The organism is Pseudomonas sp. B611 (assembly GCF_055407965.1).
Window position 1 is genome coordinate 224405 of record NZ_JBUZST010000007.1, and the last position, 56937, is coordinate 281341.

Genomic DNA, 56937 nt, shown 5'->3' on the forward strand with positions numbered 1-56937 from the left:
GGCGCGCCCGGTTCGCCCGGCCCGTGTCGCCACCCCGATCAAGACCTTGCAAGTCGTCCCCGCGCGACACCCCTGGCGCTGGGCCGGGTCGATCTTTGCCGCGCTGGTGCTGCTGGGCATCGTGCACTCCCTGGCCACCAACCCGCGCTGGGAGTGGGGCGTGTTCGGCCAGTGGTTCTTCTCGCCGTCGGTGCTGCGCGGCCTCGGCCAGACGCTGTTGCTGACCCTGCTGAGCACCGTATTCAGCATGATCCTCGGCACGGCGCTGGCGTTGGCGCGGCTGTCGGGCTCGCCGCTGCTGGCCGCATTGGCCTGGGGTTACATCTGGTTTTTCCGCTCGATGCCGGCGCTGCTGGTGCTGATCATTCTGTACAACTTCGCGTATCTGTATGACCACATCGTGCTCGGCGTGCCGTTCACCAGCGTGGTGTTCGCCGAGTGGTCCACCGTGGACGTGCTCAGCCAGTTCACCGTGGCCGTACTGGGCTTGAGCCTGATGCAGGCGGCGTACGCGGCAGAGATCATTCGCGGCGGCCTGATCGGGGTGGATGCCGGCCAGCACGAAGCGGCGGCGGCGCTGGGGCTGCCGGCTTCGCGTCGGGTGTTTCGGATCATCCTGCCCCAGGCGCTGCGCTCGATTCTGCCGTCGGGTTTCAACGAAATCATCGGCCTGGTCAAAGGCACCTCCATTGTCTACGTGCTGGCCTTGCCCGAGCTGTTCTACACCGTGCAGGTCATCTACAACCGCACCCAGGCGGTGATCCCGCTGCTGATCGTGGCGACCGTGTGGTACCTGATCATCACCACCGTTCTGACCAGCGCGCAGTACTACGTCGAGCGCTACTTTGCGCGTGGCACGGCACGGGTGCTGCCGCCGACGCCCTTGCAGCGCATCAGCCGCTGGCTCAAGGAGAAATCCCATGAGTGAAGCCCGCGCCGGTCGCATTCAAATCCAGGGCGTGGGCAAGCGCTTTGGCAATCAGCAGGTGTTGCAAGACATCCACCTGACCATTGACCCAGGCAAGGTCACGGTGATTCTCGGGCCGTCGGGCTCGGGCAAATCCACCTTGCTGCGCACTATCAACCACCTGGAAAAGATCGACAGCGGCCACATCACCATCGACGGCGAATACGTCGGCTATCGACGCAAGGGCGACCTGCTCTATGAACTGAAAGAACGGGAAATCCTCAAGCGCCGGATCGACGTCGGTTTCGTGTTCCAGAACTTCAACCTGTTCCCGCACCTCACCGCCTGGGAAAACATCGCCGAGGCGCCCCTGGCCCACAAGCGCTGGAGCAAAGCCGAGGCGCAGGCCAAGGCGTCCGAATTGCTGGCCAAAGTTGGCCTTGCAGACAAAGCCGACGCCTATCCACGCCAGCTCTCCGGCGGCCAGCAACAACGCGTGGCCATCGCCCGCGCCCTGGCGCTGGACCCGAAAGTGCTGCTGTTCGATGAACCCACCTCGGCCCTCGACCCGGAGCTGGTGGGCGAAGTGCTGGATGTGATCAAGGGCCTGACCCAACTGGGCGTGACCCTGGTGATCGTCACCCACGAAATCGGTTTTGCCCGCGAAGTGGCCGACCACGTGGTGTTCCTCTGCGACGGCCAGCTCATCGAAGAAGGCCCGCCTGAACAGATCTTCCGCCAACCCCGACATCCCCGCACTGTGGCCTTTCTCGGCAAGGTGCTTTAGTTCAAGGAGTGACTGCCCATGTTTATTTCTACTGCCCGTGTGGCCCTGCTGGCGCTGGCCGTCAGTGCTGCGCAAAGTGCGTTCGCCGTGCAACAGGTGGACCTCAGCCCCGACCGCGTGCGCATCCATGTGCCACGTAACGAAGCCGCCATCGCGCAGATCCCGCCAGGCTTCAAGTTCGCCCAGCCGGGCAAGTTCACCGTGGCCGTGTCCGGCGTGGCGGGGCCACCCCTGGCGCTGCTGGCCAATGACGACAAGACCACCATCGGCAGCGAAGCCGACACCGCGCAACTGGTCGCTGACAGCCTCGGCCTGCAACTCAACGTGGTGCAGACCAGTTGGGAAGACTGGCCGCTGGGCGTCAGCTCGGGCAAATACGACGCGGTGATCAGCAATGTCACCGTGACCGAGGCGCGCAAGAAACGCTTCGACTTCGCGACGTATCGCCAGGACGTGCTCGGCTTTTATGTGAAGAGCACCAGCAAGATCAACGAGATCAAACAGGCGCCGGACATCGCCGGGCTGAAGATCATCGTTGGCTCCGGCACCAACCAGGAAAAAGTCCTGCTGGCGTGGAACGAGGCGAATGAGAAGGCCGGGATCAAGCCCGCGCTGTTGCAGTACTTCGATGACCAGGCTGCCGCGCAACTGGCGGTGCAGTCCGGGCGCAGTGATGCGTTGTTCGGGCCGAACTCGGTGTACGCCTATTCCGCCGCGATCACCGGCGGCATCAAGCGCGTCGGCACCGTCAACGGCGGCTGGCCGTTGCAGGCCGACATCGCCGTGACCACACGCAAGGACAATGGCCTGGTCAAGCCGATCCACACCGCTCTGGAAAGCGCGATTGCCGGCGGCCAATACGAGCAGGTCCTGCAACGCTGGGGCCTGGACGTGGAGCGCGTCGACAAGTCGCTGATCAACCCACCGGGCCTGCCGGATTAAGGAGTAGCGAACATGGGACTGACACGACGTGAAGCGCTGTCGAGCATCGCAGCGGTAGGCGGCGAGAAGGCGGTCAAGGATGCCCTCGCGGTATTGGGCCTGGGACCTTCATCGCACCGCCGCCCGCAACCGCTGAAACTCAAGGACGGCCTGGGGCAGGGCACTCGCGTGCTGGTGCTGGGCGCCGGGATTTCCGGGTTGGTCACGGCGCTGGAACTGACCCGCGCCGGCTTCGAGGTGCAAGTGCTGGAGGCCCGCGAGCGGGTGGGTGGCCGCACCTGGACGATCCGCCATGGCGACCGCGTGGACTACAAGGATGGGCGCACGCAAACCGCCACTTTTGATCAGGGCCATTACTTCAACGCAGGCCCTGCGCGAATCCCCAGCCAGCACCGCACGATCCTCGACTATTGCAGTGAACTGGGGGTGCCGCTGGAGGTGCTGGTCAACAGCAGCCATGGCGCCCAGGTGCGCCCGGATATCGACAAGCCGGCGTTCAGCGTCGGCCAGGCGATCAACGATGCGCGCGGGCACTTGTCCGGTTTACTGGCCAAGGCCGTGCAGCGTGATGCCCTCGACGACGTGTTGAACAGCGAAGAACGCACACGCTTGCTGGCGTTTTTGCAGGTGTATGGCGACCTCTCGCAAGAGCTGGCGTTCGAGGGCACGATCCGTTCGGGGCACCTGGAATCGCCGGCCCATCCCGGCGCTTTGCCGGCTGCGCGCAGCCCGCTGGCGTTGGATCAACTGCTGCACCCGGAGCTGTGGGGCGCGCTGCTGCACACCGAATTCCCGGAATTCTCGGCGACCATGTTTCAGCCGGTCGGCGGCATGGACCGCATCACCGACGCCTTTTACGCCCGGGTCCGCGACCACGTGCAACTGGGCGCCCAGGTGCGGCAGATCCGCCAACTGGAAGACGGCGTCGCGGTGACGTATCACGACCAGCACAGCGGCCGCGAACAGGTGGTGCGCGCCGACTACCTGATCTCGACCCTGCCGCTGCCGTTGCTGGCCAAGCTCGATACTGACTTCAGCGACCCGATCAAGGCCGCCTTGCGCAGCACCCGCAGCGACCAGGCGACCAAAGTGGCGTGGCAGTCGCCGCGTTTCTGGGAGACCGACTACCGCACCTACGGCGGCCTGTCGTGGATCGAACACCCGGCGCGCCTGCTGTGGTACCCGAGCAACGGTCTCAACACCCGCGACGGTTTGCTGGTGGCCGGTTATGTGACCGGCGACGGCGCTGACCGCTTTGGCGCGCAACCCTTGGCGCAGCAGTACGCCACCTCGAAAGAAGCCGTGGAGCTGCTGCATCCGGGTTATGCCAAACACCTGCGCCACCCGCTGGCGGTGTCCTGGGAACAGATCCCCTACAGCGAAGGCCCGTGGCTGCAACGCGAACACTTCCCGGCCGATGCCAGTGCCTTGCTCGAAGCCGGTGTTGGCCGCGTGTACTTCGCCGGTGACGGCCTGGTGCAGAGCGGCGTGGGCATCTGGCAGGAATCGGCGGCCAACTCGGCGCGCCATGTGGTCGCGCAACTGGCCGAACGGGTGACTCAACAACGTCAGATTGCGGCAGTGGCCGCGTCCTAAGGAGCATCATCATGAGCGACAGCATTCAACGTACCAGCGTCGGCAACTTCCCGATCTCGCAAACCGTCACCGTACCGGCTTCCGCCAGCCTGATCTTTGTCAGCGGTACCTTGCCCGACCTGCACGACGCCAACGCCCCGGCGGGCACGCCAGCGGCCTATGGCAACACCGAAGTGCAGACGGTGTCGGTGTTCAACAAGATCCGCACGATCCTCCAGCAACACGACCTCGACCTCGGCGATATCGTGCAACTGCGGGTGTTCCTGGTGGGCGCCGAAGAGACCGCCGGCAAGCTCGATTTCGCCGGCTTGCAGGCCGGCTACACGCAGTTTTTCGGCACGCCAGAGCAGCCGAACAAACCCGCGCGCACTGCCTTGCAAGTGGTGGCCCTGCCACTGCCGGGCGCGCTGGTGGAAGTCGAGGCCATCGCCGCCCGAACGGCGTAACCCCCCAGCGTTTCACTGACACCTTCCCTCCATAGGCAGGATTCCAGGCTTCGGCGCCCACGCGCCGAACGCCCTGGAGCGGGTTCGTGCACCCGACAGAAACCGACAAGGAACAGCAATGAGCAATCAGCGTGAGTCACTGGCGAACAAGAGATGGTTGAGCGGGCTCCTGTTGATGGGCCTGACGGTTGAGGGCGTGCTGGCGCAAGAAGCGCAGTTGGACAAAGTCGAAGTGGTCGGCGCGCGTGTCACCGAGGCCAACCTGGCGATTGGCACTGACCAGATCAGCAACACCCTGACCATTTCCCATCAAGCCTTGCAGTCGGCGCCCGCCGGTACCTCAGGCTTGAAGATGCTCGAAGCCTTGCCCGGCTTCAACGTGCAGTCCAACGATGCCCTGGGCCTCTACGAATTCGGCAACTCGGTGTTCGTGCGCGCGTTCAACCTGCAACAGATCGGCTTCTCCATCGACGGCGTGCCCCTGGGGCGCAGCGACCAGTTTGGCGGCAGCCCGATCTACCGTTACGTCGATAACGAAAACACCGAACGCGTCACCGCGTCCACCGGCGCTGGCGATGTGTCGCAGCCGGGGTATACGTCGCTGGGGCCTTATGTGGATTACATCTCCACCAATCCGGCCAAGGAAGCCGGGGTCAGCACGTCATACACCCTGGGCAGCGACAGCCTGCGACGCAGTTTCGTCAAGCTGCAAACCGGCGAGCATGCGGGGCTGTCGGCGTATTTCAGCCGCTCGAAGATCGACGGCGACCTGTGGCGCGGCCCCGGCACCATCGACCGTGAGCACCTGGAAGGCAAGGTGCGCTATCAGTTCGGCGAGGGGCATGAGCTGCTGTTTCGCGCGGTGCACAACGACTTTTATGACTACGACTCGCCCTATGTGACCCAGGCCCAATACCACGGCACCGCCAATGATCCGTTCGGTCGCTCCGGGCGTGATTTCGCGTACCTCAAGGAAGTACCGCCGCAACCCGAAACCGTGGCTGGCGTGCCCTACAGCAATCCCAATTACAACCAGTCGTACAAGCAGGCGATCAACCAGCGGCGCGACACCTTGTACAGCCTCACCGGCAACTTTCTGCTCAACGATGCGTTGGAAAGCAGCACCAGCGTCTACTACGAAGCCAAGAAAGGTTTTGGCGTGTCCCCCGAGGCCTACAGCACCTCGCTGGCGCTGCATAACGCCGAGGCCAACGTACCCGGCCTGGTTGATCCGCGTGGTGTGCAATACGGGCTCTCATCCCTCAGCGGCCACCGTTACGGCGGGCGCAGCAGCTTGACCTGGCACGTCGGCCAGCATGCGATCGAAGCGGGTGTGTGGGCCGAAAAGGATGTGTTCAACCGCTTGCAAGCGCGCTACAACCTGAGCGACGGCAGCCCCGATGGCAGCCCGCTGTTCAATGAGCCGGTGCACAAGCAGGGCGACTTCACCTCGACCCGCGACTCCCTGCAACTGAACATCAAAGACACCTGGACCCTGCTCGACGACCGCCTGCGCCTGCAATACGGCTTCAAGCGTCTGGAACTGGACTACCGCATCGAAGGCTATCGCAATGCTGGCGACTACATCGCCAACCGCCAGCCGCGCCTGAGCACCTCATGGACCGACAACTTCCTGCCCCAGGCCGGGCTGGTGTATGACCTGACGGCCAACTCCCAGCTGTTTGCCTCCTACTCGGAGAACATGGCGCTGCCGCGGGGCGCCGACGATGTGTTCCGCGCGGCCAGCCCCAACGCGCCGGCACCGGCGGCGGAGACTTCGAAGAACTACGAGGTGGGCTACCGCCTCAATCGTCCGACGTTCAACGCCGCCTGGGCGTTGTACCGCACCGAGTTCGACAACCGCCTGCAAGCCTTCGCCTCGCCGGTGGCCGGCAGCAGCACCGCCGAAACCTACTACCAGAACGTCGGTCGCGCGCTGGCCTACGGCACCGAGTTGAGCGGGCAATGGAAGCCGCCGGTGCTGGCGGACAAACTGGTGCTCAACGGCAACCTCACCTACAACATTGCGCAGTTCAAGGATGATGCCGCCGGGCTATCGCTCAAGGACAATAACATCCCCGACAGCCCGCGCTGGCTGGCGCAGGCGGGCATCACCTACGAGCTGGCGCCGTGGGCGGTGCTGAATTTTTCCGGGCGGCATATCGGCTCGCGCTACAGCAACTTCACCAACACCGAATCGGTGCCGGGCTACACCCTCTACAACGCCTACCTCGACCTTGGCGGCGAGCGCCTGCATTACGGGCCGCTCAAGAGCGTCAAGCTGCGCTTCAACATCGACAACCTCTTCGACAAGGACTACCTCGGCTACATCCTCACCAGCGCCAGCGGGCCGGCCTATTACCGGCCCGGTTCGCCGCGCACCTTCCAGACCACCCTCAGCGCGGAGTTTTGACCGATGAATAGCCGATACCTGCTGGCGCTGTGCATGGCCGCCATGACCGCGCATGCCAGCGATGAAGTCAGCCCCGAGACGCTGGCATTGCATCAGCGTTTGCTGGTGCTCGACAGCCACCTCGATACACCGATGCAATTGTCTCGCCCTGGCTGGGACATCCTCGCCCGCCACACCTATGCCGAGGATGGCAGCCAGGTGGATGTGCCGCGCATGCAAGACGGCGGCCTCGACGGCGGCTTCTGGGTGATCTACACCGCCCCAGTGCCCGACACCGATGAGGGCCGCGCCAGTGCCAGCAACTACGGGCTGGCGATGTTGGCGCGCATTCGTGACCTGGCAGAGCGTTCGCCGCAGACTTTCGAACTGGCACTGACTGCCGCCGATGCGCGGCGCATTGCGGGAGAGGGCAAGCGGGTGGTGTTTATCAGCATGGAAAACGCCGACCCCCTCAGTGCCGATCCGCAACGCCTGTTGACCTACTATCGCCAGGGCTTGCGCATGCTCGGGCTGGTGCATTTCAGCACCAATGAAATCGCTGATTCGGCGACCGCATTGCCCAAGTGGCACGGCCTCAGCCCCAAGGGCCGTGAGCTGGTGAAGGAGGCCAACCGGCTGGGGATTCTGCTGGATGTGTCCCACGCTTCCGATGCGGTATTCGATCAGGTACTGGCGGCGTCCACTGCGCCGATCATTGCGTCCCACAGCAGCAGCAAGGCGGTCAATAACCACCCGCGCAACCTCGACGATGCGCGGCTGCGGCAACTGGCGGCCAAGGGTGGCGTGGTGCAGGTCAACAGCTACGGCGATTACCTGGTGCCGCTCAAGCCCAATCCCGAACGGCAAAAAGCCCTGGCGCCGTTGTATGCGCAGTACCGCAACCTGGCGGGGCTGAGCCCGGAGCAGGTCAAGGCGTTGCATGGGGATATCGCGGCGGTCAACCAGCGCTTCCCGCAACCCAAGCCCGACCTGGATGTGTTTATGAAGCACTTGTTGCACATCCTCGAGGTGGTCGGCCCTGAGCATGTGGGCATTGGTGCCGATTGGGACGGCGGTGGCGGGGTGGTCGGGCTGGAGGATGTCAGCCAGTTGCCGAAGATCACCCAGCGTTTGCTGGAGGCGGGGTACAGCGAAAAGGACTTGGCCAATATCTGGGGCGAAAATCTGTTGCGTGTGGTGCAGGCAGCACAAGCCAAGGCGCAGGTTGCTTTATCTATGCAATAAAAGAATGTTGTGAATTTTAAGTGATCAGTATTTTTAATAATTAGCATAGACCTACAAAGCCTTTCACAAGGCCCCTGTGGGGCTATTAATGTCAGCCCCAACGGCCATCCACGGAGGAATAACCCCCATGTCCACAACACCCCGGCAACTCAAGTTCGGCGCCATTCTCACCGGCGTCGGCACCGCACAAAACGAATGGTTGCACCCGCAGATCCCCGGCGATGCCAGTGTGGATATCGACTGGTACCGCGCCCAGGCCCGGCAGGCCGAAGCGGCCAAGTTCGACCTGGTGTTCATTGTTGACAGCCCCTACATCACCCCGGATTCGGCGCCGCATTTTCTCAACCGCCTGGAGCCGTTGACCCTGCTGTCCGCCATCGCTGGCGCCACGTCGAAAATCGGCCTGGTGGCGACTCTCACCACCTCCTATACCGAACCCTTCAACGTCGCCCGCCAGTTCGCCTCCCTGGACCATATCAGCGGTGGTCGCGCCGGTTGGAACGTGGTCACCACTGGCCTGGAAGGCGCTGCCGGCAACTTTGGTCGTGAGCAGCATATCGACCACACCGAGCGCTATCGCCGCGCCGCCGAGCACCTGGAGGTGGTGCAGGGCTTGTGGGACTCCTATGAAGACGATGCCTTTGTGCGCGACAAGGCCAACAAGGTGTTCCTCGACCCGCAGCGCCAGCATCGCCTCGATCACCAGGGCGAGTTTTTCGCCGTGACCGGGCCGCTGAATATCGCCCGTTCCGCACAAGGCCAACCGGTGATTTTCCAGGCCGGGATTTCCGAGTCCGGGCGCAGCCTGGCGGCGAATTATGCCGAGGGGATTTTCGCCGGCGTGGGCAACTTCGAGGATGCCCAGGCCTACTACCGCGACATCAAGCAACGCACGGCAGCCGCCGGGCGCAACCCCGACCACGTGACCATCCTGCCGGGCATCTCACCGATCATTGCCGATACCGACGAACAGGCCCAGGCCATCGACCGTGAACGCAATGGCGAGCTGGACCTGGACAAGGCGCTGGTGCAGCTGGGGCGGCCGTTCAACTACCACGATTTCAGCCAATACCCGCTGGACGAACCGTTCCCGGAACTCGGCGACCTGGGCAGCAACGGCTATCGCGGCCACGCGGAAAACATCAAACAAGTCGCCCGCGACCAGGGCTTGACCTTGCGCCAGGCGGCGTTGCGTTTTGCCAAGCCGTTTTCCAGCTTTGTCGGCTCGCCGCAGACCGTGGCCGATGAGATCGAGCGTTGGTTTGTCGAAGGGGCGGTGGATGGGTTCAATATCCACGTCGGTGCGCCGGATGACTTTGCGCGCTTTACCGATCAAGTGCTGCCGCTGCTGCGTGAGCGTGGGTTGTTCCGCAGTGAGTACAGCCACAGCACGTTGCGCGGGCATTTGGGGTTGCCCGTGCCGGTGAATCGGCATACGGCGGCGCGGGTGGTGAAGCCTTTGCGGGCGGTCGGTGCGTAATTATTCATAACGGCGTGAGCGCGGGGGCTACCACCATTTCCATTTGCCCTGTTTTTTCAGGGTGGCGATGATGTGCTCGCGCTTGTGGCGGAGTTCAACCATCTTGTGGCGCAGTTCGCGGCAGCGGTTGCTGTTGAGGATGAGTAGGCCGATCAGGGGGCTGAGCAGGGCCATGAAGTAGAGAAAAAGCGGCGGACGGTACGCTATTGCGGGTAGGGATATCAGTAAGCAGATTACGTAGATGCCGACACTCATCCATACCAAGTGGATTCGACCATAGGTCACCTGAATCTTTGAAACAAACAGGACAAGACCTGTTACGAGGCTGCCGAAGAAAAAGATTTTGATCGCACGGTCTTCTGGAAGCACCGAGAGAAACGTCACCAACAGTAAGACGGCGGTCATCGCTATCGTGAAACAGCCGGTAAGTACATCCGCCCCGATCACCAGCGCATAACGCCTCCTGAATTTTAGTGGGTTTTCAAGGTATAGATAGGTGCAAGCCCGCTCCTCAGGCGTCATCGTTTTCCAATCTTTCCATGCTTCATCCATGTTGAATTCGCCAAGTTCTCTTGCCTCTTTATGCTTGCTCATTGGCTGGCCTCCTCGTAGATACCGATCGCCAACGCCTTGATGTTTCCTGGCATCGAGCTGCTAGCGAAACCCACAGCGGCCGCCAAGGCTTCTCTTATGTGATGGGTAGTAGCAAGTTGCATTTCTGTGGCACTGATTCGTTTTGGCAATGTTCTGTTGGCCTGTTTCACCTTCAGGATTTTGGGGGTTAGTCGAGGGTCCTGGAGCCTGAGCAACTCATCATTCAGTTTTGCGCGTTCTTGGCGGTTCAGGCCTTTCAGGACTTTTCTGAGTGGCTTGCCGGTGGCTTTGGTTGCTGTGTTTACTGTTCTGATAGTGGTCAATACTGAGGTGGCGACGCCCAGTAATGCGATGGTATCCAGCGCTGCTTCAACGGCCTGATACCAGGCTTCGTTGTCCAATTTATCAAGGTATTGCGGAACGAATGCTTCAACACCGGTTCGACCCAACCCGGCGACGCACTGGGTGATGCTGGCGGCCAGGGCGGCCTGGCCGATAAATGTAATCACCACACTCGCTCCCGCTGTAAAGGGCATGAACGCCACTCCACTTGACACTACGATCCAACTCAATATTGCCCCTGCACAGGTCGCACCCGTTTTTAGAGCCTGCGCCACCAACCTCGACTCCCGCGGCTCATGCTCCAACATCCGCTTGAACTCTACCGGCCCCACAGCCCTCGGTGCCTCACGCAACACCACCTTCTTCACCTGCACACTGCACACCGCCTGAAACTCGCGCAGTGTCAGCACATTTAAATCCTCATCGATATACACCACCCCCGCGCCAATCAGCGCGGGGTCGGCGTCGATGGCGGAGAACAGCCGCCGCAGGTCAATGCTGCCTTCAATGCGCTGACGCGTGTTGCGGTGGGCCGAGGGAAATCCATCTTTGAACAGGGCGGTCGTCATTCCTTAACTCCTGGGTTTTTCGGGAGTTGAGAGGTTAAAGACGCGGTGGCGCAAATGAATGTCGGAAGTTTCGGTGTTTGCCGACAGGCACTTCCCGATCCCTCAGTGGTGTCTTGTGGCCCCCGTGTCGGATCAGGAAAAGTTCGCCCCGCGCCATTTCCGGCGCTGACTAAGGACAGGGAGCCAACATGGCCGTCGATATGTTTTTGAAGCTGGGCGATATCAAGGGTGAGTCACGGGACCAGGCGCACCGCGATGAGATCGACATCACCGAATGGGCGTGGGGGTTGTCGCAGACGGGTTCGATGCATTCGGGTACGGGAGGCGGTGCGGGCAAGGTCGATATCGGCAACCTGAACCTGAGCAAACCGCTGGATAAATCCAGCCCTAACCTGATGATGGCCTGCGCCAGCGGCAAACATTACCCCGAAGCGCGGTTGGTGGTGCGCAAGGCGGGCGGTTCCAGCCCGGTGGAGTATCTGGTGATCACCTTGAAGGAAGTCATGGTGGTGTCCTACAGCACCAGTGCAGAGAGCAAGGATGATCTGCTCTACGACCGCATCGCCTTGAACTTCGCCACCGTCGATGTCAGCTACCAACCGCAGAAAGCCGACGGCGCCAAGGACGGTGGGCCGGTGAAGTTTGGCTGGAATATCCGGCAGAACGTGAAGGCCTGATACCTAATTACTGATGGAATAGGGTGAAAATGCGGGAGGAGGCTTCCCCTCATGCCAGTCAGTTAAGCATTAGAAGGAGCAAACAGTAACCTGTGGCGAGGGAGCTTGCTCCCGCTGGACTGCGCAGCAGTCCCAAAAGAGCCGGGGCCGCTTCGCGGCCCAGCGGGAGCAAGCTCCCTCGCCACAGGTACAGCGTTCGCCCTTAATCCGTGCCCGGATACCGCGTCTCCATCACAATCGACAGCGCATCCGGGCGCCAGAACTCCTGGTCGAACTCCACGGCCTGGTTGTCTTCGCCGAAGTTCAAGCGCTCCAGGTAGACGCTGGTGGAACCGGGCGACAGTTGCAGCAACTCCGCCTGTTCCTCGTTGACCGTGCCGATATGCATCTCCAGTTCGCAGCGCGATTGCACCCGGGCAAAGCGTTCACGCAGCAGTTGGGTCAGTGAAGTGTTGAGGTCGGCGTCCAGCAGGCCGGGGCACCAGCTGGCGAGCAGGGCGTTGAATTCCAGCAGCACTGGGCGGCGGTCGATCCAGCGGCGGCGTTGCAGGAAGAACACCGGTTCGTCCTCCGAGGCCAGGCCCATGCGCTTGGCCAGCCAGGGGCCGGCGGGGCGCAGTTCGGCGTGCAGGCACTCGGTGCGGGGCGTGCGGCCCTGGGCGCTGACGTAGTCCATAAAGCCGCTGATGCGCGTCGGGTCGTAGCGGATGCGCTGCGGGCTGACGAACCAGCCCCGGCGGTTTTCGCGGTAGACCAGGCCCTCGGCCTCCAGTTGCTGCAAGGCCTGGCGCAAGGTCACGCGGGTGCAGCCGAAGCGTTCGATCATGTCCCGCTCGGAGGGGAATTTCTCGTCGGCCTGGGGGCTGCCAGCGGCGATGTCGTGGGCGATCTGTTCGCGGATGCGCTGGTAGTGCGGAGAAATGGGGTCGAAAGGCATCCTGGGGTTCCGTAGGCAGGCATGACGTGGGCGTGACTCTACCCTTCCTGCTGGCGCAGGTCACGTTGCCAGGCCCGCAAACCGTAGGCCGCCAGCAGCACAAAACCGGCGTACAGGGCGGCGGTGAGGTGCAGGTCCTTGTAGAGGAACAGCCCGACATAGGCCGCATCCAGCACGATCCACAACCACCAGCTGACCACGTATTTGCGTGCCGCCCACAGGCTGGCCACCAGGCTGAAGGCGGTGAGCAGCGAGTCCAGCCAGGGCAGGGCGGCGTCGGTGAAGTGGTGCATCACCGCGCCCAGGGCCACGGCGCCGATCAAGCCCGCCAGCAAGTGCCGCCACGCCTCCTGCATCGGCAGGCGTTCCACCCGCACCTTGCCGGCGTCCACGCGCCCGGTGCTCCAGCGCCACCAGCCATAACCTTGCAGCACGGCGAAGACCAGTTGCAGGAGCATGTCCGAATACAGCTTCACCTCGAAGAAGATCCAGGCATACAACAACACCGCGACCACGCTGACCGGCCAGCACCAGCGCACCCGTTGTGCGGTGAGCCAGACCCCGGCGATGTTGAAGCAGACGGCGACGATTTCCAGTGGCGACATAGGGCTCTCTCAACAGCTAGTTTTCCAGGTGCAGCGCCTGTTGCTTGAGTTGGCGCTTGCGTTCGAAGGGCAGTTTTTCCTGATCGCCATAGGGCGCGCTGTACCAGTTGCCGTAGGTCGGGTTGGGCAGCAGGAACCAGCGCTGGCCGAGCCAGGCCAGGTACGGCGCGGCCGCCTTGCGTTGCTCGGCCAGGGTGTTGTGTTCGGCCTGTACGAAGTCGCCGAAGGAGTCACCGGCCAGCATCAGCACGCGGGCGTGGCTGGCGACCCATTGGCGCCGGCAGTTCTTGCCGTAGCCGGCTTGCTCGCAGTGCCCGGTCGGGGTGCTGGCGGCCAGCACCTGTTCGTTGTGCGCCACCGGGAAACCGCGCAGGCGCAGGTTGCTGACCGTGGCCTGGACCTGGCTGTGCTCGCGGTTGGTGATGTAGTAGACGGTGATGCCTTTCTTGTTCGCTGCTTGCAGGAACTCCACAGCGCCCGGCAGTGCCTGGGCCTTGGCCTGATCGACCCAGGTGTTCCAGCGGTCGTAGGAATAGACCTGGTTGGTGAGGATGTCCCGCGCATTCAGCGGCACGTTGTCCAGCACGGTTTCGTCGATATCCACCACCACGGCCGGGGGCAGGCCGCTGAGGTTGCGCGGCGGCAAGGGCAGGGCGTCCCACGTAGGGTCGGCCAGGGCCGCGTCCAGCTGGCGGGTGGCGCTGGCGAAGACCTGGCGGTAAATCAGCTCGTGCTCGATGGAAGTCTGGGTCCACAGCACCGCGTCCAACTGGTCGTTGGCGGGCGGTTGCTGCTGGCAGCCGACCAGGGCGGTGGAGAGCAGGCACACACTGGAAAACATCAGATTACGCATGAACGATCAGCCTCAAAAATTGACGGTGGCGGATAACCGCGCGGTGCGCGGCGCACCCAGGAACAGGTAGCCGTCGCCCGCCGATTCACCCACATCGCGCCAGTAGCGTTTGTCGAACAGGTTGTCGACGGTCAGGCGCAGCACAGTAGCGTAATCGCCGACCCGGGTGGTGTAGCGCGCGCCCGCATCGAACACCGCGTAGTCATCCACCTTCACCGTGGCTTCGCGGTTGGCGTATTTGCTCGCGCTGTATTGCACGCCGCCGAGCAAGGCCAGGCCCGGGATGCCGGGGACGCTGTAGTCGCCATGCAGGCTGACGCGCAGCTTGGGCACGTTGATCGCCTGGTGGCCGTCATAGTCATCGGTGCCGCTGCCGCTGACTCGCGCACGGATCGCCGCGACGCTGGCCGAGACTTGCAGGTCGGAAGTCACGCGGCCGTTGGCGGACAGTTCGATGCCCACATTTTTCTGTTTGCCTTGCTGCACAAAGGTGGTCGTGCCGTCGTCATTCGGGCGGTTGTATTGCAGGTCCTGGGTGATCTGGAACAGCGCGGCGGTCAGGCTCAGGCGCTGGAAGTCGCGCTTGATCCCCACTTCCAGTTGGCGCGAAGTGGTCGGCGGCAGCACCTCGTCGGCGTTGCTGCTGAACCACGCGGCCTCACCGCCGAGGGACAAGCCTTTGCTGTAGCTGGCGTACAACGACGTGTCCGGGCGCGGTTTGTAGATCAACGCTGCTTGGGGCAGGAACACGCTGCGTTGGGTGTGGCGCGTGGTGGCGCCGGCCTGGTTGTAGGTTTCTTCGTCGAGACGCACCTGGCGCCCGCCGAGGACGGTTTGCCATTGCTCGTTGAAGCTGATGCGGTCGCTGGCGAACAGGCCATATTGACGGCTGTCGAGACGGCGGTAGGTGTGGCCGAGCGGGCCGTCATAGGGTTCCAGCACTGGAGCCGGTTCGTAGATATTGCCCTCGCCGATGTATTCGTTGACCGACTTGCGCCGGTCTACCAGACGGCGGAACGCGGTGGTGCCAAAGGTCAGGTCGTGCTTGAGAAAGCCCGTGTCGAACTGACCATTGAGCGCGGCCTGGGCTTCCTCGTTGCTGCGGGTGTCGTCGGGGCTGCGGTAGTCGGAGATATCGTAGTCACCCTCGGCGCTGAAGTGGTTGGGCACGGCGGTATTCGCGCAACTGGCGGCGCCGTAGCAGCCCCAGGCGAAGGTGCTGTAGTCGTCGATCACCACACGGCTGCGGGACGCGCTGAAGCTGGCTTTCCAGGCGTCGTTGAAGCGGTATTCGAACAGCCCGTCGAGGTTCAATGAGCGGATGCCCACCGGGTTCGACCAGCTCTGGTAGGCAAGCATGTCCTTGGGCGAAACGTGATGCGGCACGCGGGTGCCGCCGAGCAGTTGATAGCCCGGCACCGAGTGCTGTTCGCGGTCCTGGTACTCGGCGTTGAGTTGCAGCAGGGCGTTGGGGCTGATGTTCCAGTCCAGCGCGAGCGAGGCGAAATCACGCTTGCCGTCGGCGTGATCGACATAGGAACGGATGTCTTCGTGGGCCAGGTTGATGCGCACGCCCACCTGCTGTTCGGCACCGAGCCAGCCGCCGATATCGGTCGCCAGGTAGCGTTCACCCTGTTCGTTGGTGGATACCGTGACCGAGCGCACGTTCTCCGGGCGCTTGCTCACGTAGTTGACCAGCCCGCCGGGCTCGGAGACGCCGCTCTGCAAGCCGGCCAGGCCCTTGAGCACTTCGACTTGCTGCTTGTTTTCCAGGGCGACGTTCTGTTCGCCGGTAATGGTGCGGCCGTTGATCTTGTAGCTGCTCGCCGGGTTGAGGGCGAAGCCGCGAACCACAAAGTTTTCGTAGTAGCCGACCGGGGCGTAGCTGTCGCCAACCGAAGCATCGTTTTTCAACACTTCGCTGAGCAAGCGCGCCTGCTGGTCCTTCAAGCGGGCTTCGGTGATTACCGCGACGGACGCCGGCGTGTCCAGCAGCGGCGCGTTATCGAAACCGGCCACGGCGGCGTTTTTCGCCTGGTAGTCGGTGGTTTCCTGGCCGAGGACGGTGACGGTGCCCAAGGTCGCATCCTCGGCCTGCACGGCCGTGGCAGCGAAGGCGATGCTCAGGGCGAGCAGGGTGTGGCGGTAAGGTGTAGCCATGTAAAGAGCGCTCCAAAGGTCTGACCGCCGCTGCCGTACGCTTTTATCGGGCGCAAAGGCGCCCAGCGCTGCGCAACGGACGGGTTGCCAGTTCGTGATGAAAAAGCCGGGTTCGCCAGAAGTGGCGTCAGGCCGGAGCTGCTCCGGTGGTCATTGGCAAGCGTGTGTCGGCGGCCCATTCCTGTAGGGAGCCGTCGTAGATCGCGATGTCCTGGCGACCCAGCAGGGTCAGGGCCAGCGCGTTGGCGGCAGCGGAGATACCGCCGCCGCAATACACCACCAGTGGGCCGTCGCTGTGCAGCAGCGTGGGGCCAATCGCCAGGGCCAGGGCATCCTTGGGCAGGTAGCGGCCGTGGGCGTCGAACAGCTGGCGGGCAGGCAGGTTTTGGCTGCCGGGGATGTGTCCGCGTCGGGCGTAGCGGGTGGGGGCAGAGCCTTCAAACAGTGCGGCACCGAGGGCGCAGATCAGCACGCCCGGTGCGTGGCCAGAGGCGATGGCTTCGACGCCGTGGCGGTCGATCCACAGGTTTTGACGCGGGTGGATGGCCCAGGGTTGCACGGGTGCTATCGGTTCGGCGGGGCCGCTGTGTTCGGGTAGACCGGCTGTGCGCCAGGCGTTGAAGCCGCCGTCTAATACGCTTGCGTCGATACCCACGCTGCGCAGCATCCACCACAGGCGCGCGGCCCAGAAGCCATCGGCGCGGTCGTAGATGACCAGCGTTTTGCCTTGGCCTGCGCCGAGGCGGGCCAACACGTTTACCAGGGTTTCGGGCGTCGGCAGGGCAAAGCTGAAACTGGCCTGGATGTCGGTCAGTTCAGTCAATAGATCGGCATGCCGCGAGCCGGGGATATGCGCCTGCAACCAGCCCTCTTCACCGCTGCTGACGCGGTAATCGCCGTCGAAGGCTGGCGACGGCAACACCACCGTGGCATCCAGCACCACCAGCGTCGGGTCGGCGAGACGCGCGTGCAGCCAGTGGCTGTCGACCAGAATGCTCATACGTTTTTACGCCGGATATGACCCAGCAGACGCTGCCCTTCGGCCCCGGCAAACCAGCGCAGATGGCCGAGCAGGTAGGCGTAATACGCCACATCGGCGCTGGTGGTGGAGCCCACAATGTCGTGGAAATACGCCACTTCGGACAGCGCGAAATCCACATGCACCAAGGGCAGCAGGGCGCTGAGGGTGTGCAGGTCTTTGGCGCGCAACGGGCGGACCTGGTGGTAGCCGGCGAGCAGCGCATCGACGCTGTCGAGATCGGCGCGCGCCACGCCACCAGTGTCCAGGTCGAGCCAGGGCACGGCGTTGCGTTCGATGGCGGTGGCCAGGTCGAAGAGGGCGAAGGTGCGGTCGGCCAGGCCGAAATCCAGCACGCTGGAGACGCTGCCGTCGGCGCTCCACAAGAGGTTGGAGGCGTGCCAGTCGTTGTGGGTCCACAGCGGCGGTTGCTCGGCCAACAACGGATGCAACTCGCGGTGCCAGGGCAGCAGCAGTTCGCTGAGTGGGGTGTGCCAGTCCTTGTCGGCGAGGTAGGCGCTGTTGATGTTTTCCAGCGGTGCCGCGTGCTGGATCAATCGCGCGTTGGCCAACAGCACCGGGGTCTGGCGTTGGGGCGCGGCGTAGTGTTCAGCCGCTTGATGCAACCGCGCCAACGCCTGGCCGGCGGCGAGGGCGTGCTGAGTGTGTTGAAACGGCGACCACGACAGCGCATCGCGATACAGGTCCAGGCCCTCGGCGACGTGGTGCACTTCATAGGTCCACTCACCTTGCGCAGTGGCGGTGGCGCCGTGCCGATTCGAGACCACTGCAGCCACTGGAGCGCCCTGGCGATGCAAGTGAGCGATCAGGCGGTGTTCTTCTTCCAGCCACGCGGTTTGGCGCACATGCTGGTGATGACGTTTGACGAACAGCGTGCCCGTGCCGGTGGTGATCAAGCCCGCGGCGGAAAACGGCCGTGGGCTGTGCCAATGCAGGCTGCGCAGTGGCCCCAGTTGCGGGTAATCGCGCAGCAGCTGTTCGATGTCGCTTTCGTGCAATGCTGGCCAGTCGGCGGCGACCGGTTCCACGCCCAGGCCATGGGACGTGCGTTGTGGGTTCATGCCGCCACCTCGGGCAGGAACGCATTGCTGGTTGCGCCTTGCCAGACCTGTGGGTCGTCGAGCACCGCGTGGTTGTGCAGCCATTCGGCGTAGGGTTGCAGCAGCGCCTGGCGTTGCTCGCCCCAACGGCCTTGATGCAGCCAGGTCGGGGCGATTTTATGCAGCGAGGCGCTCAACAATTCAGCCGGGAAATACGGCGTGGTGTGTTCGTAGGCGGCGAGGGCGATTGACGGGTCTTGTGCCACGGCCAGATAACCGCGCGCGGTGGCGGCGAGGAAGTCGCGCACCACTTCGGGCTTGCCCGCCAGGGTGTGTTCATGGGTGCCGAGCAGGTAGCTGTGATAGGCCGGTGCGCCGATCTCGTCCACCGGCAACACCACGCGGCGTTCGGCGGCGATGGGGCTGTGCATCAGCGCTTCCCAGGCCCAGTAGCCGCCGAAACTGGCGTCGGCGATGCCTTCGGCGAGTTGCTCGGGACGCAGTTCGCGCACGCCGCTGTCTACCAGGATTACGCCGTCCGGGTCGCCGCCGTCGTGGCGGACCAGGTGGCGCACCATCGCCAGGCCGCGTGGCGTCGGGTTGAGGGCCAGGCGCTTGCCCACCAGGTCGCGGGGGCGGCGGATGCCGGAGTCGGTGAGGGTCTGGATCGATTCCAGGCCGGCGTGGTTGATGGCGGCGATGCCTTGTAGTGGCTGGCCGAGGCTGCGGCGCACCAGCAGGCGGTTGCTGGGGAAGATGCCGAAGTCGGCGGCGCCGGTCAGCAGGTGTTGCAGGGTGTCGCCGCGGTGGGGGTCGTGGACGACCAGTTCCACATCCAGGCCCAGGTCCTCATACCAGCCGCGTTCGCGGGCCAGGTATAGGCCGGCCGAGTTTGGCCAGGGGTGGAAGTATTCGAGCATTACCTTTACCGACGCCATTGCGTGTTACTCCAGCACAGCTTGTTTTGGTCGGGGATTTATAGGGGAGTGATCTGGTATATACCAATATCGTTTTTTGCTATGGATATAACTGGGTTGTTGTTGGTGGTGGTGGTGTACATATCCGTTTCTTCGGTAACGGCCACTTAGGGTTCCGCCCTTACGGCGGGTCACTTTGGAAAAGCCCCAAAGTAACCAAAGGGCTCTTGCCCCAACACTCGGCACCTCGCCTAGGCTCGGTGTGCCCGAACGCAGGCTTGAATCCGTGGGCCGCCGCCACGCGCCATCCATGGCGCGGGGCGGCTAACCCGGCGTCCTGCCGGGTTACCCACGGATTCAAGCCTGCGTTCGGCCAGCGTGTTTGACGGGGCAAGTAAGATCAAAAGCAAGAGCGCGGCGGCCTGAAAGCCGACCGGTTTTTGTCCAGTCGCTCACCATTCAACTGTGGGAACCGGCACCTGTGGGAGCTGGCTTGCCTGCGATGCAGACAACTCGGTACATCAGGCACACCCAGTCGATGCCATCGCAGGCAAGCCAGCTCCCACAGGGGAACGCGAACGCTTCCTCGACCAGGTCGGCTGTCAGGCCGCCTCGCTTTGTTTTTGATTTTGATCTTAGGCGCCCCGTTAAACACGCTGGCCGGAATTCGACATGGATTTGGGGGGTAAACCGGCAGGGATGCCGGTTTAGCCGCCCCGCGCCATGGATGGCGCGTGGCGGCGGCCCCCCAAATCCATGTCGGATTACGGGCATGCCGAGCCTAGGCGAGGCACCGAGTGTTGGGGCAAGAGCCCTTTGGTTACTTTGGGGCTTTTCCAAAGTGACCCGCCGTAAGGGCGGAACCATAAGCCGCCGTTACCCAAATAATGGATATGTACCCCAACACCCCATTGCCCAATGTGTACACTCCACCCCCATCCCCCAAATCAAAGGAACCCCCGGTGGACCTACGCCAGTTGGAAGCCTTCGCCGCCGTCATGTCCGCCGGCAGCGTCACCGGTGCCGGCCAGATGCTGGGCCGCTCACAACCCACCGTGACGCGCCTGATCCAGGAGCTTGAGCAAGAACTCGGCTTCGCCCTGTTCGAACGCAGCGGCCCCAAAGTCACCCCCACCCAAAAAGCCTTCCAACTCTCGGCCGAAGTCGACAGCGCCCTGCAAGGCGTTCGCCATGTACAACAACGCGCCCTGAACATCGCCCGCGACGAAAACCTCAGCCTGCGCGTGGTCGCCACCCCAGCCCTGGCCGCCGGTTTGCTCCCCCCGGCGATTGCGCGTTTGCCGGCAGGCCTGCGCCCGCAGCAATTGCAGATCCAGAGCCTCACCCCTGAAGGCGTGGTGCAAGCCGTGCTAGCCAAGACCGTCGACCTCGGCGTGGTCAGCCTGCCCCTGGAACATCGCGGCCTGGAGGTGCACTGGATCGGCGAAGCGTCGTGCGTCGCGGTGCTCGCCGAAGATTCGCCACTGGCCAGCGAATCCGTGCTGAGCATGCAGACCCTGGCGCAGCACACGCTGATCAGCATTTCCAACCCCTTCCGCTTCCGCCGTCGCATCAACAAAGCCTTCGAAGACCTGGGCAGCGAGCCCCAGCACATCCTCGAAACCAACACCTCGCTGACCGCCATGCAAATGGCCCGCGCTGGCCTGGGTGTGGCCCTGGTGGACCCGTTCACCGCGTTCGGCGTGCCGCTCAATGGCGTGGTGGTGCGGCCGATTGAAAGCACTATTCCGTTCTTCTTCGGCTTGATTTCGGCCTTCGCCAGCCCACTATCCGATGTCGCCCAGGCCTTGGTCGAAAGCCTGCAAACGTCCTCCCAGGACTTGTTGCCCGGCATGATCATCCACCCGGCCAATCGCCATGACGCTTTGATGCAACGCATCTACGCCAGCTGACCCTTATATGTAATTTGGAATATGCATAGCTCTATTAATTAGTAGATGGAATAAGTGATGCCCTTTAGTATTCATTTACCGCATTCAGTGCGCTAATGAATCACGAAAACGAATAGATGGCTGTTCACCCAGCTCATCTCTCTTCGCGGACATCCAGCCGACCTCGGCAAATCGCCGCACGACCAGTCACACCCTTTACGGCGATTTCTCGGGGAGTTCCCAGATGCAACCCAGCTTTTCATCGACTGCATTTTTTTCACCGGCAGCCCTCGCGCTGACCGGCCTGTGCCTGGCGTCCGCGCCGCTGATGGCAGAGGAAGACCAGGACACTGAACGCAAGAAAGCCGAGCCGGTGATGCAAACCGTGGTCTCGGTGGGCAACCGTGGCAACCAGCGCACGGTGGCGCAAAGCGCCGTGCCGATTGATGTGATCGGTGGCGAAGACCTGCAAAAGCAAGGCGGCAGCACTGCGCTGCGTGATGCGCTTGAGCACTTGCTGCCGTCATTCAACGTGGCCAAGGTCACCGGCGGCGCCTACAGCAACGTGGCGCGGGCTGCCGGTTTGCGCGGGCTTGGCGGCGGTTATGTGCTGGTGCTGGTCAACGGCAAGCGCCGCCACGGCGGTTCGGTGGCCTCGGAAAACTCGGTGCTGGTGGAAGGCTGGAACCCGGCCGACCTCGACCTGATCCCCATCAGCGCCATCGACCGCGTCGAAGTCTTGCGCGACGGCGCCGCCGCCCAGTACGGCTCGGATGCCATCGCCGGGGTGATCAATATCATCCTCAAGTCCGACAGCAGCGGCGGCAGTTCCAGCACCATGGCCGGGCGCCGTTCCCATTACGCCAGTGGCGTCGGTTCGAATGGCGAGACCTACCAGCAGACCTTCAACTACGGCCTGCCACTGCCCAACGACGGCTTCTTCAACTTCGCCCTCGACGCCAAGAAGCAAGACAGCACCAAGCGCTCCGGCGTGGCCACCGGCGCGTTTTACTACCCGGTCAACGGCCAACCCGACCCACGGGAAAACACCGTGGAAAAGCGCAGCTTCGGCGGCGGCCTGCCGGAGATCGAGCAGATCAATGTGTCGTACAACGCCGAGTTGCCGCTCAACGAGTCGACCTCGCTGTACTCCTTCAGCACCTTGGGCAAGCAGGATGCGCTGGTCTCTATCGGCTTCCGCCGGCCCAACTCCAATACCATCGTCAACGAGCTGTACCCGGACGGCATCGCCCCGGATTTCACCTTTGACAGCCTCGACTACCAGAGCACCTTCGGTGCCCGTGGCGATGACCTGGCCGGCTGGGGCTGGGACCTCAGCACCTCCTATGGCGCCAACCGCCAGAAGCAATCCACCGACAACAACCTCAACCCGTCCCTCGGCACGGCGAGCCCCACCGATTTCACCTTGCAGACCAACACCTTCACCCAGTGGACCACCAACTTCGACCTCAACCGCAAGTTGGATATCGGCACGCGCAACCCGCTGAACTTTGCCACCGGCCTGGAGTACCGCTTCGAGCAGTACCGCACCGAATCCGGCGATGTGGACTCGTACCGCAACGGCAACTACCGCTACCCGGCCGGCCACCCGCGCGCCGGGCAACTCGCGGCCATTGGCGCCCTGGGCAACTACCTGCTGCTGCCGGAAGACGAAGTCAACCTGCGCCGCAGCGACTCGGCGGCCTATGTGGACCTGGGCCTGGACGTCACCGATAAGTGGTTTGTCGGCGCCGCCGGCCGCTTCGAGCACTACACCGACAGCTCGGGCAACACCTGGACCGGCAAGCTCTCGACGCGCTATGCCTTCACCCCGGAAATCGCCGCGCGCGGTGCTTTGAGCACAGGTTTCGTCGCACCGTCGATGGTGCAGCAGGGCTACGCCAAGACCGGCCTGGGCCGCCGCACCGTGGGCAACACCACCCAGGACATCATGATCAAACGCGTGCAGACCAACTCGGCGATTGGCCGGGCCCTGGGCGCCGAAGACCTGGAACCGGTGAAGTCGCAAAGCGTCTCTGCCGGCCTGACCTGGACGCCAGTCAAGGACTTGAACGTGGCGCTGGACGCCTACCTGATCGACCTGCAAGACCGTATCGCGCTGATCAGCCCGCTGTCCGGCGTGGCGGTGGACCAGATCCTCGCCGCCAATGGCTTCTCCCACGTGCAGCAAGTGCAGTACTACGCCAACGCGTTCGACACCCGCACCAAGGGCCTCGACCTGGTGGCCGACTACACCCAGCACCTGGACCGCTTCGGCCGCTTGCGCTGGAACGTCGGCGCCAACTGGAACAAAGCCACGATCACCGACCTCAAGGCCAACCCGTCGCAGTTGCAAAGCCTCGGCCTGCAACGTTTCGAACGCACCGAGTTGGGCGGCATCACCGACCTCACGCCCAAGAGCAAGTACATCGTCGGCCTCAACTGGCAGGTCAACGATTGGGATGTGGGCGTGCGCGCCACCCGCTACGGCAAGGTCAAGCGCCTGGGCAGCGGCACCACCGGCGTGGATGAAACCTTCAGCGCCAAGTGGATCACCGATGTCGACGTGACCTATGGCCTGACCGACAACGTGCGGGTCTCCCTGGGCGCCGACAACCTGTTCAACGTCTACCCCGACAAGCACACCGTGACCGACGTTTCCGGCGGTTCCTACTACTCGTCGATCTCGCCGTTCGGTTCCTACGGGGCGTTCTACTACAGCCGCCTGAACATCGACTTTTAACCCTTGCGGGCCGCGTGCCCGCTCACTTGATCGAGTACTCAACGATGCCGCACACCACCGCCCCCATCGGTCTACCCGCCCTCGAAGCGCGCCTGCGCGAGGACCTGGCGTGGCTCGATCTGCCCGCCCAGCCCTGGGTCAAACCGCACCAACTGGACGGCCAGCCGCTGCTGGAAGTGGCGGTGATCGGCGGCGGTATGGCAGGCATGGCGGTGGCCGCCGAACTGGGCCATCTGGGGGTGCGGGCGGTGGTGTTCGACCAGGCGCCCCAGGGTTTCGAAGGGCCGTGGGCAACCACGGCGCGCATGGAAACGCTGCGCTCGCCCAAGCAATTGAGCGGGCCAGCGCTGGGCCTGCCGGCGCTGACGTTTCGCGCGTGGTTCCAGGCGCAATTCGGCCTGGAGGCGTGGGATGCGCTGGACAAGATCCCGCGCCTGCAATGGGCCGACTACCTGCGCTGGTATCGCCAGGTGCTGCGCCTGGATGTGCGCAACCAACACCGCGTGACCCGCGTGCAACCCCAGGCCGATGGGCGCGTTGAACTGCACATCGACGCCAACGGCCAGTCCCAGGTGTTCTCGGCGCGCCACGTGGTGCTCGCCACCGGGCGTGACGGCTTGGGCGGCCCATGGGTGCCGGAGCTGGCGCGGCAGTTGCCCGGCGAATACTGGGCGCATTCGGCCGACGGTTTGCAGGATGAGTGGTTTGTCGGCAAACGCGTCGCGGTGATCGGCGGCGGCGCGTCGGCGATGGACGCGGCGGGCACCGCACTCGAAGCCGGCGCGCTGAGCGTCGACCTGCTGGTGCGGCGCAAGGACCTGCCGCGCATCAACAAGGGCAAGGGCGCTGGCAGCCCCGGCATGACCCACGGCTACTGGCGCCTGCCGGACGATTGGAAGTGGAGCATCCGCCACTACCTCAACCGGCAACAAGTGCCGCCGCCCCACGGCAGCACCTTGCGTGTTTCACGCCACGCCAATGCGCGGTTCCTGCTCGACAGCCCGATTGAATCGGTGGCCGTGCAGGCCAATGGCAGCCTGTTGCTGCACACCCCCACGGCGCAGTTGCGCTACGACTTCCTGGTGTTCGCCACCGGCTTTCGCAGCAACTTCGACCTGCGCCCGGAGTTCTCGCCGTTCGCCCCCCATATCAAGCTCTGGCGCGACCGCTTCACGGCGCCCGTCGGCCAGGAAGACCCGGAGCTGTCGCAACTGCCGGACCTCGGCCCGCTGTTCGAATTCCAGCCGCGCACGCCCGATGCCTGCCCTGGCCTGGAGCGTGTGCACTGCTTCAGCTATCCGGCGGCGCTGACCTACGGTGGCGTGTCCGGTGATATCCCAGCCATCAGCGAAGGCGCCAAGCGCATGGCCCAAGGCCTGGCCGGGCAGCTGTTCAACGACGACGTGGCGCTGCATTTCGACGCGATGCAAAACTACGCCGAGCCGGAGCTGCAAGGCGATGAATGGCACGCCGGCAGCCTGCGCGTCGAGGAGCTGCGTACATGACCTTATGGTTGCTGCGCCGCGTCGGCCAGGCCGTGCTGGTGATGCTGCTGATGACGCTGATCGTGTTCGTCGGCCTCAATGCCATCGGCAACCCGGTGGACATCCTCATCGGCGAAGACCTCAACCAGGCCGAGCGCCTGCAAGCCATTGCGCGCCTGGGCCTGGACCAGCCGCTGTGGCAGCAATACCTGAGCTTCCTCGACGGCGCACTGCACGGGCACCTGGGCAAAAGCTTCGTGCACCACGAAGACGCCTTGCAGCTGATTTTGCAGCGCTTGCCGGCGACCTTTGAACTGGCGTTCAGCGCCTTGCTCATGGCGATTGTGATCGGCGTGCCGCTGGGCCTGTTCGCCGGCCTGTACCCGGACCACTTCGCCTCGCGGCTGATGATGACCGGCAGCATCGTCGGTTTTTCCCTGCCGTCGTTCTGGGTCGCGCTGATGCTGATCATGCTGTTCTCGGTGCACCTCGGCTGGCTACCCGCCAGTGGCCGTGGCGCCACCCGTGAGTGGCTGGGCATTCAATGGTCGTGGCTGACCCTCGACGGTTGGCAGCATTTGCTGCTGCCGGCGCTGAACCTGGCGCTGTTCAAAATCTCCCTGGTGCTGCGCCTGACCCGTGCCGGCGTGCGCGAAATCCTGCCCCAGGATTTCGTCAAGTTCGCTCGGGCCAAGGGCCTGTCACCGCTGCGAGTGACCCTTATGCATGTGTTGCGCAACACCCTGATCCCGCTGGTGACCGTGCTCGGCCTGGAGCTGGGCTCGACCATCGCCTACGCGGTGGTCACCGAAAGCATCTTTGCCTGGCCCGGCGCCGGCAAGCTGATCCTCGACAGCATCAACACCCTCGACCGCCCCGTGGTGGTGGCGTACCTGATGGTGGTTGTGGTGATTTTCGTCAGCCTCAACCTGCTGGTGGACGTGCTGTACCGCCTGCTCGACCCGCGCGTACGTCTGGAAGGTGCGCAATGATCCGCGTGCAATCGTTGTGGCAACGCGGCGCGTTGGATTTCCTGCGGGCGCCGATGGCCATTGTCGGCCTGCTGATCCTGGCCCTGGTGGTGTTGGCGGCGTTGTTCGCGCCGTGGATCACCCCGCAAAACCCTTACGACCTGATGCAACTGGATGTGCTCGACGCGCGCCTGGCGCCCGGCGCCACCAGCAGCGAAGGGCATTACACCTACTGGCTGGGCACCGACGGCCAGGGCCGCGACCTGTATTCGGCGATTGTCTACGGGCTGCGCATCAGCCTGTTGGTGGGCGTCGGTTCGGCGCTGATCGCTGCGGTCATCGGCACCTTGATCGGGCTGGTCTCGGCGTATGCCGGTGGTTGGGTCGATGCGCTGTTGATGCGCCTGGTGGACTTGCTGCTGTCGTTCCCCGGCATCCTCATGGCGCTGATGATCCTTGCGTGGCTGGGCAAGGGCGTGGGCAATGTGGTGTTGACGCTGGTGGTGCTCGAATGGGCCTATTACGCGCGCACTGCCCGTGGCCAGGCGCTGGTGGAAAGCCGCCGCGAGTACGTCGAGGCCGCACGCGGCCAGGGCATCAGCCGCTGGCGCATCCTGGTCGGGCACATCCTGCCCAACTGCCTGCCGCCGTTGATTGTGATTGGCGCGTTACAGATCGCCCGGGCGATTACCTTGGAAGCGACCCTGTCGTTCCTTGGCCTGGGCGTACCGATTACCGAACCGTCCCTGGGCCTGCTGATCGCCAACGGTTTCCAGTTCATGTTGGGCGATGAGTACTGGATCAGCGTGTTCCCCGGTTTGGCGTTGTTGCTGACGATTGTCGCGATCAACCTGGTGGGCGACCGCCTGCGGGACGTACTCAACCCGAGGTTGCAGCGATGAAGGCTTTGGATAACGCGGTACTGCCCGCGACCCTTGACGTGCGCAACCTGTGCACTTCGTTCCACACCCGCGACGGCATTCTGCCGGCGGTGCGCGACGTGTCCCTGCGCCTGCAACCGGGGCGCATCCTCGGGCTGGTGGGGGAGTCGGGCTCGGGTAAATCCGTTACCGGTTTCTCGATCCTCGGGCTGGTGGATGCACCGGGGCGTATCAGCGGCGGCGAGATTCTGTTCCAGGGCCAGGACCTGGTGCAGCTGCGTCCCTCACAGCTTCGCCACCTGCAAGGCAATCGCATCGCGATGATCTTCCAGGACCCGATGATGACCCTCAACCCGGTGCTGCGCATCGACACGCAGATGATCGAAGCGGTGCGCGCCCACAACCCGATGAGCAAACGCGAGGCACGGCAACATGCCTGCGCCACCTTGGCCTCGATGGGCATCGCCAGCCCCGAAGAGCGCCTGCGTGCCTACCCGCATCAACTGTCTGGCGGCATGCGCCAACGGGTGGCGATTGCCATTGCATTGCTGCACCGCCCGGACTTGATCATCGCGGATGAACCGACAACGGCGCTGGACGTGACCATCCAGGCGCAGATCCTCGGTGAAGTGCAAAAACTGGTGCGCGAGCAGGGCACCGCACTCATCTGGATTACCCACGACCTGTCGGTGGTCGCCGGCCTCGCCGATGACGTGGCGGTGATGTACGCCGGGCGCATTGTCGAGCAGGGCAGTGTGGATGCGGTACTCGACCAGCCGCTACACCCCTACACCCAGGGCCTGATCGACAGCCTGCCGAGCCGCAACAGACGCGGCCAGCGCCTGCGGCAGATTCCGGGGATGGCCCCGGACCTGCTGTCGATGCCCGTCGGTTGTGCATTTGCCGAGCGTTGCAGCCGCGTCAGCAGCGCGTGCAGCGAACAACCCCAGCCCCTTGAAATCGAACCCGGTCGCAGCGTGCGTTGCTTCCATCCTGGAGTTGCCCATGGCCAATGAATCCGTGCCGTTGATCGAGCTGCAACAGGTCAGCAAACAGTTTGGCCCGGCGCCCGGCGGCGTGCTGCAACGCCTCGGGCTAAGCCGCCCACGCCCGCAGACGCGCGCCGTGGACGGCGTCGACCTGTGCATCGCTCGGGGCGAAGTGGTGGGGCTGGTGGGTGAGTCCGGCTGCGGCAAATCCACTTTGGGGCGCATGGTCGCCGGGTTGCTGCCGACGTCCAGCGGCCGCGTGAGCGTCGACGGCCAGCCAATGCAAGGGTTGAGCGCGGCGCAAAAGCTCAAGGTGCAGATGATCTTCCAGGACCCTTACGCCAGCCTCAACCCACGGCTGCGGGTGGACCGCATCGTCGGCGAAGGCGCGTTGCGCCAGGGCCTCACCGACCGCGCAGGCTTCGACGATTACGTCAGCGCGCAACTGCGTCGCGCCGGCTTGAGCCCGGAGTTGCGCCAGCGTTACCCGCACCAGTTCAGCGGCGGCCAGCGCCAGCGCATCGGCATCGCCCGCGCCTTGGCGGTGCAGCCGCAATTGCTGGTGTGCGATGAGTCGGTGGCGGCGCTGGACGTGTCGATCCAGGCGCAGATCCTCAACCTGTTCATGGACCTGCGCGAGCAACTGGGCCTGACCTACCTGTTTATCAGCCATGACCTCGGCGTGGTCGAGCACCTGTGCGACCGCGTGGTGGTGATGTACCTCGGCCGGGTGGTGGAGTCGGCCACGGTGGACGAGTTGTTCGCCCGCGCCAATCACCCCTACACCCAGGCACTGCTGGCGCAGATCCCGCGATTTGAACTGCGGCGCAGCCAGTACCAGGCGATCCGTGGCGAAATCCCCAGCCCGTTGCACCCGCCGTCAGGCTGCCATTTCCACCCGCGTTGCCCCCATGCCACGGCGCGTTGCCGTGAAGAAGTCCCGCTGCTCAGAGAAGTGTCGCCCGACCACCTGAGCGCTTGCCACCTCAACCTTGCCTCTTAGGAACTTGCCATGAAGCCCTTGCTGCTGACGTTACTGACTGCCGCGCTGTTGAGCGGCGCCACCGGGGCATCCGCCCAAGCCTTGCGCATTGCCTATGCCGACCCGGTGTCGTCGTTGGACCCGCAGTTGAACAACCATGCCGGCGACCGCTCGCTGGCCTTGCACGTGTGGGAATCCCTGCTGGACCGTCGCGACGACAAGAACCTGCCGGGCCTGGCCGAGAGCTGGAAAGCCATCGACGCCAACACCTGGGAGTTCAAGATCCGCCAGGGCGTGAAGTGGCAGGACGGCCAGCCGTTCACCGCCGACGATTTGGTGTTCTCCCTGGAGCGTGCGCGCAATGTGCCCGGCAGCGTCGCGCCGTATTCCAGCAGCCTGCGCACGGTGGAGTCGGTCAGCGCGCCGGACCCTTACACGTTGCGGGTCAAGACCTCGGTACCGAACCCGTTGCTGGTGCAAAACATCGACTCGGTGTACATCGTCAGCCGGCATGTCGGCGCCAAGTCCGGCACCGAGGATTACAACAGCGGCAAGGCGGTGATCGGCACCGGGCCGTATCGCTTGGTGTCCTACGCCCAGGGTGACCGCACGTTGTTCGAGCGCAACAAGGATTATTGGGGTAAGCAGCCGCTGTGGGACACGGTGGATTATCGTTTCATTGCCAACCCGGCGAGCCGCACCGCCGCGTTGCTCGCGGGCGATGTGGATGTGATCGACAAGGTTTCGCCCCAGGATGTGAAGAAGTTGCAGGCCACGCCGAGCGTCAAGGTGTTTGCCTACCCGGGGCTGCGCGCGTTGCTGATCCAGCCGAGCTTCCGTGCCGGGCCGAACGAGTTCGTGCGTGACAACGCAGGCAAGCCGCTGGCCGAAAACCCGCTGCGTGATGTGCGGGTGCGCCAGGCGCTGTCGCTGGCGATCAACCGCAAGGCGATTGTCGAGCGCATCCTGCAAAACACCGTGACCGAAGCCAACCAGTGGATGCCCGCCGATACCATCGGCTACAACACCAACGTCAAGAACATCCCCAACGACCCGGCCCAGGCGAAAAAACTGCTGGCCGAAGCGGGCTTCCCGGACGGTTTCCAGTTGACCGTACACGTGCCCGGCGACCGTTACCCGCTGGCCCCGGAAAGCATGCAAGCTGTCGCGCAGTTCTGGGCACGGATCGGCATCAAGGTGGATTTGCAGGTGGTGCCCTGGTCGGTCTACGCCGCACGCGCCAATAAAAACGAATACGCCGTCACCGTGATCGCCTGGGGCAATGGCACCGGCGAAGCGGGGTATGGCCTGCTGAATGTGCTGGCCAGCGCCGACCCGAGCAAGGGCCAGGGCTCGTCGAACTGGGGGCGCTACAGCAACCCGCAAGTGGACAAGGATCTGGAGCTGTCGTCGGCCGAGTTCGATGACGCCAAGCGCGAAGCGATCCTGCGCGATTCGGTGCAACGGGTGAGCGACGATGTGGGCATCCTGCCGCTGTTCCACTACCAGAACATCTGGGCGGCCCGCAAAGGCCTGCATGTCGAGCCGCTGGTGAGCGACCGCACTACCGCCGCGATGGTGACGGAGGAAAAGTAATGGCGCGTTTGGCAATTACGCCTCTCGACGGCCTGTTGGATGAGCCGCGCCACATCGTCGTCGAAGGGCTGGCGCCGGGCGCGCACGTGACGTTGACCAGCCGCACCGTGCGGGGCGGCGAGCGCGCGTGGCGCAGTGAGGCAACGTTTGTGGCAGACGCGCAGGGGCGGGTGGATCTTGACCGGGATGCGCCGGTGGCCGGGGATTACACGGGCGTGTCGGGCATGGGCTTGTTGTGGAGCCAGCATCTCGAACAGGGCCACAGCGCGGCGGTGTTTCCCGATGCCGTGCTGGAGCCGTTGCACACCCGCATCGAGGTGCAGGACCAGGCGCTGGTGTTGGTGCAACGCCTGGCCGCTGACGGCGTGACCCGGCGTGAAGTGCGCGAAGACGGCCTGGTGGGCACCTTGTTCCAACCGCCCGGCGCCGGGCCGCATCCGGCGGTGATGGTGCTCAATGGCTCCGGCGGCGGCATCAACGAAGCCCGCGCGGCGCTGTATGCCTCGCGGGGTTACAGCGCGTTGGCGTTGGGCTATTTCAAGGCGCCGGGGCTGTCGGATTACATCTCCAACACGCCGTTGGAGTACTTCGAGACGGGCCTGGCGTGGATGCGCCGCGAGCTGGCGCCGGCCGATGACTTTATCGCGCTGAGTGGCCAGTCCCGTGGCGGCGAGCTGGTGTTGTTGCTGGCCAGCCTGTTTCCCGACTCCGTCGCGGCAGTGGTTGGCTACGTCCCCAGTGCGTTGGTGCATGGCGGGCAGGCCGCCGCCGACCCGAGGGTAGGGCGCGATGGCCCTGCGTGGTTGTATCGCGGCGAGCCCCTGGTGCATGTGTGGAACAACAACCGCCATGCAAACTGGGCCGCCCGCGATGCGGGGTTGCGCAATGCCGTGTCGATGAACAGTGCCCTGGAGGATGCCGATGCGGTGGAGCGTGCGCGCATCCCCGTCGAGCGTATTCGCGGGCCGGTGCTGACCTTGACCGCTGGCGATGATGCGGCGTGGCCATCCAGCCGTTTCGGGCAGATGGTCGGCGCGCGGCTCCAGCAGTTCAAACACCCCTGGCCGGCGCTGCAACGGGATTTCCCGCTGGCCGGCCACAGCATTCTGCTGCCCTACATTCCCACCACCTATGCCGATGACGGCCAGCCTGAAGCCAACGCCCAGGCCAATGAACAGTCATGGCACGCGGTGCTGGAGTTTCTGCACAACGCCGTGGCCGAGCGCCGCGCGCATTCCAAGGAGTTGCAATGAACAATCCTGCGTTACCCGACCTGCTGACCCGCCTGGTGCTCGGCGCCGACAGCCCGGTGCAAGGCTTGCGCCAGGCGCGGGCGAAAGTCACCGACGCCACCGAAGGCAGTTACCAGGCGCTGTTTGCCGAGGATTTGCCCGGTAGCCTGAGCCTGCAGGAACGTCTGTTGGTGGCCGAATATGCCTGCCAATTGACCCCGCAACCGGAGTTGGCCGCGCACTATCTGCAACGTCTGCAAGCGTTGCCGGCGAGCGAGGATTCGCCGCGCCTCAAAGCCATCCTCGACTTCACCCGCACCCTGGTGCTGGCGCCCGTGGAAGGTGATCGCCAGGCCCTGACGGCGTTGCTGGACGCCGGCCTGGAAACTATCGACGTGGTCACCCTCGGTCAGTTGATCGCCTTTATTTCCTACCAGGTACGCCTGGCCAGCGGGCTCAAGGCCCTGGAGCAACTGCGATGAGCGCACCCCTGGATATCCAAGGCTTCACCAACCGCAGCCTGGGCTGGAAAGCCTGGCTGCCGACCCTCGACCTGGCCCAGGCCAACCCTGCGCAGATCGCCGTGCTGGAAGAGAGCCATCCCCAGGCCAAGGTCTCGCAGTACTACCTGACGCTGATCCACCAGCCCGAAGTGCTGCGCCAACGCTCATTGGCGTTCAACGCGATCATGTACGCGCCGGGCGGGCTGTCGCGGGCCGAGCGCGAGTTGGCCAGTGCGGTGGTGTCGCGTATCAACGAATGCGTGTTCTGCGCCTCGGTGCATGCCCAGCGGTTTGAGCAGTTGGCCAAGCGCAATGAGGTGATTGCCCAGGTGTTCGCTGATCCATACACGGCCGGTACGACGCCACGGGAACGGGCGATTGTGCGGTTTGCGATTGACCTGACGCTGGTTCCTGGAGAGATCGATGCCGCGTCGTTGGTGCCGCTGCGTGAGCAAGGGTTGGGGGATGGCGAGATTCTGGATTTGATCCATGCGATTGCGATTTTCGCCTGGGCTAATCGCCTGATGCTCAACCTGGGAGAACCGGTGTGGCCTGATTGAAAGCACACCAGTCTTGAATGCCGAACACAGTCCAAAATGTGGGAGCGGGCTTGTGTGGGAGCGGGCTTGCTCGCGAATGCGGTGTGTCAGTCAAAGATGTTCCAACTGACCCGCCGCATTCGCGAGCAAGCCCGCTCCCACATTGTTTATTCGGCTTCGTCAGTCAGATAGTTGTCGGTTAGAAGATTGCGAAATGTTTCGTCGAATGCGAAACTGACGTAATTGTGAATACTTATCATCTAGCCTCGCCACCGCCCACCCCGCGCATCCTCATCATCGAGGATGACGTCGAGCTGTGCACCCATCTCTGTAACCACCTGAGCCGCCGTGGCTTTGCCTTGAACAGCGCCCATCGCGGCGATCAGGGCCTGGACATGGCGCTGCATGCGCCAGTGGAGCTGATCCTGCTGGACATCATGCTGCCCAACGAAAGCGGGCTGAATATCCTCGCGCGGCTGCGCCATGAGCGCGGTACGCCGGTGATCTTGATGTCCGCCCTGGGCGCCGAGCAGGACCGTATCACCGGCTTCAGCCAGGGCGCGGATGATTACTTGCCCAAGCCGTTCAGCCTGGCCGAACTCGATGTGCGCATCGACGCGTTGCTGCGCCGCGTGGCGATCGATTGCGCGACACGTGCGCCGCAGTCGGTGGCGCATCCGTCGGCATTGGCGTTCGACAGCTATGGGCGTGATGTCAGCTTCAACGGCGTGGCGGCCGGGCTGACGTCTTCGGAATTCCGCCTGCTGTGCACCCTCCACGAACACGCGGGTGAAGCGCTGACCAAGGCCTTCCTCTATCAACACGTGCTGCATCGGCCCTACACCCGCCTGGACCGTGGCCTGGATGTACATGTGTGCAACCTACGGCGCAAGCTCGCGGCCATCGACGTGCAGGGCCTGCGCATCGACGCCGTGCGTCACCAAGGCTACGTGCTGATGTGCGCAGGCGCCTGATGCAGCGGCGCCACCCCTTGCTGTGGAAAATGGCGCTGCTGCAAGTCGGCTTCTGCGTGCTGCTGGTGTGGCTGGTGTGGAACTGGGGCTTGCAGGTGGAGCGCAACACCTACTTTCTGGAGGCGCCGGACCGCATCGCGTTGGCCGCGTATGCCGCCGAGGCCGAGCAAGTGGCGGCCAGTGGTGATGCCGACGCCGTAGAGCGCTGGCGCATGGCCTTGCAGCAGCGCGAACACACCTGGGTCGCCGTGCTGGATGACTATCTGCACAGCCTCGGCACCACGCCGCTGAGCGCCGAGCAGGTCAGCCACCTGACCTTTATGCGCAAGCTCAGTTGGCCGATGAGCAAGCGCCTCGACGATGAACTGCCCTATGTCAGCATCGCCTTTCCCCAGCACCCGGAACGCGGCCGGCTGGTGATGCAATTGCCCGAACGCCTTCTGCCGCCGGGGCTCACGCCGTGGACCCACGTGTTCACCCACGGCGTGGTGCCGGTGCTGCTGGCGCTGGGCCTGGGCTTGCTGCTGTACCGGCACCTGGTGCAGCCGCTGAATGAGTTGCGCGAGCGCGCCAATGCGCTGAGTTCGGGCGATCTGGCGCCGCTGGCGAGCAGCAGCGTGACCCGGCGCCCGGATGAATTGGGCGAGTTGGCCCGCGCCTACGAACACATGGCCGAGCGCCTGCGCCAGAGCCTCAACCAGCAGCGCCAGTTGTTGCGCACCTTGTCCCATGAAATCCGCACGCCGCTGGCGCGCTTGAAGATCGCCAGCGACAGCGGCCTGCCGCCCGAGCAGTTGCAGCAACGCCTGTCCCGCGAGGTCGAGGAAATGCGCCGGCTGGTGGACGACTCCCTCAACCTGGCCTGGCTCGACACCGAAAAACCGCGCCTGGCCGCCGAAGAAGTGGTGGTGGCCTCGGTGTGGGAAGCCCTGGTGCAAGACGCGCACTTCGAAACCGGCTGGCCGCTGGACGCGTTGGTGTGTGAACTGGACAGCACCTGCCTGCTGCACGTGCACCTCAACAGCTTCGCCCAGGCCCTGGAAAATATCCTGCGCAATGCCATCCGCCATTCGCCGCACAACGGCGTGATCCGTTTGAGCGGCCAGCGTGAAGGCGATAACTGGTGCCTGGTGATCGAAGACCAGGGCCCGGGCGTGGCCGAGGCCGATCTGGAGCGCATCTTTGAAGCCTACCTGCGCCTGGACGGCACCGTCGGCAGCGGCTTTGGCCTGGGCTTGAGCATCGCCCGGCGCGCCATCGAATTGCAGGGTGGGGCGCTGTGGGCCACCTGCGGCAGCCAGGGCCTGCGCATGAACCTGCGCTTGCCTGCGGCAAATGTTTAGAAAGTTAAGTTTCTTTACTCGTTATTGCATCTGATTATCATCTGCGATCTTTGATGGCCCGCCGCTATCGGTCGGGTTGACGTTTGGAGATCGCCCCATGTTCCGCTTGTCCCTGCTTGCCGTGAGTATTTGCAGCCTGTTGCCCGTCGCCGGTTTCGCCGCCGAGGTCGAGGCGCCCGCGCAGATGGAACTGCCGACCCAGACCGTGTTGGGCACCGCGCAGGAAGAGATCAAGCAGATGCCCGGCGTGTCGATCATCACCGCCGAAGACATCAAGAAACGCCCACCGGCCAATGACCTGTCGGAAATCATCCGCACCATGCCCGGCGTCAACCTCACCGGCAACTCCAGCAGCGGCCAGCGTGGCAACAACCGGCAGATCGACATCCGTGGCATGGGCCCGGAAAACACCCTGATCCTGGTGGATGGCAAACCGGTGAGCAGTCGCAACTCGGTGCGCTACGGCTGGCGCGGCGAACGTGACAGCCGGGGCGACACCAACTGGGTGCCGGCCGACCAAGTCGAACGCATCGAAGTCATCCGCGGCCCGGCCGCTGCGCGCTACGGCAACGGCGCGGCGGGTGGCGTGGTGAATATCATCACCAAGCAGCCCGGCACCGAAACTCACGGCTCGGCGACCATTTACCACAACTTCGCCCAGCACAAGGCAGAGGGCGAGACCGAGCGCATGAACTTCGGCCTCAACGGCCCGCTCACCGACACCCTCAGCTACCGCGTGTACGGCAACATTGCCAAGACCAACGCCGATGACGCCGACATCAACAGCGGCCACGAATCGACGCGCTACGGCACCCAGATCGGCACACTGCCAGCGGGGCGTGAAGGCGTGCGCAACAAGGACGTCAACGGCCTGCTCAGCTGGAACATGACCCCCGAGCAAACCCTCGACCTGGAGGCCGGTTTCAGCCGCCAGGGCAACATCTATACCGGCGATACGCAAAACACCAACAGCAACGCCAGCGTGAAAAGCATGCTCGGCCATGAGACCAACATCCTCTACCGTGAAAACTACGCGCTGACCCACCGTGGGGAATGGGATTTCGGCAGCAGCCTGGCCTACCTGCAATACGAAAAGACCCGCAACAGCCGCATCAACGAAGGCCTCGCGGGCGGCACCGAAGGCATCTTCGCCAACACCGATTTCTACACCACCACCCTGCGCGACCTGACCGCCCACGGCGAAGTCAGCCTGCCGCTGCACGCCGGTTTCGAGCAGGTACTGACCCTGGGCACCGAGTGGGTCGAGTCCAAGCTCGACGACCCGAGCGCCAATACCCAGACCACCACTGCAGGCGGCAGCGTGGCCGGGCTGACCAGCACCAACCGCAGCAGCACCTCGTCGTCGCGGATCTTCTCGGTGTTTGCCGAAGACAACATCGAACTGCACCCCGGCACGCGTCTCACCCCCGGCCTGCGCCTGGACCACCACGATATTGTCGGCGACAACTGGAGCCCGTCGCTGAACCTGTCCCAGGTGCTCACCGACACCCTGACCTTGAAGGCCGGCATCGCCCGCTCGTACAAGGCGCCGAACCTGTATCAGCTCAACCCCAACTACCTGCTGTACAGCAACGGCCAGGGTTGCTACGGCTCGACCAAGAGCTGCTACCTGCAAGGCAACGCCGACCTTGAAGCGGAAACCAGCGTCAACAAGGAGCTGGGGATCGAGTACCGCAACGCCGGTGTGGTCGCGGGGCTGACGTATTTCCGCAACGACTACAAGAACAAGATCGAATCCGGCCTGACCCCGGTCGGCACCGCCACCGGCGGCACGGGCACCACCGCCGGTGCCAACGTGTTCCAGTGGGAAAACGTGCCCAAGGCGCTGGTCGAAGGGCTCGAAGGCAACCTCACCTTGCCGTTGGCCGAATCGCTGACCTGGACCAACAACCTCACCTACATGCTGCAATCGAAAAACAAACAGACCGGCGATGTGCTCTCGGTCACGCCCAAATACACCCTCAACTCGATGCTCGACTGGCAGGCCACGCAAGACCTGTCCCTGCAAGCGAACGTGGCCTGGTACGGCAAGCAGACCCCGAAAAAATATGACTACCACGGCTACCGCGTGACTGGCTCGTCGAACAACCAACTGTCGCCGTATGCGATTGCCGGCGTGAGCGGCACCTACGCCATCACCAAGAATCTCAGCCTCACGGCGGGCGTGGATAACGTCTTCGACAAACGCCTGTGGCGCGAAGGCAATGCCCAGGGCGTGAACAACATCGACGGTGCGGGCGCGGCCACTTACAACCAATCCGGGCGGACCTTGTTCACCAGCCTGACGGCGTCGTTCTGATGCGCCGGGGGATTTTTCTGGCGCTGCTTTTTACCTCGTTCGTCTACGCCAAGCCGGCGCCGGACCAGTTGATGGACGCCCCGGTGTTGCGTGAAGCCAGCGACTACAGCTTCAGCACCCTGGAACTGGACTCCGCCGACGGCGCGCGGCACTACCGCATCTGGCTGGGGCGCCCGCTCAAGGTCAGCGCGGCCAACCCGGTCGCCTACCTGCTGGACGGCAACGCCGCCATGGCGGCGCTGGACACCGAACTGCTCAACCGCCTGTCCCACAGCGCCACGCCGCCGGTGCTGGTGGCGGTGGGGTACGCCACACCGCTGCGCATCGAACGCAACGCGCGCACCTTCGACTACACACCGCGCGTGGGCGAGGGCGCCCAGCGCGACCCACTGACCGACGTGGCCAGCGGCGGCGCGGAACAGTTCCTCGACCTGCTCACGCAGCAGATCCGCCCGCTGATAGACCAGCGGCTGGAAGAGAAGCCCAAGCGGCAGCTGTTGTGGGGGCATTCCTATGGCGGCTTGTTCGTGCTGTACACCCTGTTGACCCGGCCGGATGCGTTTGACGAATACGCGGCGGCCAGCCCGTCGTTGTGGTGGAACGGTGGGGTGATTCATGCCGAGGGGTTGGCGCAGCGCTTGAAGGGCATTCAGCCGACGTTGCTGATGATGCGCGGGGATGAGGAGCCGGCGAGTCCGTCCAGGCAGGTTGGGCCGAAAGGGGATGGGGCGGCGAAGAAGCTGCTGGTGGATTTGCAGAAGGTGGAGGGGTTGAAGGTGCGGTATCAGGCATTCCCCGGGTTGGGGCATGGGCCGATGTTGGCGGCGTCGTTGCGCTATACGCTGGAACACCTCAGCCAGCCATAGCGCAGTTCAAAATGTGGGAGCGGGCTTGCTCGCGAATGCGGTGTGTCAGTCAACAGATTCATTGGCTGATCCACCGCATTCGCGAGCAAGCCCGCTCCCACATGTGATCTTCATTCGGGCTGAATGATGCGTTGAGTTTTACAAGATGCTGATCGGATAGCTAACAATCACCCGATGCTCATCACTGTCCCGCTGCGTCGTCACTTCCGTGCGCAACGACGCATGCCGCAACGCAATGCTCAGGTTCTTCAACGGCCCTTGTTGCACCACATAACTCACCGTCAAGTTACGCTCCCACTCGCTTTTATCACCCGTCGGCGTACGAATGTTCGAACCACTCTCGTACATGCCCATGAAGCTCAGGCCCGGTACGCCGACCGAGGCGAAGTCATAGCCGTATTTCACCTGCCAGGTGGTCTCGCCGGCGCGCTGGAACTTGCCGACCATCGACTCGGTCATGAAGTACGCCGTGGAACCATCGCCCTGGTTCAACCACACCGCGTCGCTGTCGCCGCTGACTTGTTGCAGGCCGGCGGCAATCGTGTGGCCGTTGATCAGGTAGGTGAATTGCGCGCTGCTCAGGCGGCTGTCGACTTTGCCCTTGGTCACGCCGTCGCCGTAGTAGCCGAGGGTGTAGTAGGCCGGGTCGTTGCTGTTGGCGCCGTCGGAGCGGTTGTCGAAGTGGCGCAGGTCGGTGCGCAGGGTGCCGGGGCCAATCTGCCAGTCGTACTTGAGGCCCAGGAAGTGCTGTTTGTAGAAGTCCTGCAGGTTGCCGTAGTAGTACTGCAACGTCAGGTCTTTGGTCGGTTTGTAGTCGACGCCACCGTAGTAGAACTTGTTGACGAAGGTGCCGGTGCGCGCGTTGTTGGCGCCGGGGATCGACATGCCCATCTGGTCGCTCGAGCCACGGCCTTTCACGTGTTCCAGCTGGCCGAGGGTGAAGGTGAAGTGGTCGAGGTCCTTGGATTGCACCTGGCCGCCGTTGAAGGTCTGTTGCAGCATGCGGTCGGTGGACATCACCACCGGCAGCATCGGCACCAGGGTGCCGTATTTCAGCTCGGTCTTGGCGAAGCGTGCCTTGGCGGTCAGGCCCAGGCTGCCGAATTCGTCCACGGCGCGACCGTCGCTGTCCGTGGGAAACACGTTGCCGTTGAAGGCCGAACTGTCGGGGTTGTAGTGGCGGCCTTTACCGGAGTCCAGTCGCACGCCGAACATGCCGATGGCATCCACGCCAAAACCCACGGTGCCCTGGGTGAAACCCGACTCGAAGTTGGCGATAAAACCCTGGCCCCATTCCTGGGTGTAGTTGGGGTCGGCCGCGCCGCTGCGGTTGTCGGCGTTACTGAAGAAGTTGCGGGCCAGCACGTTGAGCTTGCTGTCTTCCACCAGGCCGGCGGCGTAGCCCTGTTGGGCGATCATCAGGCCGCAAAGGCCGGCGAGTAAGGTTGGTGCGCGATTGAAAAGCTCCATCGGTGTCATCCCCATGCGTGTTAGGTTTTTTTGAGGGCAGTCAAAGGCGGCAGTGAAATTTTTCTTATTTTTCAGGAGCAACGGTGGCGGGCACGACATGCAGTCGCACCGGCGGCAAGCGGTACAGGATGAACAGGGCGAGCACGCCGATCCCGGCGCACAGCAACAGGCCCACGCCGACGGACTGGGCCAGCGCATCGCGGGCCAGGTCCAGCCAGGGCGAGGCGGCGAGGTTGGCATGCAACAGGGTTTGCGGGTCGGCGTAGAGGGCAATCCCGTCGACGTGATCGGCCGCGAGAAACACCCGTTGCACATTGGCGCTGTAGAGCAGGTTGACCAGCACGCCCATGCCGGCAGTGCCCAACAATCCGCCGACCAGGCGCAGGGATTGGGTCAGCGCCGTGGCAATACCGAGGAACTGGCGCTCGGCCAAGGTCTGGGTGAACACCGTGAGGTTGAGCAGGATAAACCCCAGGCCCAACCCCGCCAGCAGAATCAGGCCGAGCAACATATGGAACGAAGCCCCACGCCCGACCACCGACAAACCGAGGCACGCCAACAACAGCGCGACAAACCCCGCCAGCGGCAGCCAGTTCGGGTTGCGCAAACGGGTGACGATACGGCTGTTGACGATGGCCCCGAGGGTGATGCTCAGCGCCAGCGGCGTGATCAACAGGCCGGCGTCCTGGGGCGAATAACCATAGGCGCCTTGCAGCAGCAGCGGCAGGTAGAACAGCAGCGAAAACATGATCGCCCCGGCGGCCACCGACAAGATAAACAACAGGCGCAGGCTCGGCAGGCCGAACAACGCAGCAGGCAGCAGGGCGTGGGGGCAACGTCGCTCCCAATGCCACAACGCAACCACCGCCGCGATGCAACCCAGGCCCAGCGCCGCACTCAGCGCCAGGCTCGAATGCCCCAGCCACTCCACAAACAATTGCAGGCTGCCCAACGCGAGGGCGATCAACAGCGCGCCGGGCCAATCGAGGCGGATGCCCGCCCGTTGCTGCGGCCGATACCAAGGCAAGAAGCGCCAGGCAATCAACAACGCCACACAGCCCAACGGCAGGTTGATATAAAACACCGCGCGCCAGCCAAAAGCGCCCGTGAGATAACCGCCGAGCCCTGGGCCGATGGCATTGACCACGCTGAACAGCGCGCTCAACAGCATCTGCCAGCGCAGGCGTTGGCGCGTATCGGGAAACAGTTCGGGGATGCAGGCGAAGGCGGTGCCGATCAGCATGCCGCCGCCAACCCCTTGCAACGCGCGGCCGATCACCAGCACCAGCATGTCATTGGCCACCGCGCAGGCCAGGGAGGCCAGGGTGAAGATCAGCGTGGCGGCCAGCACAAACGGCTTGCGCCCGTAGTAATCCCCCAACCGCCCGAAAATCGGGATGGTGACGATGGACGCCAGCAGATAACCGGTGGCGACCCACGCATAGAGTTCAAAGCCGTCAAGTTCAGCGACGATGCTCGGCAACGCGTTGCCGATCACGGTCTGGTCCAGCGCCGAGAGCATCAGCACCAACGAGATGCCGATCATCGCCAGCAAGGCCTGCTTGAAACTCAGGGGAGGGTGGGCCGCCACGGTCATCGTGAGCCCTCAGCGCAACGCGGCGACGGCGGCGGCAATGCGCGCGCAGCCTTGGTCGAGGGTGTCGATGTCGGTGGCAATCGACATGCGGAAGAACGGCGCCAGGCCGTACGCGGTGCCGGCTACTACCGCCACGCCCTGGCTTTCCAGCAGGTACATCACCACCTCGCTGTCGCTGTTGAGCACCTTGCCTTCGGCCGTGGTTTTACCCAGCAGGCCGCCGCAGTTCACATACAGATAGAACGCGCCATCGGGCTTGCGGCAGCTCAGGCCGGGGATGGCGTTGAGCAGGTCCAGGCAACGGTCGCGACGTTGCTGGTACACCTCGACGCTGTGCTTGACGAAGTGTTGGTCGCCATTCAGCGCTTCCACGGCGGCCGCCTGGCTGACCGAGCAGGCGTTGCTGGTGGATTGGGATTGCAACGTCGCCATGGCGCCGATCAGGTCGGCGGGGCCGGCGGCGTAACCGATGCGCCAGCCGGTCATGGCGTAGGTCTTGGACACGCCGTTGACCACCAGGCTGCGCTCGCTCAAGGCTGGTTCGATGGCGAGGATATGCGGGTTGTCCAGGCCTTCGTAGCGGATGTGCTCGTAGATGTCATCGGTAATCAGCAGCACGTGGGGGAAGTCCAGCAGCACATCGGCCAGGGCGCGCAATTCGGCGGCGCTGTAGCTGGCGCCGGTGGGGTTGCTCGGCGAATTGAGCAGCAGCCAGCGGGTGCGCGGGGTGATCGCGTTGCGCAGTTGTGCCGGGGTCAGCTTGAAGCCTTCGTGTTCCGGGCAGGCCAGGGTCACGGGCTCGCCTTCGCAGGCCAGCACCATGTCCGGGTACGACACCCAGTACGGCGCCGGGATCAGCACTTCATCACCCGCGCCGAGGGTGGCGGCGAAGGCATTGAAGATCGCGCTCTTGGCGCCACTGGTGACCAGCACTTGCCCGGCGCTGTAGTTCAGGCCGTTTTCGCGGGCCAGCTTGGCGACGATGGCCTGGCGCAGTTCCGGGGTGCCGGCGTTCTGGGTGTAGCGGGTTTCGCCGCGCTCGATGGCCGCACTCGCAGCCCTGCGGATATTTTCAGGTGTGTCGAAATCCGGCTCACCCACCACCAGGTTGATGATGGACTGGCCTTGGCGACGCAACTCGTTGGCGCGGTCGGACGCGGCGCTGCTGGGCGATGGTTTGATGCGTTGCACACGGGCGGCGATGCGGGAGGCAGTCACGGGGCGTTCCTCGTTGATGGCGTTGACAGGGGCCACAGTACGAGGCAGCGGGGAGGGGCTCATAAGATGAGATCGTTCTGGGTTGATAGGCAGTGCTTATGGCTGGGGGTGCACTGAAAGGGGGCATGCAGGTGGGCGTGCGCCGCGCAGGTGCTTGTAATGATTATTTTGGGGTAGCCATAGCAAAGGCTTATGGCTGGTTAAGGTATGGCCTGCCTTTTGCAAATCCCCTTGATGTAAGGAGATCCAAATGTGGGAGCGGGCTTGCTCGCGAAAGCGGTGTGTCAGTCACCAGATTTTTGACTGACACACCGCTTTCGCGAGCAAGCCCGCTCCCACAGGAAAAGCCCCAGTCAATCCACACATGAGCACCGCCCACTTGAACCTGCGCCGATTGAAGTACTTCGTGAAACTGGTAGACATCGGCAGCATGACCCAAGCCGCCGACGTGCTGCATGTCGCCCAACCCGCCCTCAGCCAACAACTGGCCACCCTGGAAGCCGAGTTGCAGCAACAACTGCTGATCCGCACCAAACGCGGCGTCACCCCGACCGAAGCCGGCAAGGTGCTGTACGGCCATGCGCAGATCATCCTGCGCCAGTGCGAACAGGCGCAGAGCGATATCAACGCCACCGGCCAGGCCTTGTCCGGGCAGGTCTCGGTGGGGCTCGCTCCCGGCACCGCCGCGTCAACCTTGTCGCTGCCACTGCTGCGCACCGTGCGCGAACGCCATCCCGGCATCCTGCTGTACCTCAACGAAAACTTCGGCACCACCCTGAGCGAGCTGATCATGAACGGCCGCATGGACATGGCCGTGCTCTACGGCGGCCGCGAAGTGCACGGCTTGAGTTTCGTCTCGCTGCTGCGCGAGCCACTGTACCTGGTCAGCGCCGATCCGGCGGTGGCCGGCCGCGACGACATCCCCCTGGCCGAACTGGCTGACATGGACATGCTGCTGCCCCGTCCCTACAACGTGATGCGCCGCATGGTGGACGAAGCCTTCCTGCGCATCGGCCTCGGTGCGCGGGTGGTGGCCGAGATCGAGTCGTCCACCACGCTCACCGCCGCCGTGGCCGATCACTTCGGCTCGACCATCCTGCCGGAGTCGTCGGCGCGGGTGTTGGCGGCGAACCCAGCGGTGCACATGTGTCGCATCGTCGAGCCCGAAGTGGAGGCGCCGTTGGCGTTGTGTCTGTCCGGGCATTTGCCGCTGTCGGTGCCGGCCCAGGCGGTCAAGGCGATCCTCCTGGAACTGGTGGCGCAGATGCGTGGCAGCGCGGCGTGAGTGGTCATAAGGGCGGCTTATCACCCCAAAGCCAAAGCGTCTTGGCCGCTTTTCGAGGGGCTCGGTAGATTGGCCCCATCCACTCAAGACACGTTCGACAGGCAGGGGCCAACTATGGATTCAGCACGTATCAAGGGGTTGATGGATTTGCTGGCCGAATCCGATCTGCTGGAACTGAGCCTTACCGAAGGCGACAGCACGTTGCGGCTGTTCAAGCAGGCGGGGCAGGCGGCGATCAGCGTCGCACCCAGCGTGGTTGCAGCGCCGGTTGCGGTAAAGCCAAGCGCAGCGATTGAGATCAAGGCCAGCCTCTACGGCGTGCTGCACCTGACGCCCGCCGTCGGTGAGCCACCGTTTGTAGCCGTGGGGCAAGCCATCGAAGCCGGCCAGACCGTGGCGGTGATCGAGGCGATGAAGATGTTCCACCCGGTCAAGGCCAAGGTGGTCGGCAAGCTGGCTGAGATCCTGGCCCAGGCCGGGGCTGAAGTTGCTGCCGGCCAGGCGCTGTTCCGCCTCGATTGACCCTTATTTGTGATGCAGGTGAATTCAATGTTCGACAAAGTGCTGATCGCCAACCGTGGCGAAATTGCCCTGCGCATTCAGCGTGCCTGTCATGGCCTGGGCATCAAGACCGTGGCGGTGTACTCCGAAGCGGACCGCCACGCGCAGTACGTACAAAATGCCGACGAAGTGCTGTGCATCGGCCCGGCCGCGCCAGGCCTGAGCTACCTCAACCAGACGGCGCTGCTGTTTGCCGCCAAGGTCACCGGCGCCCAGGCGATCCATCCCGGCTACGGCTTTCTTTCGGAAAACGCCGGCTTCGCTGAACGCATCGAGGCTGCGGGCCTGACCTTTATCGGTCCCAGCGCCGCGTGCATCCGCACCATGGGCGACAAGGTCGCCGCCAAGCGCGCCATGCGTGAAGCCGGCGTGCCTTGCGTACCGGGGCCGGACTCGACGATGCCCAGCGACGACGCGAGCATCCTCGCCATCGCCGCCGAGATCGGCTACCCGGTGATCGTCAAGGCCGCCGGTGGCGGTGGTGGGCGCGGCATGCGTGTGGTGCAGGAGCACACCGAATTGCTCGCCGCTATTGCGCTCACCCGTGAAGAAGCACGCCTGGCCTTCGGCAACCCGGAACTGTATATCGAGAAATTCCTCGGCCACCCGCGCCACGTGGAAATCCAGGTGCTGTGCGACGCCCACGGCCACGCGATCTGGCTCGGCTGCCGCGACTGCTCGTTGCAACGCCGCCACCAGAAGGTGCTGGAAGAAGCCCCGGCCCCGGGGATCGATCCCGCGCTGATCGCCAAGGTCGGCGAACGCTGCGCCGAGGCGTGCCGCCAGATCGGTTATCGCGGCGTGGGCACCTTTGAATTCCTCTATGAAGACGGTGAGTTCTTCTTCATCGAGATGAACACCCGCCTGCAAGTCGAGCACCCGGTCACCGAGATGACCACCGGCATCGACATCGTCCAGCAGCAACTGCGCATGGCCCGTGGCGAAGTGCTGGGCCTGCGCCAGGAAGATGTGCAGCTCAACGGCCATTCCCTGGAATGCCGCATCAACGCCGAAGACCCGAGCACCTTCATGCCCACCCCCGGCTTGATCCAGCGCTGGGAAGTACCCGGCGGCTTTGGCGTGCGCGTGGATTCCCACGTCACCACCGGCTACCGCGTGCCGCCGTATTACGACTCGATGGTGGCCAAGGTCATCACCCACGGCGCCACCCGCGAAGAAGCGATGGCGCGTATGCGCCTGGCGCTCAGCGAAATGATCGTGGACGGCATCAGCACCAATATCCCGTTGCACCGCGAGATCCTCGATGACCCGGCCTTTCAGGCGGGCGGTGTCGATATTCATCACCTGGAGCGCTGGTTGCTGCAAAGGAGCCCGACATGAGCACCGCACCCAACATCAGCCTGCTGGGCTCCAGCGCCCTGTTGTTTGAAGCGCCGGGCGAGCTGGACCTGGCCCCGCAACAGCGCATCTGGAACCTGGCCCTGCAAGCCGGCGAGTGGCCGGAAATCCACGAAGCCGTGCCCGGCATGAACAACCTGATGCTCACCTTCCTCAAGCCGCCGCGCGAATTGAACGGGCTGTGCGAACGCCTGTTGCAGGCTTGGGAACACAGCACGCCGCTGCCCCTGGAAGGCCGCATCGTCGAGTTGCCGGTGGTCTATGGCGGCGAGTTCGGCCCGCACATGAATGACGTAATCGCCCATACCGGGCTGGACATCGAGACCATCGCCAACCTGCATTGCGAACCGCTGTATCCGGTGTACGCCCTGGGCAGCCATCCAGGTTACTGCTACCTCGGTGGCATGGATCAGCGCCTGGCCACGCCGCGCCGGCAAGTGCCGGTGCTGAATATCGGCGCCGGTTCGGTGTCCATCGGCGGTGTGCAGACCGGTGTGTCCGCGTCGGCCGGCCCCAGCGGCTGGAACACCATCGGCCGCACCGAAATGTCGTTTTTCGACCCCGCCCAAACCCCGCCGGCGATCTTGCGGCCGGGTGATTTCCTGCGCTTGCGCATCGAGAGGATCATTCGATGATCGAGATTCTATCGGCCACCGCCCTGGCCACCGTGCAGGACTTCGGCCGCTTCGGCAGCCTCGGCCAAGGCGTGGGCACGTCGGGCGCCATGGACCATCTGGCCCTGGCGTTGGGCAACCTGTTGCTGGGCAATCCCGAAGACGCCGCGGCGATTGAAATCCCGTTGTTCCCGTTCGAAGTGCGGCTGCTGCACGACTGCGCCTTTGCCGTGACCGGCGCCGCCTGTGATGCAACCTTGGACGGCCAGCCATTGCCGCCGAACTGGGTGTACCAGGGCCGCGAAGGGCAGGTACTGCACCTGGGCTACCCGACCTCCGGCAGCCGCGCCTACCTGTGCCTCGCCGGCGGTGTGGACGTGCCGTCGGTGCTCGGCTCACGCAGCACCCAATTGCGCGGCGAGTTCGGCGGTTTGGATGGCCGGGCGTTGCAGCAGGGTGACCGCCTCGCGGCCTTGCGTCCCGGCATCAGCCCGCTGTCGCTGGACTTTGGTGTGTTGGCGCCGAGCCTGGCGCTGCCATTGCAGGTCGACGGCGTGCCCGCCATGCGTGTGTTGCCCGCCGCCGAATACCAGCGTTTCCAGGAAAGCTCCCGCGCCGCGTTCTGGGCCGGTGAGTGGAAGATCACCACCCAGAGCAACCGCTACGGCTACCGCATGGAAGGTGAACCGCTGCTGCCCATCGCACCGATGGAAATCCGCTCCCACGGCATCGTGCCCGGCGTGATCCAGGTGCCCCACGGCGGCCAACCGATCATCCAGATGCGCGATGCCCAACCCAGCGGCGGCTACCCCAAGTTTGGCAGCGTGATCGAGGCTGACCTGTGGCGCCTCGGCCAGGCGCCCATCGGCAGCAAGGTGCGCTTTATCGAGTGCAGCTATGAGGACGCGGTCGAGGCCCTGGAAACCAATCGCCGTTACCTGCGCGAAGTCAGCCGCCTGGTGGACCTGCACCGAGAGGGAGTTAAAGCATGACAATCGAGGAGATTCGCCAACTGGCGCTGTGGCTCAAGGAACATCACCTGGCCGGCGCCGAACTGAGTCGTCCGGGGGCGCACCTGACGCTCAAGCGCGGTGCGCCTGCACTCAGCGTTGCGGCGCCCGTTGCCGTGGCGACGGTTGAGGACAAGGTGCTGCGTACCACCGGCCTGGGTCGCTTGCTGCTGACCCATCCGCAACTCAGCGAACCCTTCGTGGCCGTGGGCGATCTGCTCAGCGCCGGGCAACTGGTGGCGGTGCTGCAAGTCGGCGACCTCCTGCTGCCCCAGCGCAGCCGTGAGGCCGCACGGGTGATTGATGTGCGTGTGCCCTGCGGCACCACCGTCGGCTACGGTGAAGCGTTCCTGGGTCTGGAGTATCAGGCATGAAGATTGATTTGAACGCCGACCTCGGCGAAGGCTTCGGCCCGTGGCGCATGGGCGAGGACGAGGCACTGATGAGCCTGATTTCCTCGGCCAACGTCGCCTGTGGCTACCACGCCGGTGATCCGCTGATCATGGACACCACCGTGCGACTGGCGAAGGCCGGTGGCATCGACCTCGGTGCGCACGTGGGTTTCCCGGACCTGATGGGCTTCGGCCGACGCCAGATGCAGATCGAGATCAAGGAACTCGCCACTTACGTGATCTACCAACTTGGCGCGCTGGCCGGGATGGCCGCTGTAAACGGCCATCGCATGACCCATATGAGCTTCCACGGCGCCCTTGGCAATATGGCCGCCGCCGATGCCGCGCTGGCCGAGCCGCTGGTGCGGGCGGTGGCGGCGTTTGATCCGACATTGATTATCAGCTCGTCTAGCAGCCGCGCCATCGAAGCTGCCGCCGAGAAGTGTGGTCTGCGCGTTGCCACCACCTTTCTGGCCGACCGCGCCTATGACGACGACTGCCTGTTGGTGCCGCGCAAGGTCGAAGGCTCGGTGATCAAGGAACCGGCAGCGGTACTAAAGCGCGTGCGCCAATTGCTGGAGGAGGGCACCGTCACCGCCCTCAGCGGCAAGGTGCTGCGGGTGCCGGCCCATTCGATCCTGCTGCACGGCGACACCCCCGGCGCAGTCGAGTTGGCCCGCACTATTCGCAACGAAATCGAGCAACTGGGCGGGCACATTACACCGATTTCCCAGCTGCTGGCCGCGTCATAAGCAGGCCTTATCGCCACACAACCATTGCGTCTTGGTCCAGCGCCTGAAGGCTGGATAGAGTCGAACCATAACCCGCAGCACAAGGAATACCCCATGCCATTTTCCGACTACAAAACCGCGCTGGTCACCGGGGCTTCCTCGGGCATCGGCGCCGCCGTTGTAGAGCGCCTCTGCCAGGAAGGCGTGCAGGTGCATGCCCTGGCCCGCAGCGCCGACAAGTTGCAGGCACTGGCGGCCAAGACCGGCTGCATTGCCCACGCCATCGACGTGACCGACATCGCCGGGCTGACCCAGCTGTTCGCCGAAAACACCTTCGACATCCTGGTCAACAACGCCGGTGTCGATAAACCGGGCTCGCTGCTCAAGGCCGACGCCGACGGCATCGACCTGCTGATCGACGTCAACCTGCGCGCCGTGCTGCACCTGGCACGCCTGGCCTTGCCGGGCATGGTCGAGCGCGATTGCGGGCACATCATCAACATCAGCTCGATTGCGGCGGCCTACAACTTTGGCGGCAACTCCACGTACCACGCGACCAAGGCGGCGGTGAGCATGCTCTCGCGCCAACTGCGCATCGATGCGTTCGGCAAGCGCGTGCGGGTCACCGAGATCTGCCCGGGGCGTGTGGCCACGGACATTTTTGCCCACGTGCACGGTGATTCCGAGGAGACCTACAAGCGCTTCGTCGAGGGCTTTGAGTTGCCCCAGGCCGAAGACATCGCCAACGCCATCGCCTTTGCGATTGCCGCGCCGATTGCCGTCAACGTCGGGCATATGGAAATCACCCCGACCTTGCAGGTGCCGGGCGGGCTGTCCACCGCGCGTCCGCAGGATTACCAGGGCTGAACCACAGCCCCCTAAAACAGAACGGATCGATCCGTCAGCGCTGCATCCCGCCACGGCCCCGCCGGGTGATTTTGATTCCTGCCCTAGCCCAATGCCGATAGGGATTGACCATGAAGCAAGACTTCGATTTGGCCGCGATTCTGCAAGGCGAGTACGCCGAGCTGATCGTCAAGGGCATCGAAATGACCTTGCAGCTGGCGTTGTTCGCCTGGCTGCTGGCGATGATTCTGGCGCTGACGCTGGTCACGGTGCGCCTGACCGGCAACACGCTGGCCGACCGCCTGGTGGCGGGGTACGTGTCCTACCATCGCAACGTGCCGACCCTGGTGCAACTGATGCTGTGGTACTTCGGCGTGCCGACCCTGCTCAGCGAAAACGCGCAACTGTGGCTGGCCAGTCACAACACCGAATACCTGTTTTCGGTGATCGCCCTGGGCTTGTGCCAGGCTGCGTATTTCTGTGAAGACATGCGCAGCGGCCTGCGCGCGATTCCCGCTGGGCAGACCGAAGCGTCGCGGGCGCTGGGCCTGGGTTACGTGCGTTCGATGCGCTACGTGATCCTGCCCCAGGGCGTGCGCAACTGCCTGCCATCGCTGATCAACCACACCGTGCTGCTGTTCAAGAACACCAGTTTGGCGATGGCAATCGGCGTGATGGAACTGACCTACGCCAGCCGCGAAGTGGAGAACTATACGTTCCGCACCTTCGAGTCGTACCTGGTGGCCACGGTGTTCTACCTGGTGTTTTCACTGCTGCTGATGGGCGCTGGGGCATTGCTTGCCCGGCACTTCAGCAAAGCCCTGGCGAGGTAGATGGCGATGTTTGATATCGTTGAAATCCTGCAGAACAACTGGACGCTGTTCCTCATCGGTCAGTATCCCCACGGTCCCTTGGGCGGTCTGGCCAGCACCTTGATCCTCGCCGCGCTGGCGCTGCTGCTGGCGTTCCCGTTCGGACTGTTGCTGGCGCTGGCGCGGGTGTCGCCGTGGAAGGGGTTGTACTGGGTGGCCACGGTGTGGGTCTACGTGCTGCGCGGCATTCCGTTGCTGATGGTGATCTTCTGGACCTACTTCCTGGTGCCGTTGCTGATCGGCCATAACATCACCGGCTTCATGACCATGCTCTGCACGCTGGTGATCTACCAGAGCGCGTACCTGTGCGAAATCATTCGCGGCGGTATCCAGGCGTTGCCGAGCGGGCAATACGAAGCGTCTCGCGCCTTGGGCCTGGGCTACGTGCGCACCACGGTCTGGGTGATCTTGCCCCAGGCGTTGTACAACGCGTTGCCAAGCCTGATCAGCCAGTTCATCTCGATCATCAAGGAAACCTCCCTGGGCTACGTGATCAACGTGCAGGAAGTGACCTTCGCCGCCAACCAGGTCAACAACCAGTTGCTGACCAAGCCGTTCCAGGTGTTTTTCATCCTGGCGATCATCTACTACCTGCTGTGTTTCGGCCTGACCCGCCTGGCTGGCTGGGTAGAACAACGCATTGCGCGCAAGCGCCTGGGTGAGGGCGGGCAGACCGTGCCCGGCAAGCCGTTGCTGGCCACCGATAATTGAAGAGGGCTGCGCTCATGCATCCAATGATCATGTTTTCGAAAATCAATAAATGGTACGGCGAGTACCAGGCGCTGACCGACATCACCGCCGAAGTGAACCCCGGTGAAGTGGTGGTGCTGTGCGGGCCGTCGGGCTCGGGCAAGTCCACGCTGATCCGCACGGTCAACCGCCTGGAAGACATCCAGAACGGCCAGATCCTGTTCGACGGCCAGGACGTGCACGGCACCGACGCGCAGATCAACCGCCTGCGCAGCCGCGTGGGGTTTGTGTTCCAGAGCTTCAACCTGTTCCCGCACCTGTCGGTGCTGGAAAACATCACCCTGGCGCCAAACAAGCTGCGCAACCTCAAGGGCGCGGCGGCCAAGCAAAAGGCCATGGAACTGCTCGACCGCGTGGGCCTGGCGTACAAGGCCGGGGCCTACCCGGCGCAGCTGTCCGGCGGCCAGCAGCAACGGGTGGCGATTGCCCGCGCCCTGGCGATGGAACCGCCAGTGATGCTGTTCGACGAGCCCACCAGCGCCCTCGACCCGGAAATGGTCGGCGAAGTGCTGAGCGTGATGAAGGGCTTGGCCAAGGACGGCATGACCATGATGTGCGTGACCCACGAGATGAACTTCGCCCGCGAAGTGGCCGACACCATCTGGTTTATGGACGCGGGGCAGATTCTGGAAAAGAGCAGCCCCGACGCCTTCTTCACCCAGCCTTCGCACCCGCGAGCGCAACGCTTCATCGCCGACCTGCGGGCCCACTGAGCGGCGGCGGCTTGATTCCTTCTGCCATTTTGCTTGTCCAACTTTCTGGAGATTTCCCATGGGTATGAAGCATCTGTTTACTGCGCTGGCATTGGGTCCATTGGCTGTGGCCTGCGCCCAGGCTGACCAATTGAGCGACATCCTGGCCAAGCAATCCCTGAGCTGCGGCGTGTACGCCGACGTGCCGCCATTCTCCGCGCCGGACCCAAAGACCCGCGAGCTGGTGGGCATGGACGTGGACCTGTGCAAGGCCCTGGCCAAGACCATGGGCGTGGCGTTGGAACTCAAGCCGCTGTCGGTTGAAGCGCGCATTCCCGAAGTGAAGATGGGCCGCGTCGATGTGATCTTCGCCAACCTGGCGTACACCAAGACCCGCGCCGAACAGATCCAGTTCAGCGACCCGTACTACATCGCCAAGGAAACCCTGGTGGTGCGCGCGGCCAACGCCGACCAGCCGAAAAGCTTCTTCAAGGACAAGCGCATCAGCTCCACCAAGGGTTCCACCTCCGAGCAATCGATCCGCATCGCCGGCGCCACCCCGGTGACCTTCCAGGACACCGGCTCGGCCTATATGGCCCTGCAACAGAATAAAGTGGTGGGCTTGGTGACCAACACCATGACCGCGCTGAAACTGGTCAACCAGGCCAAGGCCGGTGGCGTGGAACTGGCGATTGCCAAGGAACCGATGGCCCTGGAACCGATTGGCGCGGGCATGCGTCGCGATGAGCCGGCGTTCCTGGCCAAGGTCAATGAGTCGTTGATGGCGATGGAAAAGGCCGGCGAGATCGACGCGATATGGGACCGCTGGATCGGCCCGAACACCGAATACAAGATGGTGCGTGAGGACAAGGTGCAGAGCCTCAGCGCCCTGAAGTTCGACCCACTGCCGTAAAGCGTTTCCAGTTTGATCGTTCCCACGCTCCGCGTGGGAATGCTGCCCTGGACGCTCCGCGTCCCGCTGCTGACACCTGTGCATGGGTGACGCGGAGCGTCACAGGAGGCATTCCCACGCGGAGCGTGGGAACGATCATCATCGCGCCGGATCAGTGTCTGATTACGGGCTGAAGATCCTCATCCAACGCCCAATGCGCCTCGCCAGGCCGCAAGCACACACCACCCACCCACCGCTCATGGCTCGCATGCTCCAACCAATACGCCCGCCCATCAAGCACCGCCCGGCCCAATTCAGTCAGTACCAACCCCGCCTCTGTCTCCGCCAGTAACGGCGCCGCGCCATCGATCAACGGCCGCAACAGCGCATAAAACATCATGTCCCCCAGAAATGGCAGCGGCTCGCGCTTGGCCATCAACTCGGCAAACACCCGGCCTGCCGGTTTTGGCCCGGCTTCGGCCAGATAGCCCAGGGTCAGGCGCTCGGTCAGAGACAAGCCATCGCGGGCGCCGGGCAATTCCTGCAATTGGCGCAACAACGCGGGTGCCATGAAGGGCAGGGCAGGCTGTGTGCCGTGGGCCAGTTCGGCCCATTTGACCGGCGAGCTGGCGCAATACGCCGCCCACGCTCGCTTGGCCAGTTGCACCGCGTCATCATCGATCAGGCGCCGCTGCGGCCATAGCCACGCGAGCACATCCGGGGCCAGTTGGCCGATGCCGATAAAACGCTGCACGCCGGGGATGTGGTCTACCTCGATCAGCTCCAGTCGCTGCGGCGCCCGTTCCAGGCCGGCCAAGGCGCGGATCAGGAACAGTTGGTCATAGGCGTCGGCTTCGCACCACAGCACGCTGTGTTCGGCGTTGGCCAGGCTTGCCAGTTGGGTGTATTCATCGGCCAGCCTACGGGCGGCATCGCCCTCATCCATGGCAAACGCCTGGCTGATAAAGGTGGCGCGCAGGGCTTGGTAATCCGCGCTGGGCAGGTCACGCACCGGGCCCATGCATAACGGGTCGCTGAGCATCTGGAAGCGGCCCTTGAACCCGGCCAGTTGCAGGCTGTGGGCGATGTCATTGCCGCAGCGCCAATGGGTGGTGCGGGCTTCATCGCAGGCTTCGAAGTCAGGATGGCGCGCGGCGAAGTCGATGGCATCCACATGGGCCTTGAGCTTGGGCCAGCTGCTGAAGCCCAGTTGCTTGGCTATTTGCCATTGCGCCTGGGACAGCGTGGCGCTGGGGTCCAGGGCCTTGAGGCGCGGCAACAGTTCCTTGGCGCGCTTGCGCTGCTGCTCAAGGTTGAGGCGGCCGTCGGTGTTGAGGTAGTGGGACATACGAGCTCCTTGTCTGAACCTTGTCCGCTTGAAGGTTGGGAGTCGTAGAAAAAAGAGGGTGTTGCTGTGTCTTGGGCGCAGCCCTTTCCGCGGAAGGTGGCGTAGAAGGCGCCAGGCGGGGAATATAGGCAGTGAAATAGTTGATTGCAAGCCGCTCACCGAGTATCGAGTTCATGACTGACACCCCGCTGATTGAAACCCGCGCCCTCACGCGCATGGACGAGCGCCGCCAAGTGCCCTTGCTCCAGCCCACCGATTTCACCTTGAACGCCGGCGACCGTGTGTCCATCACCGGTTCCTCCGGCTCTGGCAAAAGTGTCTTTTTGCGCGCCCTGGCCCTGCTGGATGCGCCCACCTCTGGGCAAGTCCTGTGGAACGGCCAGCCGATCGGCAACGCCGAGATTCCCCATTACCGTTGCCATATCAGCTATCTGGCCCAGCGCCCGGCGTTGCTCGAAGGCACGGTGGAAGACAACCTGCGTTTCCCGTTCAGCCTCAAGACCTCGCATAAACGCAGCTTCGACCTTGCAGCCGTCACCACATTGCTGGGGCATGCAGGCAAGGCGCCGGACTTCCTGGCAAAAAATGCTGCGGATTTGTCTGGCGGTGAATCCCAGGTGGTTTCGCTGATCCGCACCTTGCAACTGAACCCCGAAGTCCTGCTGCTGGACGAGCCTACCGCCGCCCTCGACCCCACGTCATCCCGCGAAGTGGAAGCACTGATCGATGCCTGGTTCGCCGGCGATAAATCCCGTGCCTGCATTTGGGTGTCCCACGACCTCGACCAGGCCCAGCGCATGAGCAACCTCCACCTGCACATGAGTGCCGGCGTGTTGAGCGGGGTAGCCCAGCCATGAATTACCAGAACCTCACCGCCCTCGACCTGGGCATCGCCGCCTCGCTGATTCTGATCAACGGCGCACTGTCGCTGCTCTTGCGCCTGGGCCTCGGCCGCCAATTGCTGTGGGCGGCGGTGCGCACCGTGGTGCAACTGTTGGCCATTGGTTACCTGCTGGGTTGGGTGTTCGAGTTTGCCTACTGGTACGTGGTGCTGCCGTTGATGTGCGCCATGACCCTGATCGCCGGCATCTCCGCCGCCGGACGCGGGCGGCGCACGTACAAGGGGCAGCGGGTCGACAGCATTCTGTCGGTGTGGGGCAGCTCGTGGCTGGTGACGGCGGTGGGGCTGTTTGCGGTAATTCGCATCCACCCGTGGTACGAGCCGCAGTATGCGATTCCGATCCTCGGGATGATCCTGGGCAACACCCTGACCGGCGTGTCGCTGGGCATAGAACGCATGACCCAGGAACTGACCTCCGGGCGCAATACCATCGAAATGATCCTCGCCCTCGGCGGCTCACGCTGGGAGGCGGCGCAGGACGCCATTCGCCAGGCGGTGCGCGCGGGGATGATCCCGACGTTGAACCAGATGACGGTGGTCGGCATCGTCAGCCTGCCCGGCATGATGACCGGCCAGGTGCTGGCGGGGGAAAGCCCGGTGGATGCGGTGCGGTATCAGATCGTGATTATGTTCTTGATAGCCGCGGCGTCGGCGTTGGGTACGGTGGGGGCGGTGTTGTTGACGTATCGGCGGTTGTTTTCGGTGGGGCACAGGTTTTTGCGCGAGCGTCTCGAAGAGCGCTGATATCCCTGTGGGACCTGGCTCGCTACACAACTTTGAACATTGCTGCTGGACCTGTGGCGAGGGAGCTTGCTCCCGTGGCGGCCTGGCAGTCGAGCGAGTTTTACCGGGTGTAAACCGGTTCAAGTGTGGGAGCGGGCTTGCTCGCGAAGGCTACCTATCATGCGACCAAGTCTTATCGGGTGTACGCCGGCCTAATGTGGGAGCTGGCTTGCCTGCGATGGCTATGTGTCAGGCATTGGATGTCTTTGATCGGAGTACATATCCGTTATTTGGGTAACGGCTGATATTGGTTCCGCCCTTACGGCGGGTCACTTTTGGAAGAGCGCCAAAAGTAACCAAAAACGCTTCGCCCCACCACTCGGCACCTCGCCTAGGCTCGGTGTGCCCGAACGCAGGCTTGAATCCGTGGGCCGCCGTCATGGGCCATCCTTGGCCCAGGACGGCTAACCCGGCGTCCTGCCGGGTTACCCACGGATTCAAGCCTGCGTTCGGCCAGCGTGGTTAACGGGGCGCCTAAGGTCAAGATCAAAAGCTGAAAAGCCAGAGCCAGAGCCAGAGCCAGAGCCAAAGCCAGAGCCAGAGCTTCGGGTTTTGTCAGGTGCTTTATCGTGATTGTTTCACCTGATGAAATGCTGGATTGTGAATCCTGGTGATTCCAGCGATCACGGCAGCGGTGGACCATGGCCGGCGTCGATAACCTTATTCTGGAGCCTGTCATGTCCCAAGCTGCGATCAAACTCTACGGTTTTCCGCTGTCCGGCCACTCCCATCGGGTGGAGCTGATGCTGTCCCTGCTGGGCTTGCCCACGGAA

The 56937-nt window shown here is 63.7% G+C and carries 52 protein-coding genes (2 of these 52 only partly in view); 39 read left to right on the forward strand and 13 right to left on the reverse strand.

Going from position 1 to position 56937, the window contains the following annotated elements:
• The 8 genes from ACZRMO_RS17885 to ACZRMO_RS17920 form a co-directional block, all read left to right on the forward strand.
• On the forward strand, positions 1-928 hold the 3' portion of the coding sequence (locus ACZRMO_RS17885) for an amino acid ABC transporter permease (protein ID WP_017737031.1). The gene continues 38 nt to the left of window position 1, outside the view; 928 of the gene's 966 nt are visible here — the last part of the coding sequence; its start codon lies beyond the left edge, outside the window; its stop codon occupies positions 926-928.
• Positions 921-1694: an amino acid ABC transporter ATP-binding protein gene (locus ACZRMO_RS17890; protein WP_017737032.1), complete on the forward strand. Its 774-nt coding sequence runs from the start codon at positions 921-923 to the stop codon at positions 1692-1694. Before ACZRMO_RS17885 ends, ACZRMO_RS17890 begins: the two co-directional genes overlap by 8 nt.
• 18 nt (positions 1695-1712) lie before the next feature.
• On the forward strand, positions 1713-2636 hold the full coding sequence (locus ACZRMO_RS17895) for an ABC transporter substrate-binding protein (protein WP_207042577.1): 924 nt from the start codon (positions 1713-1715) through the stop codon (positions 2634-2636).
• A 12-nt stretch (positions 2637-2648) separates the two neighbouring features.
• A complete protein-coding gene (locus tag ACZRMO_RS17900) occupies positions 2649-4232 on the forward strand; it encodes a flavin monoamine oxidase family protein (RefSeq protein WP_463973678.1) in 1584 nt (527 codons plus the stop codon).
• A gap of 11 nt (positions 4233-4243) precedes the next feature.
• Positions 4244-4678, forward strand: coding sequence for a RidA family protein (locus ACZRMO_RS17905; protein ID WP_463973679.1), 435 nt, complete (start codon positions 4244-4246; stop codon positions 4676-4678).
• Positions 4679-4796: 118 nt separating this feature from the next.
• Positions 4797-7091: a TonB-dependent receptor gene (locus ACZRMO_RS17910; protein ID WP_463973680.1), complete on the forward strand. Its 2295-nt coding sequence runs from the start codon at positions 4797-4799 to the stop codon at positions 7089-7091.
• Between the two features lie 3 nt (positions 7092-7094).
• Complete coding sequence (locus ACZRMO_RS17915) at positions 7095-8315, forward strand: dipeptidase (RefSeq protein WP_463973681.1); 1221 nt, start codon at positions 7095-7097, stop codon at positions 8313-8315.
• Between the two features lie 127 nt (positions 8316-8442).
• On the forward strand, positions 8443-9795 hold the full coding sequence (locus ACZRMO_RS17920; protein WP_463973682.1) for an LLM class flavin-dependent oxidoreductase: 1353 nt from the start codon (positions 8443-8445) through the stop codon (positions 9793-9795).
• 27 nt (positions 9796-9822) lie between these two features.
• On the opposite strand, the gene ACZRMO_RS17925 is transcribed toward ACZRMO_RS17920, so the two are convergent.
• Together ACZRMO_RS17925 and ACZRMO_RS17930 are read right to left on the reverse strand one after the other, a co-directional pair.
• On the reverse strand, positions 9823-10389 hold the full coding sequence (locus ACZRMO_RS17925; protein WP_463973683.1) for a hypothetical protein: 567 nt from the start codon (positions 10387-10389) through the stop codon (positions 9823-9825).
• Positions 10386-11300 carry an NAD synthetase gene (locus ACZRMO_RS17930; RefSeq protein WP_463973684.1) on the reverse strand — a complete coding sequence of 305 codons (915 nt, stop codon included), beginning with the start codon at positions 11298-11300 and terminating at the stop codon, positions 10386-10388. The genes ACZRMO_RS17925 and ACZRMO_RS17930 overlap by 4 nt, the downstream gene beginning before the upstream one ends.
• Positions 11301-11488: 188 nt before the next feature.
• Between ACZRMO_RS17930 and ACZRMO_RS17935 the strand changes: the two genes are divergently transcribed.
• Complete coding sequence (locus ACZRMO_RS17935) at positions 11489-11977, forward strand: Hcp family type VI secretion system effector (protein ID WP_017737044.1); 489 nt, start codon at positions 11489-11491, stop codon at positions 11975-11977.
• A 202-nt stretch (positions 11978-12179) separates the two neighbouring features.
• Here ACZRMO_RS17935 and ACZRMO_RS17940 read toward each other — a convergent pair whose 3' ends face one another.
• The 7 genes from ACZRMO_RS17940 to ACZRMO_RS17970 form a co-directional block, all read right to left on the reverse strand.
• Positions 12180-12914, reverse strand: coding sequence for a UTRA domain-containing protein (locus ACZRMO_RS17940; protein ID WP_463973685.1), 735 nt, complete (start codon positions 12912-12914; stop codon positions 12180-12182).
• 38 nt (positions 12915-12952) lie between these two features.
• On the reverse strand, positions 12953-13519 hold the full coding sequence (gene pnuC, locus ACZRMO_RS17945; RefSeq protein WP_124525677.1) for a nicotinamide riboside transporter PnuC: 567 nt from the start codon (positions 13517-13519) through the stop codon (positions 12953-12955).
• Between the two features lie 16 nt (positions 13520-13535).
• Positions 13536-14372 (reverse strand): 5'-nucleotidase, lipoprotein e(P4) family, encoded by an 837-nt coding sequence (locus tag ACZRMO_RS17950; RefSeq protein WP_463973686.1) that lies wholly within the window; start codon positions 14370-14372, stop codon positions 13536-13538.
• A gap of 12 nt (positions 14373-14384) precedes the next feature.
• Positions 14385-16532, reverse strand: a complete 2148-nt coding sequence (locus ACZRMO_RS17955; RefSeq protein WP_463973687.1) for a TonB-dependent siderophore receptor — start codon at positions 16530-16532, stop codon at positions 14385-14387.
• 127 nt (positions 16533-16659) lie between these two features.
• Positions 16660-17532 carry a sulfurtransferase gene (locus ACZRMO_RS17960; RefSeq protein WP_463973688.1) on the reverse strand — a complete coding sequence of 291 codons (873 nt, stop codon included), beginning with the start codon at positions 17530-17532 and terminating at the stop codon, positions 16660-16662.
• Complete coding sequence (locus tag ACZRMO_RS17965) at positions 17529-18632, reverse strand: phosphotransferase enzyme family protein (protein WP_463973689.1); 1104 nt, start codon at positions 18630-18632, stop codon at positions 17529-17531. Before ACZRMO_RS17965 ends, ACZRMO_RS17960 begins: the two co-directional genes overlap by 4 nt.
• Complete coding sequence (locus tag ACZRMO_RS17970) at positions 18629-19549, reverse strand: ABC transporter substrate-binding protein (protein WP_463973690.1); 921 nt, start codon at positions 19547-19549, stop codon at positions 18629-18631. The genes ACZRMO_RS17965 and ACZRMO_RS17970 overlap by 4 nt, the downstream gene beginning before the upstream one ends.
• Before the next feature lie 941 nt (positions 19550-20490).
• Between ACZRMO_RS17970 and ACZRMO_RS17975 the strand changes: the two genes are divergently transcribed.
• The 15 genes from ACZRMO_RS17975 to ACZRMO_RS18045 all read left to right on the forward strand — a co-directional run bounded on the left by ACZRMO_RS17975 (position 20491) and on the right by ACZRMO_RS18045 (position 38843).
• Complete coding sequence (locus ACZRMO_RS17975; RefSeq protein WP_463973691.1) at positions 20491-21441, forward strand: LysR family transcriptional regulator; 951 nt, start codon at positions 20491-20493, stop codon at positions 21439-21441.
• Between the two features lie 223 nt (positions 21442-21664).
• On the forward strand, positions 21665-24163 hold the full coding sequence (locus ACZRMO_RS17980; RefSeq protein WP_463973692.1) for a TonB-dependent receptor plug domain-containing protein: 2499 nt from the start codon (positions 21665-21667) through the stop codon (positions 24161-24163).
• Positions 24164-24207: 44 nt separating this feature from the next.
• Positions 24208-25668, forward strand: a complete 1461-nt coding sequence (locus ACZRMO_RS17985) for an FAD-dependent oxidoreductase (RefSeq protein WP_463973693.1) — start codon at positions 24208-24210, stop codon at positions 25666-25668.
• Positions 25665-26639 (forward strand): ABC transporter permease, encoded by a 975-nt coding sequence (locus ACZRMO_RS17990; RefSeq protein WP_124529993.1) that lies wholly within the window; start codon positions 25665-25667, stop codon positions 26637-26639. Before ACZRMO_RS17985 ends, ACZRMO_RS17990 begins: the two co-directional genes overlap by 4 nt.
• Positions 26636-27520 (forward strand): ABC transporter permease, encoded by an 885-nt coding sequence (locus ACZRMO_RS17995; RefSeq protein ID WP_448183841.1) that lies wholly within the window; start codon positions 26636-26638, stop codon positions 27518-27520. The genes ACZRMO_RS17990 and ACZRMO_RS17995 overlap by 4 nt, the downstream gene beginning before the upstream one ends.
• On the forward strand, positions 27517-28515 hold the full coding sequence (locus ACZRMO_RS18000; protein ID WP_463973694.1) for an ABC transporter ATP-binding protein: 999 nt from the start codon (positions 27517-27519) through the stop codon (positions 28513-28515). Before ACZRMO_RS17995 ends, ACZRMO_RS18000 begins: the two co-directional genes overlap by 4 nt.
• Positions 28505-29491: an ABC transporter ATP-binding protein gene (locus tag ACZRMO_RS18005; protein WP_463973695.1), complete on the forward strand. Its 987-nt coding sequence runs from the start codon at positions 28505-28507 to the stop codon at positions 29489-29491. Before ACZRMO_RS18000 ends, ACZRMO_RS18005 begins: the two co-directional genes overlap by 11 nt.
• A 9-nt stretch (positions 29492-29500) precedes the next feature.
• Positions 29501-31066: an ABC transporter substrate-binding protein gene (locus ACZRMO_RS18010; RefSeq protein ID WP_463973696.1), complete on the forward strand. Its 1566-nt coding sequence runs from the start codon at positions 29501-29503 to the stop codon at positions 31064-31066.
• Positions 31066-32319, forward strand: coding sequence for an acyl-CoA thioesterase/bile acid-CoA:amino acid N-acyltransferase family protein (locus ACZRMO_RS18015; RefSeq protein ID WP_463973697.1), 1254 nt, complete (start codon positions 31066-31068; stop codon positions 32317-32319). The genes ACZRMO_RS18010 and ACZRMO_RS18015 overlap by 1 nt, the downstream gene beginning before the upstream one ends.
• Positions 32316-32780, forward strand: coding sequence for a CMD domain-containing protein (locus tag ACZRMO_RS18020; protein ID WP_463973698.1), 465 nt, complete (start codon positions 32316-32318; stop codon positions 32778-32780). The genes ACZRMO_RS18015 and ACZRMO_RS18020 overlap by 4 nt, the downstream gene beginning before the upstream one ends.
• The gene (locus tag ACZRMO_RS18025; protein ID WP_463973699.1) at positions 32777-33361 is read left to right on the forward strand and encodes a peroxidase-related enzyme; all 585 of its coding nucleotides are present in this window, start codon (positions 32777-32779) and stop codon (positions 33359-33361) included. The genes ACZRMO_RS18020 and ACZRMO_RS18025 overlap by 4 nt, the downstream gene beginning before the upstream one ends.
• Before the next feature lie 224 nt (positions 33362-33585).
• Complete coding sequence (locus tag ACZRMO_RS18030; protein WP_463973700.1) at positions 33586-34314, forward strand: response regulator transcription factor; 729 nt, start codon at positions 33586-33588, stop codon at positions 34312-34314.
• A complete protein-coding gene (locus ACZRMO_RS18035) occupies positions 34314-35657 on the forward strand; it encodes a HAMP domain-containing sensor histidine kinase (RefSeq protein ID WP_463973701.1) in 1344 nt (447 codons plus the stop codon). The genes ACZRMO_RS18030 and ACZRMO_RS18035 overlap by 1 nt, the downstream gene beginning before the upstream one ends.
• Positions 35658-35754: 97 nt before the next feature.
• The gene (locus ACZRMO_RS18040) at positions 35755-37977 is read left to right on the forward strand and encodes a TonB-dependent siderophore receptor (RefSeq protein WP_463973702.1); all 2223 of its coding nucleotides are present in this window, start codon (positions 35755-35757) and stop codon (positions 37975-37977) included.
• A complete protein-coding gene (locus ACZRMO_RS18045; RefSeq protein ID WP_463973703.1) occupies positions 37977-38843 on the forward strand; it encodes an alpha/beta hydrolase in 867 nt (288 codons plus the stop codon). The genes ACZRMO_RS18040 and ACZRMO_RS18045 overlap by 1 nt, the downstream gene beginning before the upstream one ends.
• A gap of 138 nt (positions 38844-38981) precedes the next feature.
• Here ACZRMO_RS18045 and ACZRMO_RS18050 read toward each other — a convergent pair whose 3' ends face one another.
• From ACZRMO_RS18050 to ACZRMO_RS18060, 3 genes are all read right to left on the reverse strand, one after another.
• The gene (locus ACZRMO_RS18050; RefSeq protein WP_463973704.1) at positions 38982-40313 is read right to left on the reverse strand and encodes an OprD family porin; all 1332 of its coding nucleotides are present in this window, start codon (positions 40311-40313) and stop codon (positions 38982-38984) included.
• A gap of 64 nt (positions 40314-40377) precedes the next feature.
• Positions 40378-41910, reverse strand: coding sequence for an MFS transporter (locus ACZRMO_RS18055; protein ID WP_463973705.1), 1533 nt, complete (start codon positions 41908-41910; stop codon positions 40378-40380).
• Positions 41911-41919: 9 nt separating this feature from the next.
• On the reverse strand, positions 41920-43128 hold the full coding sequence (locus tag ACZRMO_RS18060) for an aspartate transaminase (protein WP_463973706.1): 1209 nt from the start codon (positions 43126-43128) through the stop codon (positions 41920-41922).
• Between the two features lie 379 nt (positions 43129-43507).
• On the opposite strand from ACZRMO_RS18060, the gene nac reads away from it, so the two are divergent.
• The 12 genes from nac (at position 43508) to ACZRMO_RS18120 (ending at position 53153) form a co-directional block, all read left to right on the forward strand.
• On the forward strand, positions 43508-44413 hold the full coding sequence (gene nac / locus ACZRMO_RS18065; RefSeq protein WP_124528652.1) for a nitrogen assimilation transcriptional regulator NAC: 906 nt from the start codon (positions 43508-43510) through the stop codon (positions 44411-44413).
• Between the two features lie 114 nt (positions 44414-44527).
• Positions 44528-44935: an acetyl-CoA carboxylase biotin carboxyl carrier protein gene (locus ACZRMO_RS18070; RefSeq protein ID WP_463973707.1), complete on the forward strand. Its 408-nt coding sequence runs from the start codon at positions 44528-44530 to the stop codon at positions 44933-44935.
• 27 nt (positions 44936-44962) lie between these two features.
• Positions 44963-46315, forward strand: coding sequence for an acetyl-CoA carboxylase biotin carboxylase subunit (gene accC / locus ACZRMO_RS18075; protein ID WP_463973708.1), 1353 nt, complete (start codon positions 44963-44965; stop codon positions 46313-46315).
• Positions 46312-46968 carry a 5-oxoprolinase subunit PxpB gene (gene pxpB / locus ACZRMO_RS18080; RefSeq protein ID WP_463973709.1) on the forward strand — a complete coding sequence of 219 codons (657 nt, stop codon included), beginning with the start codon at positions 46312-46314 and terminating at the stop codon, positions 46966-46968. Before accC ends, pxpB begins: the two co-directional genes overlap by 4 nt.
• Positions 46965-47939, forward strand: coding sequence for a 5-oxoprolinase subunit C family protein (locus ACZRMO_RS18085; protein ID WP_463973710.1), 975 nt, complete (start codon positions 46965-46967; stop codon positions 47937-47939). Before pxpB ends, ACZRMO_RS18085 begins: the two co-directional genes overlap by 4 nt.
• On the forward strand, positions 47936-48331 hold the full coding sequence (locus tag ACZRMO_RS18090) for a hypothetical protein (protein WP_463973711.1): 396 nt from the start codon (positions 47936-47938) through the stop codon (positions 48329-48331). The genes ACZRMO_RS18085 and ACZRMO_RS18090 overlap by 4 nt, the downstream gene beginning before the upstream one ends.
• Entirely contained in the window at positions 48328-49101 is a 774-nt protein-coding gene (locus ACZRMO_RS18095) for a LamB/YcsF family protein (protein ID WP_463973712.1), read from the forward strand. Before ACZRMO_RS18090 ends, ACZRMO_RS18095 begins: the two co-directional genes overlap by 4 nt.
• Positions 49102-49194: 93 nt before the next feature.
• Positions 49195-49947, forward strand: coding sequence for an SDR family oxidoreductase (locus ACZRMO_RS18100; RefSeq protein ID WP_124528601.1), 753 nt, complete (start codon positions 49195-49197; stop codon positions 49945-49947).
• Between the two features lie 110 nt (positions 49948-50057).
• The gene (locus tag ACZRMO_RS18105) at positions 50058-50759 is read left to right on the forward strand and encodes an amino acid ABC transporter permease (RefSeq protein WP_463973713.1); all 702 of its coding nucleotides are present in this window, start codon (positions 50058-50060) and stop codon (positions 50757-50759) included.
• Between the two features lie 6 nt (positions 50760-50765).
• Complete coding sequence (locus ACZRMO_RS18110; protein WP_463973714.1) at positions 50766-51509, forward strand: amino acid ABC transporter permease; 744 nt, start codon at positions 50766-50768, stop codon at positions 51507-51509.
• A gap of 23 nt (positions 51510-51532) precedes the next feature.
• Positions 51533-52261, forward strand: a complete 729-nt coding sequence (locus ACZRMO_RS18115; RefSeq protein WP_463973733.1) for an amino acid ABC transporter ATP-binding protein — start codon at positions 51533-51535, stop codon at positions 52259-52261.
• A gap of 58 nt (positions 52262-52319) precedes the next feature.
• Positions 52320-53153, forward strand: coding sequence for an ABC transporter substrate-binding protein (locus tag ACZRMO_RS18120; RefSeq protein ID WP_017737201.1), 834 nt, complete (start codon positions 52320-52322; stop codon positions 53151-53153).
• A gap of 151 nt (positions 53154-53304) precedes the next feature.
• Here the strand turns inward: ACZRMO_RS18120 and ACZRMO_RS18125 are convergent, their stop codons facing one another.
• The gene (locus tag ACZRMO_RS18125; RefSeq protein WP_463973715.1) at positions 53305-54480 is read right to left on the reverse strand and encodes a DUF1835 domain-containing protein; all 1176 of its coding nucleotides are present in this window, start codon (positions 54478-54480) and stop codon (positions 53305-53307) included.
• A gap of 173 nt (positions 54481-54653) precedes the next feature.
• On the opposite strand from ACZRMO_RS18125, the gene ACZRMO_RS18130 reads away from it, so the two are divergent.
• From ACZRMO_RS18130 to ACZRMO_RS18140, 3 genes are all read left to right on the forward strand, one after another.
• Positions 54654-55337 carry an ABC transporter ATP-binding protein gene (locus tag ACZRMO_RS18130; protein WP_463973716.1) on the forward strand — a complete coding sequence of 228 codons (684 nt, stop codon included), beginning with the start codon at positions 54654-54656 and terminating at the stop codon, positions 55335-55337.
• On the forward strand, positions 55334-56125 hold the full coding sequence (locus tag ACZRMO_RS18135; protein ID WP_124528612.1) for an ABC transporter permease: 792 nt from the start codon (positions 55334-55336) through the stop codon (positions 56123-56125). Before ACZRMO_RS18130 ends, ACZRMO_RS18135 begins: the two co-directional genes overlap by 4 nt.
• A 716-nt stretch (positions 56126-56841) precedes the next feature.
• Positions 56842-56937, forward strand: partial view of a glutathione S-transferase family protein gene (locus ACZRMO_RS18140; protein ID WP_463973717.1) — the 5' end (the start) only. It continues 525 nt past the right edge of the window; 96 of the gene's 621 nt are visible here — the first part of the coding sequence; the start codon lies at positions 56842-56844; its stop codon lies beyond the right edge, outside the window.

Bases quoted from the DNA above. Each gene is read 5' to 3' on its own strand.
- ACZRMO_RS17900 (WP_463973678.1), top strand. From the start codon at position 2,649: ATGGGACTGACACGACGTGAAGCGCTGTCGAGCATCGCAGCGGTAGGC.
- ACZRMO_RS17990 (WP_124529993.1), top strand. From the start codon at position 25,665: ATGACCTTATGGTTGCTGCGCCGCGTCGGCCAGGCCGTGCTGGTGATG.
- ACZRMO_RS17910 (WP_463973680.1), top strand. From the start codon at position 4,797: ATGAGCAATCAGCGTGAGTCACTGGCGAACAAGAGATGGTTGAGCGGG.
- ACZRMO_RS18025 (WP_463973699.1), top strand. From the start codon at position 32,777: ATGAGCGCACCCCTGGATATCCAAGGCTTCACCAACCGCAGCCTGGGC.
- ACZRMO_RS18085 (WP_463973710.1), top strand. From the start codon at position 46,965: ATGATCGAGATTCTATCGGCCACCGCCCTGGCCACCGTGCAGGACTTC.
- ACZRMO_RS18005 (WP_463973695.1), top strand. From the start codon at position 28,505: ATGGCCAATGAATCCGTGCCGTTGATCGAGCTGCAACAGGTCAGCAAA.
- ACZRMO_RS17995 (WP_448183841.1), top strand. From the start codon at position 26,636: ATGATCCGCGTGCAATCGTTGTGGCAACGCGGCGCGTTGGATTTCCTG.
- ACZRMO_RS18115 (WP_463973733.1), top strand. From the start codon at position 51,533: ATGATCATGTTTTCGAAAATCAATAAATGGTACGGCGAGTACCAGGCG.
- ACZRMO_RS18040 (WP_463973702.1), top strand. From the start codon at position 35,755: ATGTTCCGCTTGTCCCTGCTTGCCGTGAGTATTTGCAGCCTGTTGCCC.
- pnuC (WP_124525677.1), bottom strand. From the start codon at position 13,519: ATGTCGCCACTGGAAATCGTCGCCGTCTGCTTCAACATCGCCGGGGTC.
- ACZRMO_RS18045 (WP_463973703.1), top strand. From the start codon at position 37,977: ATGCGCCGGGGGATTTTTCTGGCGCTGCTTTTTACCTCGTTCGTCTAC.
- ACZRMO_RS18070 (WP_463973707.1), top strand. From the start codon at position 44,528: ATGGATTCAGCACGTATCAAGGGGTTGATGGATTTGCTGGCCGAATCC.
- ACZRMO_RS17905 (WP_463973679.1), top strand. From the start codon at position 4,244: ATGAGCGACAGCATTCAACGTACCAGCGTCGGCAACTTCCCGATCTCG.
- ACZRMO_RS18135 (WP_124528612.1), top strand. From the start codon at position 55,334: ATGAATTACCAGAACCTCACCGCCCTCGACCTGGGCATCGCCGCCTCG.
- pxpB (WP_463973709.1), top strand. From the start codon at position 46,312: ATGAGCACCGCACCCAACATCAGCCTGCTGGGCTCCAGCGCCCTGTTG.
- ACZRMO_RS18110 (WP_463973714.1), top strand. From the start codon at position 50,766: ATGTTTGATATCGTTGAAATCCTGCAGAACAACTGGACGCTGTTCCTC.
- ACZRMO_RS17980 (WP_463973692.1), top strand. From the start codon at position 21,665: ATGCAACCCAGCTTTTCATCGACTGCATTTTTTTCACCGGCAGCCCTC.
- ACZRMO_RS17940 (WP_463973685.1), bottom strand. From the start codon at position 12,914: ATGCCTTTCGACCCCATTTCTCCGCACTACCAGCGCATCCGCGAACAG.
- ACZRMO_RS18105 (WP_463973713.1), top strand. From the start codon at position 50,058: ATGAAGCAAGACTTCGATTTGGCCGCGATTCTGCAAGGCGAGTACGCC.
- ACZRMO_RS17960 (WP_463973688.1), bottom strand. From the start codon at position 17,532: ATGAGCATTCTGGTCGACAGCCACTGGCTGCACGCGCGTCTCGCCGAC.
- ACZRMO_RS17955 (WP_463973687.1), bottom strand. From the start codon at position 16,532: ATGGCTACACCTTACCGCCACACCCTGCTCGCCCTGAGCATCGCCTTC.
- ACZRMO_RS17985 (WP_463973693.1), top strand. From the start codon at position 24,208: ATGCCGCACACCACCGCCCCCATCGGTCTACCCGCCCTCGAAGCGCGC.
- ACZRMO_RS17915 (WP_463973681.1), top strand. From the start codon at position 7,095: ATGAATAGCCGATACCTGCTGGCGCTGTGCATGGCCGCCATGACCGCG.
- ACZRMO_RS17895 (WP_207042577.1), top strand. From the start codon at position 1,713: ATGTTTATTTCTACTGCCCGTGTGGCCCTGCTGGCGCTGGCCGTCAGT.
- ACZRMO_RS18090 (WP_463973711.1), top strand. From the start codon at position 47,936: ATGACAATCGAGGAGATTCGCCAACTGGCGCTGTGGCTCAAGGAACAT.
- ACZRMO_RS18130 (WP_463973716.1), top strand. From the start codon at position 54,654: ATGACTGACACCCCGCTGATTGAAACCCGCGCCCTCACGCGCATGGAC.
- ACZRMO_RS18015 (WP_463973697.1), top strand. From the start codon at position 31,066: ATGGCGCGTTTGGCAATTACGCCTCTCGACGGCCTGTTGGATGAGCCG.
- ACZRMO_RS18000 (WP_463973694.1), top strand. From the start codon at position 27,517: ATGAAGGCTTTGGATAACGCGGTACTGCCCGCGACCCTTGACGTGCGC.
- ACZRMO_RS18120 (WP_017737201.1), top strand. From the start codon at position 52,320: ATGGGTATGAAGCATCTGTTTACTGCGCTGGCATTGGGTCCATTGGCT.
- ACZRMO_RS17890 (WP_017737032.1), top strand. From the start codon at position 921: ATGAGTGAAGCCCGCGCCGGTCGCATTCAAATCCAGGGCGTGGGCAAG.
- ACZRMO_RS17965 (WP_463973689.1), bottom strand. From the start codon at position 18,632: ATGAACCCACAACGCACGTCCCATGGCCTGGGCGTGGAACCGGTCGCC.
- ACZRMO_RS17925 (WP_463973683.1), bottom strand. From the start codon at position 10,389: ATGAGCAAGCATAAAGAGGCAAGAGAACTTGGCGAATTCAACATGGAT.
- ACZRMO_RS18125 (WP_463973715.1), bottom strand. From the start codon at position 54,480: ATGTCCCACTACCTCAACACCGACGGCCGCCTCAACCTTGAGCAGCAG.
- ACZRMO_RS18100 (WP_124528601.1), top strand. From the start codon at position 49,195: ATGCCATTTTCCGACTACAAAACCGCGCTGGTCACCGGGGCTTCCTCG.
- ACZRMO_RS17920 (WP_463973682.1), top strand. From the start codon at position 8,443: ATGTCCACAACACCCCGGCAACTCAAGTTCGGCGCCATTCTCACCGGC.
- ACZRMO_RS17950 (WP_463973686.1), bottom strand. From the start codon at position 14,372: ATGCGTAATCTGATGTTTTCCAGTGTGTGCCTGCTCTCCACCGCCCTG.
- ACZRMO_RS18035 (WP_463973701.1), top strand. From the start codon at position 34,314: ATGCAGCGGCGCCACCCCTTGCTGTGGAAAATGGCGCTGCTGCAAGTC.
- ACZRMO_RS18095 (WP_463973712.1), top strand. From the start codon at position 48,328: ATGAAGATTGATTTGAACGCCGACCTCGGCGAAGGCTTCGGCCCGTGG.
- ACZRMO_RS18050 (WP_463973704.1), bottom strand. From the start codon at position 40,313: ATGGAGCTTTTCAATCGCGCACCAACCTTACTCGCCGGCCTTTGCGGC.
- ACZRMO_RS17930 (WP_463973684.1), bottom strand. From the start codon at position 11,300: ATGACGACCGCCCTGTTCAAAGATGGATTTCCCTCGGCCCACCGCAAC.
- accC (WP_463973708.1), top strand. From the start codon at position 44,963: ATGTTCGACAAAGTGCTGATCGCCAACCGTGGCGAAATTGCCCTGCGC.
- ACZRMO_RS18020 (WP_463973698.1), top strand. From the start codon at position 32,316: ATGAACAATCCTGCGTTACCCGACCTGCTGACCCGCCTGGTGCTCGGC.
- ACZRMO_RS18010 (WP_463973696.1), top strand. From the start codon at position 29,501: ATGAAGCCCTTGCTGCTGACGTTACTGACTGCCGCGCTGTTGAGCGGC.
- ACZRMO_RS17935 (WP_017737044.1), top strand. From the start codon at position 11,489: ATGGCCGTCGATATGTTTTTGAAGCTGGGCGATATCAAGGGTGAGTCA.
- ACZRMO_RS18055 (WP_463973705.1), bottom strand. From the start codon at position 41,910: ATGACCGTGGCGGCCCACCCTCCCCTGAGTTTCAAGCAGGCCTTGCTG.
- ACZRMO_RS17970 (WP_463973690.1), bottom strand. From the start codon at position 19,549: ATGGCGTCGGTAAAGGTAATGCTCGAATACTTCCACCCCTGGCCAAAC.